We start from the raw sequence: 57,671 nt of genomic DNA on the forward strand, positions 1-57,671 counted from the left end.
AGGAATTCTACGGCTGATACTTAGTATACAAAATCATAGTCTAATGCCCCCAGGCTCCCAAACGCTTATATAATACAGGAATGCATTAAACATTTTAATAAAGTTCTCCTGAAAAGAAACACATAAACGGTTTTTAGAAATTGTCCCATAATTGTAGGTTGATAGGGGGTTATTAAATATTCATTGAACTAAAATAGACAATGTTTTTATAGGATAAGTTAACCCAATGTTATTGGTCAAAAAATACGCACTTCTACTTATTTTGAAATAGTGATATATTAAATCTTTTAAATTGAAGTCCCATCTTTTTGCTTTTAGATTCTTTAATACCTATTGAGGCTAAATCAAGCTAATCGTATCTGCGAGAGGCTTAATGCGCAAAGTATCAAACAACTAATTAAGGGTCATTTTTTCTATATCATTTCAGTGCGTTTTATAAAATTATAGTGAGGGTACGCAATGTATCTGCGTGGATCAAAAGCGTCATATGGTTACCACGATGTAGTACATTTTGCACTAGCTACTGTATAAAGCAGAGACACTGCCTGGCTGGGATTTTAAAGACACTATTGAAAAACAAGCGACAGCAGCCAAAAGATTTCAGGAGCAGTTATGGTGGGCAAATCCTGAATATTAAACTTCAATAAAATATCGGCTTTATTGGATACTATAACTATAATCCATTACTGCCGATATTTTTATAAGATGTAGTGTTTCCCTATAAATACAAATATAAACACATGATTATTTCATTTTTAAAATTATCAATATAGTAATTAAAAAACAGTCAGTAAACGCTGGTAAGCATCTGACCAAGATATATACTGTTAGTACACTGCTCACGGTTTTCGCTCACAAATGAGAAGTAGATTTCTATCACTTTTTCACCCCAGGTATTATCCGGTAATAATAACACATCATGACCATCCATTCTTTTCGCGCCACATAGCGTATAAATTGCTTCATTCAATGCCGGTGCATATGCCAGCAGCATCGCGTGATCACTGCTATGTTGATAACTCAGATCTGCTGTCCAGCTAAATACCAGATAGTTATTTTGCAGGGTAACAGCGGCATTAATATTTTCATTACTCATAGGTCCCTCCGAGACCCTTACTTTTGTATAGTCTATAGTATAGTCCGGGTACTGCCCGGTAAGCGCGTGTTTCATCTGGTAAGCTGTTGCCGCATTATATCCCGTATAGCCTTTTTGTTCAGCAGTATAGGTAAAACCCAACTGCACATATGGAATAAATCCACTTAAAAAGTCATTTACCATCGTCAGTCTTTTCCGGCACGCAAGCTGCTTTTCTGTTGGCGGCTTTGCACTCTTACCACGGCGACTACGGACAATCTGTTTTCCATTGAGCATATACCACACCATGTCCCCTACAGGTCCCTGTAAGCCTCCTAAAATGCCATTTTTCAAATATGCCATTGTATGTATTTTAAAATCAGGTTTAAAAATTTAATGCCCGCTATATCTTGTTAACCCTGTTTAACATAGCGGGCATTAAGGTTTATATTATGCTAACAGCTCCGGCATAAATACTATCGCTCACTTTTCCCTCTATGCCCACAAAAGCCAGATACGTGTGCACTTCATCCCCGGTAAAATCTACCGGTAGTTGAATCGTATAGGTTAATGCAGATCGGGATGCTGCGTTAATACTCGTTATAAATTCAGTTTTTTCTGAATTATATACCATGATCATTAGCGAATCTGCAGGATTAGTTAACTTCCGGACATCTTCACTTGCCGTCCATGAAAATTTAACTTTAGCGCCTGCTAACGCCTCGGCAGTAACACTTTTAGGACCGATTAACTTACCCCGGCTAAAAGATAACTGAGGCAAATTGATACTAAAATCAGGTGATACACCTGTCACTGCATATTTGAGATTATAGGCTACCGCTGCATTCATAGCAGATTCTGATACTTTATGCTCCTGGAAACCTATGTCTATCAGGTCACTAATGTATGCTAACAGAGTGGTAACCATACCAAACTTAAAGCGTTGGTCAATTTGCTTTTTTGTAGGTGCTTTGCTTGAGGGTGTATGCAAACTGGTAATAATACTTCTACCTTTTGAAATTGCCCCAATCAGGCCACCGGTTTTGCCTGAAAAGCCACCGAACGGTCCTTTTAATTGTATTCCCATAAATTTTATTTTTATGATGTCGTTAGATAATGCTACACAGGTTAAATCAGGGTTAACTGTAGCTGATTACGACAAATTGGATGTGTTTTTCAACAAGTGGTAAGCGTCCTTTCCTTCCTTCAATTCGTATTGCGAAATTAAGACCAATACATGAAAACAATCTCTGCTGATCCCAGATTTAACAGAATTTTTTAGTTTGAGTAGTGACCGTTCGTAGTGAGTTGTATAAGTCTCTATAGATAGCTCGGGTTTAATGCGCGTTTAAGCCGGGGTTTGATCGTATGGAGCCGACTTAACCCCGACTTAAACGCGCATTAAACCCGAGCTAACCCTGATCTAAACCTTAACTCTTCCCGAACTCTTCCCGAACACTCTCTACAGAAATTAAATCAGTGAAAGTATTGTACCCACTAACCCTCCCACCTCCTCCCCAGGGGGAATTATGACTCCATATTTGACGCTGATAATCTCTCATGATATTTCTCCCGGGCAACTTTCAACTTTGATTTAAATAGCGCTGGATTATTCCAGTGAATAATACCAAACATCTTCCTGTGTTTCCTGACTTCTGCAACAGCATCATACGGTTTTGATTCTTTCATATTGAATGGTTTTTAAAATTAAAGAAGGTGCCATAATTTCTACTTGTTTGTAACCATATAGCGCATTTACATGATTACACATTTTTCTTTTATCAAAATTTACTGATAGATTTATTATATTCGTATTAATATATCTTCCTGATTTAACTATCGATTTGTTTTGATTTTACTCAACCAAGCTATCAATCAAAATGGCGGATAAACCACATTTATATTATCGAAAGGACGCAGAAAATATAAAAGACTTTAAACCTCCAGCCCGTGGCGCCGGTAAGAGGCAAAGTGAGGAAAAGAATTATACTCCTAAAAAGGAGGAATTTATAAATTCGAGGGATGTTTTTTTGAGAGAAAGGGAAGAGCGTATTCAAAGTAGAAGTCCTCAATTAAATATTCCAGCTCATGTAGATCATATTCAAATATGCTTCCATGACACATTTGATTCTTCTACATTTGAGAATAAATATAGAATCAACTTTGGCTTGTCTGCATCAGCTTATTATAACTTTAATACCGTTGGTTTATTTGCTATAATAGATTCAGATTTATTTAATAATTTCATACAAGAAATTAATAAATTCATTGATACATCGAATCATTATTCAAATGTGACATACAATCAAGACGTTAAGTTCATTAAAGAATTCTCTTTACTAACAAGTAACCGGATAATTAAATACACTCAATTTAAGCCCCATATAATTATTGATTTAACAGACAACGTTGAGATTTTTAATGACTATATACATCCTATTGAATTATCGTTATTAGAATATCTTAGAGAGCGTGGGATAACTTTTTATGATAATCTTGAATATAACAAGATTGAATTGCTTGGTGTTGACGAAGGTATACTAAGAGAAATCGCAAATAATTTTGATATTATACAATCTATCAACTCTTATGCTGCTGGGTTGGTACGACCTACTCCGTTAAATCTACCTGAAAAATCATTTGGATTTGATATCACAAATGCAGATAGCGAGTTACCTGTTATTGGCATAATAGACACTGGTATTAGTAATCAAACTCCTTTAGCCCCACTTATTATAAACCAAGGCAACGAATTTGATATAACAAACACTTCGCCTGTTACTGACGGAGTTAGTCACGGCACAGCCGTTGCAGCCTTAGCTGCGTTAGGAAATCGTCTTTTCCCATCACATATTGGTAATTTTGAAGCGGATGCAAAGCTGCTTTCGCTAAAGGTTTTGGACAATGGAGGTGGCTATATTCCCGAAGCAGAAGTTGTAAGTATGATAAGGGAAGCAAATACAAAATACGGTGTAAAAATATTTACCCTTACAATAGGGTACACGGATCCTAAAAAATATAATGATACTATATCTGAGTACGCTTATACGTTAGATTCTTTAACCTATGAATTAGATATTTTAATTTTTATATCAATAGGAAATAATTCTGACCTGCAACGTTACGACGGCAGGAGGTTTGTAAATATTACTTACCCCTTACATTTTGATAGTGAGGCAAGTAATCTTTTTATTCCTGCTGAAAGTATGAATAATGTTACTGTTGGTGCGGCAGCAGGGAATTTCGAAAATAATGGACAGATATGTATTTCACCGGATGGTATATTTCCAGCCATATATACAAGAACGTTTCATATTAATAAGAACCATCCATCCTTAAATTGGACAAGAATAAATAAGAGATTATACAAACCAGATCTATGTCATTATGCGGGGGATTATGATGATAAGTTAAGCCCGGAACACGCAGGACTTAAAGTATTATCGTCACAACCAGGTATTTTTTATGATAAAGAAGTGGGAACAAGTTATGCCGTGCCATTAGCGGCCAATATCGCTGCGAAATTATTAAAGAAATACCCTTCTCTTTCGGATAATATGCAAACTGTTAAAGCACTATTGTTAAATGGGGCTTTCTGTGAAACCATTGAAGATGGATTTAGCGACTTACAGAATATAACTCTGAAAGGCATTTATGGGAATGGTATCCCTGATTCAGATGTGATTTTACAGTCCGATGAAAATAGGGTTACATTTATTTTAGAAGATGTTATTAGTCCCAAAAAAATAAAATCGTATATTCTAAAATTGCCTGAATATCTTTTGAATGTAAATAGGCAAAATGGAGTATTGCATATAGATGCGACCCTTTCTTTTAAATTTAAACCAGTTCCTCATAATCAATTAGCGTATTGCCCCGTGCATATTTCCTTCGGTATATTTAGAAATATAGCCTTAGAAGAATTTGAACAGAATGAAGACGGAAGTCCCAAGTTAGATGAAGACAATAAACCGATTCCTATAGGGATTAATGGTAACACTACTGAGAACTATGTTTTTGCTGAATCCTGGGCACAGGATTATTATTATAAAGCGAAGATGTTAAGCAATTCTCAAAAAGTATCGTTTAATATTTCAAAGAAAATTTTGCAGGAAGAAAATCGTACTTTAAAAATTGCGGTAAATGCAGCCCTACATAAATTACTTTCACCTGCAATTAGAAATGATTATAACGTCGAATATCCTTTTACCTTAGTTTTCTCAATTCGCGAAAATCCGGCAAAGGGAGTTAATTCTAACAGACTTTATGATGAATTGTATGCTTTGAATGATGCAGAATTATTGAATTTAGCAGATGCTAATTTGGATGCAGAACAAAATCAAGAGTAAATAAATGGCTATTTAGTTAATGCTCTTTTTTCTTGCAAAATTAATTCTTTCCAAACATTTGTATTAATAATTGCTTGCATTGGGTATATATCTCCTTTTAGGTTAAATAAACTCCGTTTTATCGCTGTTATAAGCGTTTTTTGTATACTATAGTAAGAAAGTCCTAATGATTCTTTTATGATAGATATTACGTTCTTCGGTTTATCAAATTGAAATTGCCCATTTTTAAGTATAAGATTTACTAATTCCTTAATTTTCATTTCATCAGGCAGGTCAAATTTTACATTTAGATCAAACCTTCTAAGCAAAGCGTCATCCAACATATCTTTCTGATTTGTTGCTGCGATAACAATGCTATTTTGTGGTAAAAAATCAAATAGTTGTAAAATAGTATTTACAACCCTTTTCATTTCTCCGTGGTCTTGACTATAATCACGAACTTTCCCTAAAGAATCAAACTCATCTATAAATATTATGCAATCTTCAGAGGCCGCTTTCCTAAAAATCTTTGCAAGATTTTTACTCGTTTCACCTAATTTTGAAGAAACAATGGCACCTAAATTTACTACAACCATCATTTTCTTAAGCTCCCCTGCGATTACGTAGGATGCAAGAGTTTTACCACATCCAGATGGTCCATGTAATAATACTTTATTGGCAATAGGGAGATCAAATTTTCGTAATAGCTCTGCCGATTGATGTTCTTTAATAAATAGAGCTAACTCATCTTGAATGTTTTTGTCTGCAACAAGATTTTCAAAAGTATAATCAGAGGTTAGTTTTTCTAAAATTAAATCGTTTAACTCCTTATCTTCTATCCGATTAAAATATGTATCTGATCCTACCCGGGTTAAATTGTCACTTTTTTGTTGGCGTATCGAATCCTTTAATATTGATTGGAGTTGAAGCGCAAAATTAATCTTCTTCGTTTTTTTTGAATGTTCGATTAATTCATTGAGTACAGACAATAGCTTCTCCTGATCATTTTCTAATCCGAACTTTGCAATGTCTTTTATATAGTCAAATTGGCTCATGTAATTGCCTTGTTTCTGTGGAAATTTACAACAAATTTACCTTTTTTGCCATATCCTTGCACCCTTTTCTGATAAAATGGCCTTTCTATGATTAAAAGCATTGCGGTACCGGATATTAGATAGCTTTATTTTCATCTCTCTGCCACAAAAGAATTTACTTCTAATAATCTCTCATGGTATTTCTCCCGTGCAGCTTTCAGCTTTGATTTAAATAACTCAGGATTATTCCAGTGAATAATACCAAACATCTTCCTGTGTTTCCTGACTTCTGCAACAGCATCATACGGTTTTGAATCTTTCATATTGAATGGTTTTTAAAATTAAAGAAGGTGTCATAATTTCTACTTGTTTGTAACCATATAGCACATTTACATGATTACACATTTTTATTCTATTAAAATTCACAATGAGTTTAAAGTTCCAGCTTGCAAGCGCATCCGCTTTATTTAAGGTTGCCAGGGCAATATGCACTGCATCATCATAACTTTTCCTCCGTAAAGCGCCTGAATAAATATATTCAGATGCTAATTCATTTCCTTCATCAGTAGTTACTGCTTCTATAATGTTAGCATATGGGATCTCAAATATTTTATTCCTTATTTCTTCCCTTGCAGGTTCCAGCTCCTGTAAGGCCATATCTGAAAGAATCAGCTTCAGTGCGCCTGCCTTAAATGCATCAAACAATGGGAGGCTGTGTCCTTTAAATTCATTGTCAAAACATCCTCCAATAACGGAAGTGTCAGCATATATTTTTTTCATAAGAGTATGAATTTGAAAAAATGGATAACAAACGTAAATCCTTACCCCGTAAGAGTTCACATGAATTTTAAATAAATAATTGAGATTTTAATTATTGGGAACGGGCACTGAGAATGCCATATTAACAAACCTTAGTCAGGTATAGAATAACAATGCAATTATTACATTGTAATTATTTCTTCACTATCTCTTTTAATACAGCGTAAAACCAACAGGTTTTTATCTACTGTAACCTCTACAGAATCTCCAGGTATAAAACTGCTTCTGAAAACCAGGTACCAAAAAGAGAAAGTGAAGAGATGATCTGATCTTTAAACACCCACTGTTTCATTTTCTCTACTTTTAGAATTAGTGTTTTTCTTTCTACATTTTTTTCTTTCACTGTTTGCACATTCATTTTTTTCTGTTTTAATTTTTGTGATAACTAATTTGTTTTTAGAAACTTTGATTACAATCGGTTCTCCTACCGGAAAACCCGCTTTTTCCAACCATTGGCCTGATAAGTTAAGCCAGGGCATCTGAATGTAATTAGTCCAGCCCAGTCGCTGGCTCTGTACATGCTTGTAATGCATTTTACCCAATCGTGTTTGTATTTCCATAACGTTATTGTTTATACGAATATACGAAAAAGAGTTTAAAATGCTCATTTAATGAGCATAAAACACTCATTTTAACTGTCATTTAATTGTCATTTCAATAGCCATTCATCCTCCTAAATTCCTAAGGCTATACTATTGTCATCGTACTTCACATTTAATTGTAAATTCATTTTAAATATCAGATATGACATTAGGTGAAAAGATTGCCTTAATAAGGAATGAAAAAAAATGGACTCAAGAACAATTAGGAAAATCAATAGGAGTAGCCAGATACCTTATTGGGAAGTATGAAACAGGAGTTACACAACCACCTTTTGAAGTAGTCTCAAAAATCGCAGTTGTACTGAATGTATCTTTAGATTATCTCGCAGGTATTACAGAAAGAGATCCCATCTCAAAAGATTCAATAACAAGAGATCTCGCATTACTGTTAACCAAAATAGAAAAGTTAAGTAAGCAAGACAGAACCCTACTGGAAACAGTTACAGACGCTCTAATCGCCAAAGGCCAACTCAAATAAAAAGATCCCAACCAAACGGCAGGAGCCTTATACACCAGACAACCTGAAGATAACCACACTTTCGGCCGGAAAACTATTTCCCACTTTGAGCCTATTGAGCCAACTGTGAGCCAACTATCAACTCATATCCCCCCTAATATTTCCCTTAATGGCCAATACGGCCAATAGGACTCACGAACAACGGCAACTGCTACCCAACCATCTGAAATACAATTTTTTGTTTACCAGATCTTTATCAAAACAAAAGTGGGAACAATACATTTGAATGTACTGTTCCCACTTTAATAATCCTATATCGTAAAATCAATAGCCGTCGTTCTGTAAGAACTCGTTACTTGTTCTGTCGATCTGGTCCTGAGGGATAGGGCGTAATACGTGTTTAGCCTCTACGTTAGGACCGCCCTGTGGGTTGTGTAAACGCACGCGCTCAAGGAGTTTGTGGGTACGCACCAGATCAAACCATTGCTGTTGTTCGCCTACCAGTTCACGTCCGCGCTCATCGAGGATAAAGTCGATATTAAGCTGGTCTTCGGTGATCTTCATCGCATCGCGGTGAGAGGTAGTCTCTTCAGCAGTAGTGCCTACTCTTGCCGAACGCATACGCAGGGTATTGATGTAGCCAACAGCAGTAGTTTTTTGGCTGGTCATCAGGTAAGCCTCTGCTGCTATGAGATAGTCTTCCGCAAGACGGTAAGCAATGAAGGGCCGTACACCCGAAGCCTGGTTGTCCGGACGCAGTGCATCAGCGAACTTGTTCAGGGAAGGGTAGAGCTTTTCTGTATAATTACGTGGAGGCACCAGCATATACTTTTTACTGGCAATAAGTGCATCAGGTACATCATAACCAGGCATGTATACAGAGGTATCTCCTACTTTCAGATTGGCAGTCGCATTGTTTGCATACCATACAGTAGTATAAAATTTCTCATAGCGCACATCGTTAACCCGGTCGTTGAAAAGTGTATCCAGCAGAAACTTAGTAGGTCGGAAACGCTTCCAGGGCGTACCATTCGCCAGGTCACGTTTCATACCGGCCAGCACATCGTACTGCATCAGGAAAAAACGGCAGGCATTATTGTCGGTAGAATTGTACAACGCATCAGTAGTGTATTGCACCGCCCATACTGTTTCTAAATTGTTCTCTTTCCCCTGTGCCCACACCTGTCCAACATCAGGTAATAACTGAAAGCCATACTGAGAAATGACACGGGTAGAATAAACGGCCGCACTGTCATAATCACCGGTAACTGCTACTTCAGAAGAAGCCCTGGTAAGGAATACACGGGCCAGCAAATGCTCCGCAGCCGGCTTGGTAGCACGCCCCCAGTCGGACTGTGTAACCGGTAAGTTTTGCGCAGCATAACGAAGGTCTGCGATCACAGCATTATAAATAGCATCCACCGCATCACGGTGAGACGCTGTAACGATCTCTTTATTTTCCTTCAGTTGCAATGGGACTTTACCAAACATCTGCACTAACAGGAAGTAATAATTCGCACGGCAAAAACGCGCCTGCGCAATACCGATATGTTTTGCGGTACTATCTAAACCAGGAACAAGATCAGCCCTGTCAGACACTGCATTGCAGGTATTGATCGACTGATAAAAATTATTCCATATATCTCTGATATGCGTATAACGTGCATCTAACTGTGACGTATACTGATTCACGAATTTAAAATCACCATCCGAACCATTCGTATAAGTATCCGTACCAAATACAGACACCGTCATACCACGTTCTGTACTGTAAAAACTGCGCAAACCGGCATAACCACCAGTCACCGCACTCTGGAAACCAGCAGGTGTATTATAGAAATCATCCGTTACAGAAGATACCACCTTTTCGTCCAGCATTTTATTACAACCGCTACCCACACATAAGCAAAATAGCAGGCTCCAAAATATATTTTTCATCGTCTCTTTTTTTAATAGTTAAAAAGTAGCATTGATACCAAACTGCAGCATCCATGTAGCCGGAGCATCCACCGCTATCGTATTCACATCTTCCGGATCAATACCTTTATATTTCTGGCGATAAGGCGCCAGTATCAGCGGTTGCTTTACATCTACGGAAAAACGCAACGCATCCATCTTCCAGCGCTCCATGATACGCTTAGGCATTGAATAGCCTAAAGTAATATTGCGGATCTTGAAATAAGAACCATCAAAATAACTTAACGTATTATAGTTGTTGGGACGTTCCTGATTAGAATTAGGACGAGGAAAATCATTGGTCGGATTCGAAGGCGTAAAGTAATGTATGTCCAGGTTATTATAACGGCCTTGCAACGAATTAAAAGTAGAATAGAAATCACTCTTGATCATACCACCGAAACGCGCAAATGCGACTACAGACAGATCAATGTTTTTATAAGTAAAACGCTGTGTCATACCACCAGACCATGTTGGTTGAGGAGTACCCAGGATACTTCTGTCTTTATCATCGATCTTTTTATCATTGTTTAAATCTGCCAGCCTGATCTCTCCCATATGTTGTTTATATACCTGTGCGTCAGCTTCTGTTTGCCAGATACCTACCTTTTTGTAATCATAGTATACATAGGTAGGCGAGCCAACAAACCAGCCATTACCCACATCCTGTTTTTTGCCTTCGCCCAGCGCCAGGATCTTTTCACTATTCTTAAATGCGTTCACATCCATCGTCCAGCTAAAGTTTTTCGTTTCAACGATTGCTGCGGAGAGGCCGATCTCAATACCCTTGTTCTGCGTAACACCGGTGTTTTCCAGCACATAGTCGAACCCGTTACTATAAGGCAGGAAGCGTTGCAACAGCAGGTCTGTTGTCTTTTGTTTATAAACATCTATAGTACCTGTGATCCGTCCTTTCAATACACTGAAGTCCACACCAATGTTGGTAGAGGCAGTCGTTTCCCAGGTGAGGTTAGGGTTACGTATCAGGATAGGATTGAATCCCATAGATCCTTTATTGCCAAAGGAATAAGGCGCACGGCCCAGCAATCCCTGTGTAGCATATGGAGGAATACCGGTGTTACCGATTCTTCCGTAGCTACCACGCAGTTTCAGGTTATCAACAAATTTCACGTTCTTCATAAACTGTTCGTTGGTGATGTTCCAACCCAACGCTACAGAAGGGAAATACCCCCATTTATGTCCCGGTGCAAAACGGGAAGAACCATCCGATCTTAAGGTTAAAGTGATGAGATAACGGTCATCGTATCCGTAATTCACACGCCCCATATAAGAGAGGATGGTCCAGGTACCTAACTGACTGCTGATGGCAGTCACGTTTGCGGCCTGGCCCAGGTTATAATACTGCTGCCACTCTACAGGGATCCCCCTTACAGAAGCGCTGGAAGTATCTTCACGCTGGCGTTGCACGCTGTACAACCCGGTTATATTGAGGGAATGTTTTTTATTGAATACTTTGCTGTATGTGGCCACGTTCTCTACCGTATAAGCCCATACGAACTGATTGGATTTCTGGGCAGTAGCATCCCCGCCACCTATCAGCAGGTTCGTATTGTTCTTACCCTGGAAAAGCCCGTTGTTATTGGTCATGATATCTCCACCCAGGTTTAAACGGTATTTCAACCCATCGGCGATCGTCACTTCCCCATACAGGCTATTAAATAATCTCAGGTGACTGAGATTTTCCACGCGGTTACCGGGAACATAATCCAGCAGTGGATTCGGCTGCTGGTTATCGCCGGTAGGATAGGTAATCAGTTTACCTGTAGAGTCGTAAGGTGTGCCGATAGGCAACATTTTCAATCCGGCATCCATGCCGTTGTAAGTAGCACCCTTCCGCATGCTGTAGGTAGCAAGCGTAGAAGCGCCTACATGAACGCGGCTGCCTATCTGCTGGTCTACCGCTACATGCAGGTTATATCTCTCGTAGCTCTGTAATTTTAAAACACCCTGGTCTTTAAAATAACCGCCGCTGATGGCATACTTTGTTTTTTCAGTACCTCCGCTTACTCCCAGCGAATGACGGGTTTGCCAGCCTGGACTAGTCAATAAACTCTGCCAGTCGGTGTTCACGCCTTTCTTAATATTCGCCAGTTCTGTAGTGTTGAATATCTTCGCATCGGAAGCAGCAGGGTTGCTGTCGTCATATATACCGGAGGTGCGATAAGCTTCGCGTTTCATACCCAGATACTGCTGACTGTCCATCATATCGGTACGGCCCAGGTTGTGTACAGAACCGTACATACCGCTGTAGGTAACTACAGGCTTGCCGTTTTTACCTTTACGGGTAGAGACCAGCACTACGCCATTGGCTCCACGGGAACCATAGATAGCAGTAGCCGACGCATCTTTAAGGATGTCCATGGAAGCAATATCCTGGGGATTGATATCATTGAGGTTACCCGCAAAAGGTATCCCGTCCACCACATACAGCGGATCATTACCCGCAGATAAGGAACGTGTACCCCTTACTCTCACACGGGGTTCATCACCTGGTTTGTTACTGTTGTTGATGACCTCTATACCGGGAGTTCTCCCCTGGAGCGCCTGTTGTGCATTGGTAACAGGCACTTCCATAATGGATTTACTGCTGATTGAGGAAATGGCACCGGTGACATCCTTTTTCTTTTGTTGTCCATATCCGACTACCACTACCTCATCCAGTTTTTTCTGGTCTGTCGATAGCTGAACATTCACTACAGCCCGGCCGTTGACCGGTACTTCCTGTGATAGAAAACCAATAAAAGAAATGATCAGGACACTGTTTCCCGGTGCGTCCAGTTTGTAATTGCCCGAAAGGTCCGTGGCTGTCCCTGTTTTTTGTCCTTTTACTGCAATGGTAGCCCCAATTACCGGCGTACCGTCTGTGGCAGTAACTTTTCCCTTAATTGAAATGGATTGCGCCCTGATGAGTGTACCGGACACAAGCAGGCATAGAAGCATGGCACCCGCCCTTAATAACGTGTTTTTCATTCGTGAATTTTTTTTTCGTAACGGAAATACTCCTGTCCCTTCTGTTTTATAGCTACTTCCCAAGGTTTTTATCACAATGTTCAGGGCAGGAAACGATACAAGTTAAGTAGATTCGTCATAAATTGCAAACGATTGCATAAATTAGAAAAAAGAAATAATACCGTTCATCACATATATATGCAATCGTTTGAATAAATTGATACCATTTTTTATTTTTAGAAAGTAACTTAGTTCTATTGTTATGAAAAACACGTTATTAGCATGCGGTACCATGTTCATTTGCAGCCTTACCATGGCACAGAAATGGCAACCGCTTTTTAATGGGAAAAACTTAGACGGCTGGAAGGAAGTAAACGGGAAAGCCCTCTATGAAGCGAAGAACAATGAAATAGTAGGGACCTCCGTACCTGAAAGTCCTAACTCTTTCCTCGCTACAACAAAGGATTATGGAGATTTTATCCTGGAACTGGAGCTGAAACTGGATGCTGAAATGAACTACGGCATACAGTTCCGCAGTGAAAGCACACCAGACTATAATAACGGCCGCGTACACGGGTACCAGATGGAAGTAGATCCAAGCGACCGTGCCTGGAGTGGAGGTATATATGACGAGGCCCGCCGTGGCTGGCTGTATCCGCTGGAACTGAACCCGGCAGCAAAGACCGCTTTCAAAAAAGCCGACTGGAACAAGTACCGTATTGAATGCAGAGGTTCCGAGATCCGTACCTGGATTAACGGAGTAGCCTGTGCCCACCTGATAGACGATATGACCCCGAAAGGTTTTATCGCCCTGCAGGTACATCAGATCTACAAAGCGGAAGATAAAGGCAAGTCTATTCACTGGCGTAATATCAGGATCATAGAAAATCCATCTGCCAGTCAATATTCTCCCTATGATAAAATCTATGTGGTGAACGATATTCCGAATAACGTATCTCCCCAGGAAAATAAGAACGGCTTCCAGCTGTTATGGGACGGTAAAACGGGCAGCGGATGGAGACGCGTAAACTCCGATAAGTTCCCGGACAAAGGCTGGGCTATCGAAAACGGTGAACTGACCATCCACCAGTCTAACGGTGACGAGGAAGGTTCCGGCGGGGATATTGTTACTGACAAACAGTACGGCGCCTTTGAACTGGAATTCGACTTTAAACTTACAGAAGGCGCTAACAGCGGAGTGAAGTATTTCGTGAAAGAGGATTATGATACGAAAGGGAAGTCAGCAATAGGACTCGAATACCAGGTTCTGGACGATGAACGTCATCCGGATGCCAAACTGGGAAGAGATGGGGACAGGACCCTCTCATCTTTATATGACATGATAGCCAGGAAAGATAATAAAATGGCTATCAAGAAGATAGGAGAATGGAATAAAGGCCGGATTGTTGTTTATCCTAATAATCATGTGGAACATTGGCTCAATGGATTCAAAATGTTAGAATATGAGAGAGGTTCCAAAGAGTTTAAAGACCTGGTTGAGATCAGTAAATACAAAAATTGGAATAACTTCGGGCTTTGGCCGGAAGGACACATTTTACTGCAAGACCACGGGAACACTGTATCATTCCGTAGCATTAAGATCAAAAATTTAAGATAGGTTAACAATTTAACTTTATATAATAAATTAACTTAGGGCCTTTAAAGGGAGCACTCCTATCCAAATAGGGTGAGTGTCAATGCTTATGTGAGAATCGACCCTTTTACAGTACCACCGGGCTATTGCCCCCTAAAGAGTTTTCATTGTTCACTGTTCTATATAAAACATTCCGATTCTTCGGAGTGTTTTTTTATTTTTAGCAAGTTGTAGTTTTTGTTAATACGACCTTAATTTATCAATTCACAATCATGAGTTTAACTAAAAACCGCCTTCTCTTACTGGCGTTTACCCTTTCGTTTGCCGCCTGTACCAATATGGCCAAACAAAGCGGGAATGGTACAGATTCACTGCATCACATCGTTCAGCATTATTATGATGAAAAGATGCTCCTGTTTCCGCTGGATGCCACAATGAATGGCGAACATCAGTACGATGGACTTTTGCAGATCGACATCAGTGAACATTTCCGGCAGCGGCTGGATAGTTTTTATACCCGCTACCTGCAATCTTTACAGGGGATTGATACCGCATCTTTAGCGCCGAACGACCTTATCAGCTACCTGATGCTCTTGCGGGAAGTGTCTATTGGTAAAGAAGGTCTGCGCTTTCCGGATAACCTGATGCCTTTTCAGCAGTTCTGGGGTATGACCCTCACTTTGCCTCAACTGGGGTCAGGTACAGGAGCGCAGCCGTTTAAGAACAAAGAAGATTATGAAAAGTTCATACATCGTATGAAAACCTTTGCCGAATGGACGGACACAGCTATCGTAAATATGCGCAAAGGCATGGCTACCGGTTATGTGCTGCCCAAAACACTGGTGGTGAAGATGATCCCGCAAATGGCCGATCTGTCTAAAAAAGACACCGGCAATGTATTCTACGCACCGCTGAAGACATTACCAGCTGCCCTCGACAGCAATGCCCGTTTGCAACTGAAAAACGAATACACTGCTACCATAGAGCAATACGTATTGCCCTCCTACGCAAAACTGAAACAGTTCCTTCAATCTGAATACCTTGCTAAGGCTCGTACCAGCAGCGGACTTGATAGCCTTCCTAACGGTAAGGAATGGTATGCTTACCTGATCAGGTCCTGGACGACTACCACTCTCACTCCGGATGAAATCTTTGCTACCGGCGAAAAAGAAGTGGCCCGCATCAGGGGGGAAATGGAAACCGTGAAAACGAGTACCGGTTTTAAAGGCGACCTGCCTGCTTTCTTCAACTTCCTGCGTACTGATAAACAGTTTAAGATCTTCAGTACACCTGGTCAGGTGCTGGACTCCTTCAGGGCTATAAAGGATAAGATAATGCCCAGGGTAGAGCAGATGTACGGCCACCTGCCCAGGACCGGCTTTGAGGTAAGACAAACCGAAGCCTTCCGCGCCGCTTCCGCCAGCGCTGAATATATGCAGGGTAGTGCAGACGGCACCCGCCCGGGAGTTTTCTACGTACCTATCCTCAATCCAAAAGAGTTTGGCTATACCGGTATGGAGTGTTTATTCTTACATGAGGCTATCCCCGGTCATCACTTCCAGATCTCTATCCAGCAGGAAAACGATTCCCTGCCTAAATTCCGCCGATTTAACTGGATAGGCGCCTACGGAGAAGGATATGCGTTGTATTGTGAAAGCCTGGGTAAGGAACTGGGTTTATACACCAACCCATACATGTATTTTGGTCGCCTCGGCGATGAGATCCACAGGGCTATCCGCCTGGTAGTGGATGTTGGTCTGCACAGCAAAGGCTGGACCCGTGAACAGGCAATTAAATACATGCTGGATAACGAGCCGCTAAGCGAGCAGGAAGCTACTGCTGAGATAGAGCGTTATATGGCGATACCCGCTCAGGCGCTTTCCTATAAAATAGGGGAAATGAAAATCCGCGAATTGCGGAATAAATATGCGCAACAACTGGGGAATAAATTCAACATCAAAGATTTCCACGATGAGTTATTGGGAGACGGATGTGTACCCTTAAGTGTGCTCGAAGAGAAAATGGCAAGGAGATTTAAGTAGTAAACCGATTTAGGAGGCCAGTGGAAAAGTGACTTTTGTCAGCTCTTCCACTGGCCTCAACTATTAATGATATTTAACAATAAAATACGCACCCTTTTTGATAAAAGATACTTAAATTTATAGTGGGAATAAATATTTCAGGGAACTCTTGACTCAAGTCGACATATCAAAAATCTTAACCATATAGTCGAAGCTTTTATACATTCCACCTGCAAGTAATTTTTTAACATCAAAAAGCTGTCAGTATTATGTTTGACATGACCCTTAATTACTGCCTTGCATTTCCTGCTGTTTCCATGGAGGAAAAGTGGGATGATGATCTCCGGTTCTTCGTAGGAGAAAAACTATTCTGCATGGTGTCTAAAACACCTCCGCACCAGGTGTCCATCAAATGCCGTCTGGAAGACTTCCACCGTCTTATTTCACATCCGGGGATTGTTCCGGCGCCTTATCTTGCACGTTACCACTGGATTCAGATAAAGCAACTGGAAACATTACCGGTGATCGAACTGCAATCATTATTGCAGCACGCTTATGATCTCGTAGTTAGTACACTACCTCCGGAAGAACAGACACAAATCTTAAAACAACGGGTGTAAATGCACATCTCATGCTTATTGTAGAATTGTAGCACACTACGCTGGCAGCGTCAGGCATTTTATTGATTACCCCAGGACAGTATAGATAATATCATAGATCCCAAACACCACCAACGTACAGGCAAAAATCTTTTCCAATAAAGGTGATTTCATTTTGATGGCCGTCTTAGCTCCTAAGTAAGAAGACGGGATAGCAGTAAGAGACAGCAGTAATGCTATGTTCCAGTCTATATGACCCAGATACCAGTGTGTCAATGCGCCTGGTACCGATAATAAGGCAGATAATACGATAGAACAGGCCAGCGCCTGTTTGATAGGCATCCTGAGCTTCTTAATGAAGAAAGAACTGAATAACACCCCTCCTGCATTCGCTAACAACCCGGATAATAAGCCGATACCTAATGCGGCGCTTATCAGTAACCAGTTGTTAAATTCTGTTTTACAAACAACTTCATTTTCTTCATGGTCTTTTTTCAGGAAGGATATCAGCAAGGTTCCCCCAATAGAAACAATGAACACCGCGGTGAGGATCATTAATGTCTTCCCGGGCAGGTATTTACTGAAATAAGCACCGGCTACGGTGGCTGGTATACCGAACAATGCACCCATCGTAATGACGTGCCTGTTGAATAACTTCTCTTTACTGTATACGGTTGTTGCCGAAATAGTACTGGTAATAGCTGCCGGCAGTGGAGATGCGAGTGCAAAGAACGGGTTTACCCCGGCAAAGATCTGTAAGGCGGGTGTACTTACAGCACTTCCTCCTTTCCCAAGAAGTCCGGATAAATATCCTACTATCAGCCCGATAAATAGAATGGCCAGGTAATTCGTATTTTCTAATAATGCGATCATAATACTCTAAGCACGCCCGATGGTAATAGCGATACTTATGTGGTTGGTTTTATTGCAGGCGTTGAAATTACAGGTATCCTTCTCAGAGGACAGTTCAAAAGTACTGTGTTAGCCGGGGGTAGACAAAAATCAGGAGATCACTTAAAGTTATGGAAGATAACCTGTGGTTATAGATTGTACAGGCGGGCGTAAGAGGCTCCTATAGCCTACTTAGCCTAGTAAATCTATGTTTTGAATGCATTGAAATCAGCTGATATACTATAGATAATTATTATGGGTGTAGGGGTTAGAGTTTATACACCATAGATACTCCTCCGGGTGCTACTGATAATTGCAGTTCATTAAACTTAGTGAAGAGTTGTTTTCCATGTTGATGATGAATCGTAAAGTTGATACCGTCATATAACAACAGGAACGCCCCCTGAGCCACAAAAGAAACCCCATATCCCTTCCATCTGTCCTGCCCTGTTCCAGGCTGCTTGTTTTTCCCATGCTCACGCATAAGCAGGCCTCCGGCAATATAAGCAATGTCCAATGCTCCATTAACAAGGTAAATCTTCTCTATTTTATGCTGCTCCTTTATACTCCCCTGCCAGTCTTCATTTAAGCGGCGTTTCCCGAAATAAGCGGCAGTGGCAATGCCAAGGTTAATAGCACCCCAGATAGCGTTCATCTGGTAAAAGTATTTAGTCTGCCCGGTTGTCCGGCTATTGCCGGTAAGCCCCACAGCAACGTTAGCCGCTCCCCAGCCCCCTAAAACAAGCATAGCTGTTTTGGTAGTACGGATACGTTCAGTATTATAATTGCGCAGGAAAGAAGTATCCTGCGCAAAAGAAGTAATGGGAATCAGGAGAATTACAGGTAGTAAGATGAATCTTCTCATGTTGTTTATTGTTATTTACGGAAGTAGTTTAACAATAAGCCGGCCATAGGAAAATTATTTTGTCAGCGCATCCCATATCACATGATACACGTCCGTTGCCTGGACCTGTGCACCCGCCTGCGGCTTATTCGTAATCATCAGCGGCTGATAAGCGGAGTTCTCTTCCAAACGCCCGTGAGAGCCTTTAATAAGCGTAGCATCGAGCGGAATAACATTCATCAGGTAGCGGAAGCCCAGCTTCTTCTTTAACAGTTTAAAGCCCGCTTTCATCTTGATCAGCGGATCCGCCGGGTCCATGAACATCTCAACAGGATCATAACCAGGTTTACGGTGAATCTCTACAAGACGCGCAAAGTCAGGTGCTTTAGCATCATCCATCCAGTAGTAATAAGTGAACCAGCTATCAGCATCTGCCACGAGTATTAATTCGCCACTACGGGAATGATGCATATTATGATTACGCTTGCCTTCACGATCTAATACCAGTTGCACTCCGGGCGTATTTTCCACAATAGTGCGCACCTTTTTATAACTTGCAGGGTCATTTACATACACATGTGCGATCTGATGATCTGCTACTACAAATGCTTTGGAAGCCCCAGGATCAAGAATTTCCAGGCCTCTCTCCTCTCTCACGGCAATCAATCCATTCTCACGGAAAATACGGTTTAAGTGTACAGGGTGATTCACATTAGTAATACCATATTCAGACAGTAAGATCACTTCACATCCTTTCTTTTCGTAGAACGTTACCAGTTGTTTACATACGCCATCAATCTCATTCAGTTCTTTACTGATCTTAGTAAGATCCTGTCCGAATTTTTGCAAACAATAATCCAGATGCGGAAGATATATCAACGTTAAAGTAGGATCATAAAGATCATCGGTAAGCATAGACGCATCTGCGATCCACTGCGTAGAGCGGATATTGGCGCCCGGCCCCCAGAACTGGAATAACGGGAACGTACCCAGTTCTTTCTGCAGATGATCACGTAAAGAAGCAGGGTGCGAATAGCAGTCCGGCATTTTACGTCCGTCTGATAAATATTGAGGACGAGGTGTTACAGAGAAGTCCGCAGAGGAATACATATTGTACCACCAGAACATTTTAGAACAGGTAAAAGAAGGGTCCAATTTGCGGGCCTTATCCCATATTTTCGCACTTTCCACCAGTTTATCCGACTGCTTCCAGAACTTTATTTCACAATCAACGCGATCGTACCAGCCATTGCCTACGATACCATGTTCGGCGGGCCATTGACCGGTGATATAAGTACTTTGTACAGCGGTGGTGACAGCGGGTACCATTGGTTTAACAGTAGTAACATGATTCCGCTTAACATACTGCTGTAAAAAAGGGGTATGCATTCCTATGAGGGAGGAGGAAAGTCCTACCACATCAATGACAACTGTTTTTTTCATGTTGTGATACTGTTAGAAAACTGTGATCAAAGCTATAATTCCCACTTCAAAATTCCAACTGTTGTAATACCCATTCCATCTCGCGGGAAACTGACTGGTCCATTGGCAATTTAAGATCAGCGGGTAATACGTCCCAGGTATATGTTTCGATTTCCAGGTGTGGCGTAAAAGGTTGTTTTACCTGTAACTGCAGTACTTCCCGGATGTCTGTTTGTGTAGAAGACAAGAGACCGTACTGGCCGATAAATACCGGAACATGAAAATGGGAACGCCATTCTTTGACAGCAGTATTATCTGCATCTGAAATTGCCTCCGGCAGATCAGGATAATGCAGGTAACCGGTAGCTGTACGGGCAATTACCTGGTGTAAATAAGTAGGTTCATTAAATGTACGGAAGGCGTTGACAATCACTTCCCGTTCTATGCCGGCTTCCGGCAGTATGGCTTTAAGAGCAGCGCTGATTTGTAGCTTACCTATACGGAGACCGTACTGGCGCATGGTTTCCAGCACTGCTGCCGGGGATTCGTATACTAATGCGAAATGACAAACATCATAACACAGCTGGATATGTGCTTTTACTTTTTCTGCGGCTTCTTCTTCCGTAAAACCGAATTTATCCACCAGCATAGGAATAGCAGCAGGCAGTAAGTAGTCGAAGAACCAGCGGACATATTCTGCTGAATTCTCCAGCATACCATCTGGTTCCGGTTCTACGTCCAGGTGCATGAAAGGCCCGCCACTACGGTGAATACCTATCAGTTGCTGCACTATCTGCAACATATTCAGCGTAGCGTTTTCCATGATGGCATCACGTTCTGTTTCACAGCGCACATGCCATAACTTATAGGAAAGCGGAGAAGTAGAGATCCCCCCTTCCACGCCATCAGGCAGCAAAGCGGCGAGGATACGGAACAGCCGCATGGTGTACGCGACTCTTTCAGGAGTGGTCCAGTCGGGAGTATGTACCTGGTCTTTTACCACCGTATGATGAAAACCTCCATAAGGGAATCCGTTCATAGTGAACACATAGCAATCATGCTCTTTCAGCCATGCTTTGAAGGCATTCAACGCAGGTTCCTTACTCAGTTCCAGGCTGGCGGTATTAGATAAGCGCAGTCCTATTCCAAAAGGTTTTTCAGGTGATACGCGGGCTTTTATGGCAGGGATATGCTGTTGCAGCTGTTCAAAGTGTGCTGCCCAGTTTTCTCCGGGATGTATGTTGGTGCAATAGGTCAGATGGCTGTTAGCTATTTGCATATCTGCTTTTTATGTTTTCAACGGCCTTATTCAGCAGGGCCACATCCATTTCATGTACTTCTGTTGCCTGTCCGATAGCTTTCAGCAGGCAGATGGTGAGGCGGCCTCCCAGGTGTTCCCGGAATTCCTGGAGGCCTTTGATAACAGCAGAAGGCATACCGTCCTGCATTTCCAGCAGGGGGTGGTATACTGGCAGCTGCAGTTGCTCTAACAGGCGAACGATACGTGAGGCGGCAGTACTATCCAGCATACCTAACAAAGAAGCGTAAACGCTGTCTACGGCCATCCCGATGGATACCGCTTCTCCATGACGCAGCGAGAAATTGGTAAGTTGTTCCAGCTTGTGCGCACTCCAGTGCCCAAAGTCGAGCGGACGGGAAGATCCGCTTTCAAACGGGTCTCCGGCGCCGCCGATATGTTGCATGTGCAATTCTGCACAGCGGTATACCAGCGTCTCCATAGCAGGCAGATTGCCTTCTGCCAGCGGCAGGGCATTCATTTCCAGCCAGTCGAAGAAAGAAGCGTCTTTAATGAGCGCTACTTTCACGGCTTCTGCAATACCGGAACGCCAGTCTTCTATATCCAGCGTAGTAAGGAAATGTGAGTCGTTGAATACCGCAGCGGGTGGTGCAAACGTGCCCAGGAAGTTCTTCTTTCCTTTGTAGTTGATACCATTCTTTACTCCTACTCCGGAATCGTTTTGCGAAAGTACGGTAGTGGGTATACGGATATGTCGTACTCCTCTGTGAGATACTGCTGCTGCAAATCCTACTAAGTCAAGTACAGCGCCACCGCCAATGGCAATTACAAAGGAATGTCTGTCGATACCATATTGATCAATAGTATCTGCCAGTTTATAAAAAAGCGCTTCGTCGTTTTTAACGGATTCTCCGCCGGGAATGATGATCACCGGGGCAGCCAGCTGAAAGCCGCTGATGATAGCGCAATATGTTTCTATCTGTTCCGGAAGAGCAGGATGTTTACTGATGACGCCCTCATCTGCTATCACCAGGATTTTTTTAGTATAACCGGGAGCAACCTGGCTGGCTAAAAAATCTCTCAGATACGGATTGGTAAGCTCGAAAAGATGTTTGGTAAAAAACACTCCGTAGGAGTAATTTACACTAAAAGATTGTTGAAGTTGCTGCATGACGGTTGATTCGTATAACCTGAAAAAAATTGGACCTGTATCCTGTAAAATACAAAATTATTGCTACAAACGGGACCTTCGCTTATAGTAAACGTAATGACGGCATATAATGTTATTACGTAACGGCAAAAGCTTTAGACAGCAATATCGAAACAGGCAGTAATATCAGTACCAGCATGGCATGTGGCAGGGAAGAAAAAGCGGCTACCCAGGCGGCATTCATCACAATCAGTGCGATAATCCCTCCTTTCACTGCTTTCCCGATATTAGGCCCTGAGGGGGCTTTCATCGCTTTAAACAGCGGATAATTGATCATAAATGCGAATAATATGATAAAAGGGACCGCTTCCCAGATATGGCCGTTGACAATTGCCAGCACCAGCATAGTGCAGTAAACGATGGCATAACATACTGCTGTAAAACGCAGGGTACGCGTATTTCCCCCATGCACCTCTCCCCTGCTGATAGTTGTAACAGCGGCGATGTAAAGCACCGGGATCAATCCCATCCACCAGTAACTGATCAATGCCGGTACCACGATGCTGATACCCATTAACAGGTTCAGGCCCCGGCATAACCCCATGTTTACGGGTCCCCAGGACTGATGTTTCCCCCATTTATTATAGAAAAGGGCGGAGGCAGTGATGCCTAACGCCAGGAAACCTGTGATGCGGCCTACGGTAAATGCGGCCAGTATACCTACCAGTAACAGGTAGCTACCCAGCACAATGGCCTGTGTGCCGGAAATGAGTCCGCTGGGGATAGGGCGTTCGGGACGTTCTATTTTATCCAGCCTGGCATCCATGACATCATTTAGTACAACTCCACCACCATAAAGGCCTATGGTAGCCAGGCAAAGGCATATTACAGGCAACAGGTGATCAAGGTAATTCGCGACCGCCACCCCCAGGAAACCGGAAATTGCGATTCCGGCCAGTATATCTGCTATGGCAGTAAGTATATTGGCGGGGCGCATTAAACGTAAGTATCCTAACAATTTGCTAATTATATAATTCACCGGGCATACGGGTTTTCTACATGAACGACCTACGGCATAGTGATATCAATCCCATTGGAATCATCGGCAATGTGCATAGGTCGTAAGTCGTAATTGCTGTTATTTGATAATATTAGACAGATTATCCCGTCTTGGTTGCTGACCACCTCTCAGCACGGTACTTCCGTTAAACTTCAGACTCTGATCTATTTCTTTTACCGCTTCAAAATCTGATTCATTGATCTGACCACTTTGTGCGAAGGCAGATATAGCATTGCGGAAAGTTACCAAATGAATGTCATTCAAGTCAATACCACTTTCGTGCATGAGAGCAGCCGTTTTCGGCACCGCCAGGGGATCACTGATACCCCAGTCGGCAGCAGAATTGATCATAATCCGCTCGCTTCCATATTGCTTTACTACTTCTACCATTCTTTCGTTACCCATTTTAGTAAATGGATAAATGGTAAATGCGGCCCAAAAACCACGGTCTAATACTTCCTGTACGGTTTCTTCATTGTTATGGTCTACGATCACCATGCGAGGGTCCAGTCCATGTTCGATGGCTATGTCCATACTTCGCTGGGTACCTTTCTTTTTATCGCGGTGCGGTGTGTGGATCTGTACGGGCAAACCTGCTTCCTTAGCCAGTTCCAGCTGTGCGCGGTAATATTTTTCTTCCGCGGGAGTCTGATCATCGAAGCCTATTTCACCGATACCAACTACCCCCTCTTTATATACGAAAAGCGGCAGTATTTCCATCACTGCTTCCGCCAGTTTTTCGTTATTGGCTTCTTTTGAATTGAGACCTATCGTAGTGTAGTGTTTGATACCGAATTGTGAAGCGCGGAAACGTTCCCAGCCTATCAGGCTGTTGAAGTAATCCCGGAAGGTATCAATACCGGTACGTGGCTGTCCCAGCCAGAATGAAGGTTCTATAATAGCTGCAATACCCGCGTCTGCCATAGCCTGGTAGTCGTCGGTAGTACGTGATGTCATATGTATATGCGGATCAAAGAACCGCATACCTTTAATTCTTTCCAGGAAAGCCGGATTAACGGTAAGTGGCTGTAAATTTTTTTCTGTTAACTCATGACTACAACACATGTCAGTTCAATTTTACGATTCTCTGCAATTTTACATTATATACATTGAAGGTGTGATACACGTTTATGCTATACGGGCAGCTACGGAATCCCAGCTTAATGTAGTGGTTGATATTTCCTTTACTAATTGTTGTGCGGGAGCATATGTGCTGGCGGCACAGGCCAGTGCGGCGGCATCCCTCTCTACGCTATTCTCTGAATGCCAGACCCTTACTATATCCGGGAAAGATCCCTCATCTATGAATGGGCCGATCAATCGCCATAACAAGGGATTTACAGTACGGCCTGCTGCCCAGCGTTCGTGGGCATAATCCCTCAGTGTATCTGCTAATTTCCTGTTTGCGCGTTTATCCAGTCCTGTGATGAGGTGTATAGGTTTATCTGTAAAGATCGCTTTCATTACCAGCTGGTTCCAGGCAGCCTCTTCCAGGTAAGCCGCCGGATAAGGATTATGCAGCATGATGGCTTCCAGTACCGGGCCTATATTGGAGCGGATACCTTCTGCGGTACGCAGTTTCCACTCTTCCGGCCAGGCCAGTAATGGCAATGCGCCGTACAGGGCTATCTGCTCATTCATGTCTGCGGCCCCGAAGAGACCTTCTATAGTTTGTATGTACTGATCTTTATTTTCTGTGGGAAGTTGCAATAACCACCACATACGCGCGAGCCTGTCTAACGTATAACCGTGTATGAAAAACCCCGGTATTGTCGTATCAGGAATGCTGTTTTTCCCGGTAAACCGCGGGATAGCAGTAAACGTACCGTAGAAGCGCTGAGTAGCATTTGATTCTTCCAGTTTACTTTTTTGCTGTTGCAGCCATTCCTGTACCTGTTGATTACTATTCTGTTGTATAATAGAATATAGTAATGTACTTATCTTATTCCTGTCGTAGTGGTATATAGCGTCCATCTCACAGCTGATTAATTCCGGGCTAAAGTTAGGAGAATATGGTTTAAACAAGCGTTAAACTATTACAGAAGGTGTATTCAATAAAAGAGAGGCACAATGTGCCTCTCCTTCCGCCATTCTAAAACCTGATTAGTTCAATCAGGAGTATTATAAAAAAACAACATATCCTTTGCAGGTATATTGCCTTGAAATTCATTAAGTACTCAGGAAAAACAATAGCTAAATGGGTTACGCGCCGTTAGCAGCATAGATTTTGCCTGTTGTTCTACTGCAAGATAGGAATTTATTTGTTACAACTGTGATCCCTTACGTTAAATCCTATTAGCGAACAATACTATGTTTAAAAATAGTATTGTTTTTTAATAAAACAATGGGCTGACCGGTATTCCAGTCGGGCTTGAAATTATCCTGTATAATGAACCCCCGGGAGTAATTCCCCAGTACAATATCCGGCGCCCCATCCTCATCAAAATCTCCCACGTCCATACAGATCCATCGTCCTTCCTTTCCCAGGTTCTTAATTGCTCTTGGCGTGAATTGTAAGTCCTTTGTTTGCTCCAACCAGATAAATTTCTCTGCCGGCTGATGTTGTAAATCTGCGAAAAAAGCGATGGTTGCGATGTCCAGGTCTCCATCATTGTCAAAATCTGCTGCAAAGGCTTTGGTGCAACCATTTATGGGATAGAAATACTTTTGCTCATATGTAAAATCCCCCTTATTCAGGTAGATATATACTCCGTGATAAGGTTTGAGTATCATGGAGTAATCTGCGTTATCTCCGGCGGTATACAGGATATCCGGCTTACCGTCTTTATTCCAGTCTACCACCTGGAAACTGGTAGAACCGTACACAGGCGGGAAGCGTAGTAAATTTTTTGACTGGAAACCTCCTTTCTGGTCATTCAAAAATAACCAGATACCCTCATCAGCATAGGCGAACAGGGCCATAATATCCGGCCAGCCGTCATTATTGAAATCCCCTGTTACAGCATGAATGGCTCCCGGAACTTCCCACACAGAGTGCTTATCATAGTCACCATCCGCTTTTTGTTGCAAAATATACAGCCCGCCATAGTTGTGGCCAAATCCGCAAACCAGGTAATCCATTTTCCCATCCTTATTGAAATCAGTAGCCAGGCTTTGTACCGGGCGGGGCAACCCCAATCCGATCGTCTGCACCTGTTCATTCTCCTTTGCACCCGGAACGAATTTCCATAATGTTCCTTTAGGGGCATCTACTGCTCTTAAATTACCTATACAGGTAAGTAAGGCGGTATCATTTGTTACCCAGTCCATATCCACTGCGGCAGACTCCAGTTTCATACCAATGGTTGGCTTTAATTGCTGGTCCCATGTCCACATAGCGGCTGCTTCATCCCTGGAAGAATAGATCGTTTTATTGTGGATAGAAACCATTGTGGTAGTAGCTGTCGTTGATTTGTATTCAAGCCAGACAGGTAGTTGTATACTGAAGGTGCTGCTATCTTCCTCTAAAGGTTTATTGACAGGTGATAATTTATCCGGAGCTAAATCTTTATAATATGCGGCGATCTCTGTCCATTCTTCAAAACTAACCGCCCCTTTTTGAGCAGCAGGATAATACTGGTCACCATGCCATACCCCAATGCCCACTTTAGGGGCCATTGCCGGCAGAACATGCTTTGTCCAGGTATCTTTGTCCAGCAATGCCGGAGACACCGGTAAATGGCAGCTACCGCAGTATTTAGTGGCGAGCGCTTTTCCCTTTTCGTGAGGTTCACGGGGATTACAGGCTATGAGGAAAATCAGCGAAAGAAAGGGTAGTGATTTCAAAATATAGCAGTTAGAAATGCTTTAGTGGAATCTTAGTTTATTGGGGAAACAAACTTAACGATAGCATCCTATTCAAGGCCTTGTAGTAAATCTTTCGCAGGCACTCTTTTCACATTACCATCTTTATCACTTATTACAAGATCTTCGTTATTAGCAGCACTGGTTTCCACCAGCTTCTTCCGGGCCTTTTTTATGCCTTGTAAGATCTTTTCAAATCGTTCGTCGGTATATACTTTTTTATCTTCCATCATACTCACTTTGACTTAAAATCGTTACCCAAATATCGTTATTTATTATCATTTTTTCAAGATTCTCAGTTTGACTGGCAATTATTTCAGGTGGCAGATTTACTGAATCAGGCATGGCATAAATATAAAGAGGAATGACGAATTACGAACGAAATCGTTCGCAATCCGTCACCCGGTATTCATCACTCAACCAAATCTTTAGTACCCGTCGTTTTGTTCAAGCGTCTTCGCTCCGTTTTTGAAGCTAAGATCTATCTGTCTTTGTGGAACAGGATAATGATCATTACGCGGTGAAATATACTTGGCACCTGCCAGGTCAGTAGTTATCTGGGATTCATAACTCCAGAATGCTGTTAAGGTAGTATTGGCAACACCCCAGCGTACAATATCGAAATAACGTTGTCCTTCCATTGCCAGTTCCAGCTTACGCTCAAAACGGATCGCCTTCAGCGCATAATCTTTACCCTGTGCAACAAAGTCACCTGCAGGATAAGGGTTCACTACGTAGTTAGCAGCAGGTGTGGTAGAGAAACCTCCCATAGGGGTGGCATCATTGAGATACTTGTAGACTTTTGTCTGAGAATTACCTGCACGTACCCTCACCTGGTTTACATAACCTTCTGCGGCATCCAGATTATTCAACCCGGCTTCTGCTTCTGCAGCCAGCAACAGTACATCTGCATAACGGATCAGATTAATGTTGATAGCAGATCCCGGAGCCCAGGAGTTTGCATCTTTGTACTTATCCTGGTTATACTGCCAGTACACGTTTTTCTTAGGTGCATAAGGTCCTGCATAAGTCTGATCACGTACCCATGCACGGCCAGGATGATTACCCCAGTCGAGATAAGGAATACCACGACGACCCACTGTCCAGTCGAGACGTGGGTCTACCGGATCAGTATCAGGAGTAAATGCTTCTGTAGATAATATACCCATATCATTCTTCACTGCATGACTATTATAATCATCCAGGTAAGGCAAACCAGCAGCAGTAGTACGGTAAGAATTTACCAGTTCCTGTGTAGGCTGATAAAAACCGCAACAGCCAAACGGACTATTATAAGGGAAGTTCAGCATCTCTCCCTGGTTAGCGTTCGAGATTGCTCCTGTTCCGTCATTCGCTACCATCTGGATAGCAAATACAGATTCAGATTTATTTTTTGTATCAGAATCAAAGTTGTCTTCAAAACGGGGAGTTAATGCATATGGGAGACCGTTAGAAGTCATACCAGATACAGTGATCTTATCGAACAAAACTTTCGCCTCTGCATATTTTGCTTCGAATACGTATGTTTTAGCCAGATAACACATCGCTGCCCATTTGTTCGCACGGCCTACCTGTGATTGTGTTCCGGGTAAACTATCTGATGCAAACTGGAACTCTGCTTCAATCTTTGGCCAGATGTCAACATTGTTGGGTTGTTTGTAATCAACAATCATTGTTTCATCTACCCAGGGCACTTTACCGAACATCTTTTTCAGTTCGAAATAATAATGTCCGCGCAGGAAACGCGCTTCTGCTTTTACTTCCGTTTTTTCTGCGGAAGTCATCCCAACAGCATTTGGTAATAATGCCAGGATATTGTTTATACGAACAATACCATCAAACAATACTTTCCATTTTGTGTTGAAGAAACCATTGCTCGCATCGAACTGACCGGTAGCGATCTGACTTACAGGAGGCTGGTCAGTCGCATCACTACCTTTGTGTGCGTCACCTCCCGCTACACTACCGTAAATCCAGTTACTGGGCGCGGCTTCCCAGGGGTTACCCCCCCCGATCGCTGCAACACCATCCTGCTGACCGTCCAGTGCCGCATAAGCACCAATCAGTAATGCATTGATACCATCCTTACTGGAAACATCCCCTGATGTTAGTGTACCCAGGGGGGCACGTTCCAGGAAACTTTTACTACATCCGTCCAGTAACAGACCTGCGGTGATCACTGAGACGATGAATATGTATTTAGATCTTATGAGTTTCATTGTAAAAAGTTTTAAACATTCATCAGAAAGCAACGTTTACACCTACCAGGAACTGACGCTGATTTGGATAAACCCCTTCATCCAGACCAAAGTTGGTAGTACCACCTGTAATTTCAGGATCTATACCAGTGTATTTGGTAATGGTAAATAAATTGGCAGCCTGTACATAGATGCGGAATTTTTCAATACCAACGCGTTTCAATGAAGCCGGAGAAAGTGTATAACCCAGCATCATATTCTTTGCCCTGAGATAAGAACCATTTTCTACCAGGAATGAGTTAGGTACTGTGTTTGAACTGAATGTACCATCGTTTTCCTGGATAGGCGCTTTTGCATTCATATGATCCGGTCTCCATGAATCATACAAAGCTGTTTTACTTTTTGCACCTGCGAAAGAAGGATAGAAGTCTGTCCACCAGCGAACCTGATTCCAGATCTCATTACCATGTACACCATAGAAGAACACCGTGAAGTCGAAGTTCTTATAATCCAGTTCAAGGTTTAATCCATAACTGAAATCAGGATTAGGGTTACCTAAGAAGGTACGGTCAGCTTCAGTGATGATACCATCGCCATTTGTATCTGCATAACGGAAACGGCCTACACCAAGTTGTGTCTGATACACTGCATTTGGATTGTTAGTCGCTTTCTGTGCCTGAATATTCAGCTGATTTACTTCATCAGCACTGTTAAAGAACCCGGCTACTTTATATCCGTAGAAGCTGGAAATAGGTTGTCCGACTGCATTACGGATAATGAAACTACCATTAAAACGACGTGATTCCTGGTCGAAATAAGGAGCATCAGAAGAGATACTTTCGATCTTATTCTTATAAGTAGTGAAAGTTGCATTGGCTTTCAACACCAGGTCTTTACCAAGGTTGATACCTGTTGCGAAGACAGAGAGGTCTATACCATGGTTCTGCATTTCTGCAATGTTCACAGTAGGAGGGTCCTGTCTGCCGGCTGTAGCAGAGATCTCTGGTTTGTACAGCAGATCTTTTACTTTCTTCTTGTAATAATCTGCACTGATTTCCAGTTTACCTTTAAACAGCGTTGCATCAATACCTATGTTAGAGTTGATGTTGCTTTCCCATTTGGCATTAGGGTTACCAATATGTGTTTTCAGGAAACCTGAAGTAAGTGTACCTGGTGTTCCGGTGATATCATAAAAAGAGGAGCCTTTATTCAGACCGTATTGTGTGAATGCATTGGATGCTTCCACATTCAGCTGATTACCCATCACACCATATCCTCCTCTGATCTTTAAATCGGAGATCCAGGAAATATCTTTCATGAAGTTTTCCTGGGAGATACGCCATCCGGCACTTACGGCCGGGAACCAGCCATAACGGAAGTTAGAGCTGAATTTACTGGAACCATCTCTACGGATAACAGCACCTAAGAGATAGCGATCGTGGAAACTATAATCCAAACGACCGAAGATAGAAAACAATCCATCAGAATATCTGCCACTACCACTGGTTACAGTACCGGTACCGGTAGATAAACCTGTGTAGTTAGGATCGAAAATAAAATACCCCTGTGTAGTACCTGTAACTGTGCGGCCCCTGTTATCAAATGCTTCTGTACCTGCTACGACTTTAATATCATGCAGGTTGTTAAAATTCTGATGGTAAGAGAGAGTGTTGGTCCATGTCCAGTTAAACCCTGAACTGGCGCCTTCTGTATAAGAGTTTACTTTATTGTTCTCTGAGTTTTCGTATTCGGGATAAATGAACGAATGTGTGGAAGCAGAGAATATTTCACCACCGAAACTTGTACGGAAAGTGAAATGTTTCAGGATGTCCGCTTCTCCGTATACATTACCGAACAAACGGTTGCCAAGGCCCCTGTTATTACGTGTACGGTCCTGTATGGCTACCGGGTTACGTGCATTCCCTAACTGTGCACCATTGGACGAAAATGAACCTGCAAAGTTGCCTTTGATATCATGTACGGGAATGATGCTTTGTTCACGGAATGCCATACCGATCGCACTACCTTCCACTAAGTCAGTAATCTGTGGATTATCGATCACAGAAAACTCCATATTTTCTCCTATGCGCACATTCTTACTTACATTAAAATGGCTGTTGGAGCGGATAGAATAACGTTTCAGGTAAGTGTTCAGTAAAGTACCCTGCTGATTGTAATAATAGAAAGACAGGTAATAAGCGCCCTGGTCATTTCCACCGCTTACAGATACGTTATGACTGGTAATGGGAGCTGGTTTGAAGATTTCATGGAACCAGTCAGTACCACCTTTATTTGCTTTGGTAATACGGTAAAATCCATCAAGGTCTGATGCATTTTTATAGTTTGGATCTACATTATACAAATCCGGGTTCACACCAGGATCTCCTTCATGTAAACCACCCGGAGCGATGTAATCAGGTAATACGGGAGTAGCGCCACTACCATACAATCCATCATTATAAACAACATTAGGATTTGTATTTTTCAATGCCATCCATTTGAGATCTGCGGATTCCTGTGGATTCAGGAGATGCCAGACATTCCCGCTTTTTGGACGCTGGGTACCATAATAAGCATCATAAGTTACCCTTACTTTTCCTTTCCCTACCTTACCGGCTTTGGTAGTAACGATGATCACCCCATTGGCAGCTCTTGCACCATAGATAGAAGCGGAACCTGCATCTTTCAGTACCTGCATGGTCTCAACATCATAAGGGTTAAGGTCTACAATATTTTGTGTTGGCACTCCATCTATTACATACAGCGGAGTATTGTTACCGAAGGTGTTCACACCACGGATACGTACCTGTGGTTCCTTACCCGGCTGACCAGACCCCAGTACCGTAATACCGGATACCTGGCCCTGTAACTGGTTACTTACCTGTGCAGTGGGTTGTCTGCTGATCTGATCTACATTTACAACAGATACCGCTCCTGTGAGGTCTTTTTTACGTTGTGTAGCGTAACCTGTTACCACTACTTCATCCAGTGATCCTACTTTTTCACTTAGTATTACAGTCACCTGGGATGCATCTCCCAGCTGGACTTCTTTTTGTGCGTAACCTACAAATGAAAATACGAGGGTTTCTCCTTTTTTAGCCTGGAGAGAAAAGGCTCCACCGGGATCCGTGGCAGTTCCCCTGTTGGAATTTTTGACAGCGACAGTCACCCCAGGCAGGGGGTTCCCTGTTTTTTCGTCCGTGACTTTGCCCGAAAATTTTGTCTGGGCTAATGCGCTGCCGGCAATAAATAACAACAGCCAGCACCACGCAACCGTGCGGTAGACGTGCTTGTTCATAACGTGAATCGTTTTTTTTGGTTAAATAAATGGCCTCTTCCTGGCCTGTTTCAGCCGGGGCGGCGGATACAGGCACAGCAAACAGTACCGGGTCAAATCCTGATCAGGGTCTTAACTGGGCTAAAAAATATACTTCCAAGCTACTGGTTAATCAATGCAATTTCAATGCATTAAACAATTCCGGGCTATCATATAAAAGTTGGAATTTTACTACATACAGTGTTTTTTCATACGTGCTAACATCAAAATTTTAAGAGTTCATGGAATCTGATTTTGGTTATTCAAACGAGTTAAAAGTTTAACTGTTAACAGGGCGTTAAGGTAACACATTCGTTTAATTAATACAAGACTTGTGATAATTTTTTATCACAATTGGATGGAAGAGTATCATTACCGGGGAATACAAACACCGCAGAAATCACTTCTGCGGTGTTAATTAAAAAGAGAATCTGGCAGTGATCCAGTTTGAATGTTATAACATGTAGATAGATTGGCAGATGTTGTTCATCATAAATACCCTGCATCTGACTGTTTAGTTCTCTGATGTAGCTTTGGAATATGGACTCAGGATTTATTTTTCAATTTAACTTCACCTAATATTCACGTCAGATAAGGTGTATTTATGATGAACAACATCTGGAGCGAAGATTATATAATCAAACCTGGGTCATTACCGGGAATTTTAAAGTTTGTCTGAGATCGTCCTTACAGCACCTCCTCTTTCCAGCTCATTATGTTCCTGCCACTGACTTTGCTGCTGCGCTACCAGCTTCTCTGTTTGCCAGGCCATAAACCTGGCCTCCAGCCTTTCAATACAAAGCTTCTTATTCTGTAACTGAGAACGGCTGTCCATTGCCATTACCTGTATTCCTGAAGGGAGATGAATCCCCCTTACCGCTGTTTCTACTTTGTTGACGTTTTGTCCACCCGGACCAGAAGCCCTGCAAGTCTCAAACTTTACGTCATTGACATTCCATTGCAACTGTTTCTTTACATCAAAAAAAGCTACGCCCACAAACCAGTTCTTACGCTTATGATATTTACGGTAAGGGCTTTGTGCTATCCACTGAACAGTTCCTTCCCATTCTTTTATAAAAGGGGCCAATTGCTTGCCACCCGCCAGCAACGTAGCGGATAACAAGGTACCGTTTATATCGCCCTTTTTACTTTCCAGTACAGCTATCTCTATACCGGCATTTTTTGCTTCTCTGAGCATTAATTCAGTCACACGGGCAACCACCCTGCAGCATTCTACAGGGCCTCTGCCCGATGTGATCTGTATGATTACCTTGTCCATGATTTACTCTTTGTTCATTCTTACAATACGGGGCAAAAAGCGCCCTTCCACAGCAATCAGCTCCTGTTGCGCAGCGATTACCTTTTCAATGTCCTTATATGCCAGCGGATTCTCTTCCACGCTGCCACCAATGAGTGTTACTCCGGCATCAGACAGCATTTTCTTTAATCCGGACGCTGTCATGTTTTCCCTCGCTCGTTTTCTGCTCATCGCCCTGCCTGCGCCATGTGAAGCAGAGAACAACGCATTATCCACTCCTTTACCTTTTACCAGGTAAGCGGCGGTAGTCATACTACCCGGGATAATCCCCCATTCCCCGGCATGTGCCGGTGTGGCCCCTTTGCGGTGAATAATCACTTTTCTGCCATCAGACAGTGTATCTTCCCATGCAAAGTTGTGATGGTTCTCTACTGTTACCAGGCTTTGTAAACCCAGTGCTTTCAACAGGTTGGCATGAATCCGCTCATGACAGGCCTTGGCATAATCTCCCGCCAGGTTCATACTGATCCAGTACTCCTGCCCTGCTTCGCTGCTCAAATCCAGCCATGCAAGCTGCTGCGCTTCACGGGGCAGTTTGCAGGTATCCATCGCAATTTTAGTATAATGCTGCGCGATGTTTGCTCCCAGCCCACGGCTACCGGAATGCGAGAGCAGTGCGAGATAATCTTTAGCCGGAAGCCCCAGTGAATTATCTGCTGCCAATGTGATCATCCCAAATTCTACAAAGTGATTGCCACTACCGGAAGAACCCAACTGACGCAAAGCTTTTGCCTGTAGTTTTTTCAACAACTCCGTAGATTGAAAAGCATCACTATCTAATACCGCATGTTCCTGTGGGAATTCCAGCGCGCCTTCATTACCGAAGTGCGTAAACTCTTTCATCGCCACTTTTATCTGATGAGAATAACGTTTCAGAAAACTCTCTCCTTCATCAAGAACAGATAACGCCATACGGCAACCAATATCTACACCTACAGCGTATGGCACCACTGCATTATCAGTCGCTAATACACCACCAATAGGCAACCCATAACCGGTGTGTGCATCGGGCATTAAAGCGCCCTGCACTGTGATTGGCAGGGACATTGCCAGCTCCATCTGCTTTTTAGCGGAGTGTTCTATTTCTTTTGCACCATAGATCTTTAACTGCCCGGTTTCCTGCAACAGACTAAAAGACCGGAAGTTGCAGACTTCTTCTTTATCAATAAAAGTCTCAGCAATGACACCTACTATTTCATCTGCTGCATATGCTGCAGGATCATCTTTGATGTTCGTTAAAAGCGTAATTAACTGCTCCTTTGTATGATGCTTAAAATGTTTGGATATAATATTAATGACGAGGCTTCTTGCCCTGTCATTGGTGTAACCGATTTTACTCAGTTCCTTTGTTTTTATGCTGCCCATGCGGGTACGGATAAATATTATTGTAAATGATTTTTTTGCAATAGTATCCCCTTACAAACAATGTATGTTTATATTAATGCGCAGGGCTGAACCTGACAGGCATAGCAATTAAAGGCATTGATCAAAATCAATACAAATGCTTATTCCAGATAATTATAATTGGAAATTATTGCCTGTTCAGGCAGCGGGCGAAAGGGGCGATATGTGAATACGTTCTGTCATGATTCCTTTAATTTTAGAAGTGATAAATAAGGAATGCGGATGCAAAGGTATATCTTTTATCAATATCTTCGCTTATCTCCAATAAAATCTATTTATGAAAATATTTAACATCTTTTTCGTGGTCGTGTTCATCATTTTTGCAGGACTGCAATACAATGATCCTGATCCATACGTATGGATGCCCATTTACTTATATGGTGCATTGTTTTGTTACCTGGCAGCAAAAAAACGTTTTTACAGGAAGGCTTATCTGTTTGGTGTTTTTATTTACCTGGTATATGCTGCCTATCTCTTCTTTGATAAAACAGGAGTACTCGACTGGGCCATAGAACATCATGGTGAGAATATCGCCGGAACAATGAAAGCATCCACACCATGGATAGAAGAAACAAGAGAATTCTTCGGATTGTTTATTGTGATAGCGGTATTAATGACGAACTATGTTTACGCAGGAAGAGTCGCTAAGAAATAAATTTCTATAAATAAAAAAAGCCCCGGCACATTTGCCGGGGCTTTTTTTATTTATAGAAATTTACTTTGTCTGTAACTGGAACGATCCGATACCCAGTGATGTTTTTTCATTTGCATCAGCGGCTTTAATACGGAAATAGAGTGAATGATGCTGACCGTCTGTAACAGGAGTAGTGAGGGAAATGATAGCGTTGTTAGGCGCTTTCGGTTTCGCACCAGGCCCAATTGTCACTTCACCCAGCTTAGTACCATCCATCTTATCCAGGAAGGCTTCTACTACATAACCATATTGCAGCGCTTCCTGAGAGAAATAAATGATGTTGATACCAGCAACTGCAGTGAGATCAATGTTTTTGTAAAGTACCCATGCGTTGGCAGTAGGAATCAGCATCTTCAGACCATTTATTTCGAAAGTAGATACTCCATCCGATTTATCAAATTCAGCAGCCGGTAATTTCGGACTACGTAACATGATCGCATCACTACCAGTAATAGGACGGATACCAGGACCACCTTTATCAGTGTAACTGGCTATGATATATAACACGCCGTTATCTTTTTCAGGCATGTTGTTAGTGGCATCTACCGTTCCTACCAGCGGAAGAGAAACCTGCTTCTTTGCTGTTGAGCCAAGAGACATTATATATTCTACCAGTTGATGCGCTTCTCCCTGTGTTAATGTAGGATGCGCAGACATCGCTGTTTCTCCCCATACACCACTGCCTCCTTTGATGATCTTGCTGGCGAGGTAATCAGGAGCAGCAGGATCATCTTTGTATTTATCCGCTACTTGTTTGAAAGATGGCCCGATAGATTTTTCATCTGCCTTATGACAGGTTTTACAATCACCGGATTCTACCATGTTCTTACCGGCAATAGCACCTGTAATAATCTGGTGGCCCTGCTGAGGAATAGCTGCCTTATCACTTCCTTCCATATATTCTGCATGGATGAAAATATTATTTACATCTATCTTTTTATCTGCAGTAGAACCATCTTCTTTATCGCTGACAGATACGCTATAGAATACCAGCTTACCAGGGAAATAGAACATTTTATTTCCTGTGATATCCACCTTTACATCAGGCGTTTCATTACCTGCATAAAGTTCAAGTCCCTTGCTGCGCGTAACCGCTCCTTTACTATCTTTTACTTCTACAGCTACCGCATATTCTCCGGCAGTCGTAAACGTATATTCTATTTCAGGTTCAGTCGTTTCTTTCTTATTACCATTACCCAGGAACCAGAGATAAGTGAGTTTATCTCCATCAGGATCTTTAGATCCTTTGGCGCTCAGTTTTACTTTAAATGGTAATCCTCCGGATAATTTACTGGCTTCTATGTTAGCTACCGGAGCACGGTTACCTCCATTGTAGTCGATACGGGAAAGACCAGCATCCTTATTCTTGCTAAACCATCCGTTACCATATTCCAGCAGGTATATGCGGCCGTCCGGTCCCATTTCCATGTCTATGATAGCATTGAATTTGGTTCCAGGCATGAAAGGCTCCATCTTGGAGAAGTTGTTATCCTTATCGAATGTAACCGCTTTGATCCATCCGCGCATCCAGTCGTAAATGAAGAACTTATTGTTATAGTAATCCGGTAAACGGGTTTCTTTTGGATATAACTCATTATAGTATACCGGACCAGCCATTGCATTACGCCCGCCGCTACCTACAGATGGGAAATCCGGAGACTTCGCATATGGATACCAGATGAATGCTGGTTGTGCCGGTGGCAGGTTTTTAATACCTGTATTATTACGTGAGTTGTTAACCGGTTTCTCAGGATCAAATGCAGGACCGCTTTCACCCGTTTCGTAGTTGTATAAACGATATGGATAATTGTTCCCTACGAACATCGGGTATCCGAAGTTACCTGCTTTCTTTGCCTGGTTGATCTCATCATAACCACGGGGGCCACGGTTAGGATCATCATTGTTAGCATCAGGCCCTACTTCACCCCAATAAGCAAACCCATTTTTACGATCTATTGAAATACGGTAAGGGTTACGTGTTCCCATCGCAAATATTTCCGGTCTGGTATTAGGTGTTCCTGGTTTAAACAGGTTGCCTTCCGGAATAGAATAAGTACCATCCGCTGCCACTTTAATACGCAGGATCTTACCTCGCAGATCATTACTGTTGGCAGAAGTACGACGACCATCATATTGCAGATGACCAGGACGATCATCTAATGGGGCATACCCGTTGTTCACGTATTTCTGTCCGGGTTCATCGAATGGCGTGCTGTTATCACCTGTAGAAAGATATAATAATCCACCCGGACCGAAAGCGATAGAACCACCGGTATGACAACAGATATTACGTTGTGAATACAGTTGCAGGATTATTTTTTCTGATGATGAATCTATTACGTTATTCTCAAACTTAAAGCGGGACAACCTGTTTACAGAAGTATCCGCCGGAGAGTAATAAATATATACGTAGTGGTTAGCACTAAAGTCGGGATCAGCACATAATCCAAGTACCCCTTCTTCTGCATTCACATTTGGTGTTTCCGTTTTGTAGTATACACGGAGGAAACCTGCCTGAGATAATTTCTTAGTAGATTGATTGAAATACATGATCTCTCCACGACGCTGTGCTATCAGGATATTCAGATCAGGTAAAACGGTCATTTCTGTAGGTTCGAAGAACTCTCCGGATACCAGTACATCTTTGGCAAAACGGTCTTCTGCAGGCACACGCAGTGTGGTAGCCTTACTGAAATCCAGTGTTTCATTACCACCGATAGCGTATTTGATACCACCGAGGATATGTTTGAGATAGTTTGGTTCTGAATAAGATTCATCGGTATGACCTAACTCTGTGTAGAAGGCACGACCACCATCAAAATCATGATACCAGCTGATAGGATGATCAGCACCGTTTTTACCACCTTCGTAAGTTTTCTCATCTACAGTGATTAAAACATGCGTTTCTTTACTGATCTTTTTAAAATTGTACCACTCGTCGGAATGTTCCCATTTTTCAGGCAATCCAACGGTAGCAGGAAATGTTTTATCCTTTATTATTAGTGTGGCTTTATGAACACCGGCAGGATGATTATCGAAGTAAGCACCGACCAGTTGTCCGTACCATCCCCAGTCGTATTCAGTATCTGTAGCGGAGTGAATCCCTACGTAACCACCGCCCGACTGTATATATCTTTCAAAATCCGCCTCCTGGTAATTATCCAGTATGTCTCCTGTAGTATTCAGGAAAATAACAGCAGCGTATTTCTGCAAAGTATCTTCGTTGAAGTTGGCAGCGTTTTCTGTAGTATCTACATCAAAACCATTTTCCTGTCCCAGTTTCTGAAGGGCTTTGATACCGGCAGGGATAGAAGCATGGCGGAAGCCAGCGGTTTTGGTAAATACCAGTACCCGGGGATTTCCCGGGCGGATTTTCTTCTGGCAGCTTGTTAATACTGTTCCCAGTACTAACAGCAGCGTGATAAATAGGTACCTGATTTGCATGATAGTCTGTAATTGAGTCTATGATTTCTTCTTAATGTTCATTGCGTAACGGAGCCCTCCTAATACATGTTGCAGGTATATGGGGTCTGCATAGGATTCTTTTGTATGTCCCAGTTCCGTGTAGAATGCACGTCCACCTTCAAAATCGTGGTACCAGCACATGGGGTGATTATCGCCGTTCGTACCACCTTCATAAGAATGTTCATCTATTTTGATGAGTACATGTACATCGGGGTTAAGATCTTTGAAGTTATACCATTCATCCCAGCGTACCCAGGTTTCACCCAGATGACGGGTAGCATCGTTGTTCCTGTCTACTATTTGCAGGGTAGCGTTTTGTTGTTTCGGATGACTGGTAAACCAGGCGCCGACCAGTTTATTGTACCATGGCCAGTCGTACTCAGTATCCGTAGCAGCGTGAATGCCCATAAATCCGCCGCCATTATGAATATATGTTTCCATAGCGGTTTGTTCTTCCTCATTTAATACATTGCCTGTAGTGTTGAGAAAGAGGATAGCAGCGTATCTTTTCAGGTCCTTGTTATTAAATACGCTGGCATTTTCTGTGGTATCTACCTCGAAACCGTTTTCCTGTCCGAGTTTGATCATGGCCAGTTTACCTGCAGGGATGCAGTCGTGGTGGAAACCTGCTGTTTTGGTAAACACCAGTAATCGTGGTTTTGCTTTTGCCTGTATACGTATGAGCGGCAAAACTGCCAGCACTATTATAAATGCTGGCAGTAGTAGTTTTTTTACGTGGTTCTTATTCATGATATTTTATTATAGTACGCGGATCTTGATATCACGGTACCAAACCTGGTCACCATGATCCTGTAAAGCGATATGCCCTTTTGCATATTCTCCAAAACCTTTCCAGTTTTTGAATTTGCTGTTCGCCAGGAGTTCTTTCCATTCGTCACTACCCATTGTTGTTTCGATGGTTTTAGTACCATTGAGCCAGAAGGTAAGATGACCATCTTTCTTTAAGATCCTTGCTTTGTTCCACTCTCCCACTGGTTTAGCAGCATTGCTTACAGATTTCTTCATATCATACAGATCACCGGAATTGTGTTTAGTTATTTTACCATCCGGATGTTTAGCATCGTCCAGTACCTGCATTTCAGGGCCAGTTAAATAGGTAGCGCCAAATTTAGGGTCTTCATGAACGCTAAAGATGATACCACTGTTACCTCCTTCTGATATTTTCCATTCCAACTGCAGATCGTAGTTTTCATATTCATCATTGGTAACGAGGTCACCGCCTTCTGCACCGTTTTTCTTTGCGGCTTCGTCTGTAGTGAGTGCACCATCAACTACCTGCCAGGAAGCAGTCGCTTCTTTTTTCAGGTAAGTATGCCAGCCTGCTTTATCTGTACCATCGAATAATAATTTCCATCCTGCTTTTTTCTCCTGGGCAGTAAGGGTATTTACTTTCTGTGCAGACGTGGATAATGTGATCAGGCTGAGCGCCAGAACGGGAACGATATTCTTCATAATGAGTTTTTTAAGTTGGACCTGAGTAAAAAAAAGGTTGATCAAAAACTATTGAATTGATCAACCTTCGTGGATAATGATTTATTTCAAAGACAGAATGTATTTCACCATTTCTTTTGCATCGTCTTTTGGTAAGTCCGGATGAGGAAGCATCGCTACTTCACCCCAATGACCGCTACCACCAGCAATGACCTTGTCTACCAGCATATCGATGTTAGCATCGGTAGCTTCGTATTTCGCTGCTACTTCTTTGTAAGCAGGTCCTACCAGCTTCACATCTACCTTATGGCAGGTTTTACAGTCTTTCTGTTCTATCAGTGCTGCACCTTTAGAAGCGGCTGCCTCAGCGGCACCTGCTTTTACCATAGAGTTGTCTACCGGCGCTTCACTGCTGGCAGCTTCTTCTTTTTTCTCCGTGTTTTTACCTCCGCCACAGGCCGCCAGGAAAACGGCGCTTAGTACAAAAGGCGCCAAAAAACGCATTCTCATTTTCAATTCATTTATATGTTCCAAAATTCAGATTTGACCCGTAAAATAATTATTATGACGAATAATGATGGATGAATATGATATCCGGTAATTAGAGTCCCAGGATTTTCTTATTCATAGCATCATCTGCTGCTCCTCCGGCAAAGTCATCGAATGCCTTCTCGGTTACGCGGATAATATGATCTTTGATGAACGGTGCACCTTCCCTGGCACCATCTTCCGGATGTTTGATACAACATTCCCATTCCAACACGGCCCAACCGGCAAAATCGTACTGGGTAAGTTTACTGAATACGGACTTGAAATCTACCTGTCCGTCGCCGAGAGAGCGGAACCTTCCCGGGCGGTCTATCCATCCCTGGTAACCTCCGTATACGCCGGAACGGCCGGTAGGATTGAATTCTGCATCCTTTACATGGAACATCTTTATTTTCTCATGGTAGATATCGATGTATTCCAGGTAGTTGAGACATTGGAGTACGAAGTGGCTCGGATCGTAGAGCAGGCAGGCACGATTGTGATTGCCGGTAGCTTCGAGGAAGCGTTCGTAAGAGATACCATCGTGCAGGTCTTCACCCGGGTGAATTTCGTAGCAGAGATCTACTCCGTTTGCGTCGAATTCATTTAAGATAGGCAACCAGCGTGCGGCCAGTTCCTTGAATCCAGCTTCCACCAGGCCCTGTGGGCGTTGTGGCCAGGGATATACGGTATGCCACATTAAGGCGCCGCTGAAAGTAGCATGTGCGTTCAATCCCAGGTTTTTACTGGCTTTAGCCGCGTACTTTAGCTGGTTCACCGCCCATTCTGTTCTTGCTTTTGGATTACCTCTCACTTCCGGCGCTGCGAATACATCGAACAATTCACTGTAGGCAGGGTTTACCGCTACCAGTTGTCCCTGCAGGTGTGTGGACAGTTCGGTGATTTCGAGCCCCGCAGCGTTCACGATGCCTTTGATCTCGTCCGCATAAGTTTTGCTTTCCGCCGCCTTTTTAAGATCGAGTATGTTTGGATCTGAGGTAGGGATCTGTACGCCTTTGAAGCCCAGGCTTGCCGCCCATTTACAGATACCTTCCAGTGTATTGAAAGGAGCTTTATCTCCGAGGAATTGTGCCAGGAATATTCCGGGACCTTTAATAGTTCTCATTAGATTTCAAATTTTGTCCATTTCTGCTCACTCTGTCCGGATCTCACCACGTTATCAATAAATGCCATTCCGCGTACGCCTTCTGCTACACTAGGGAAATCCAGTGCTTCTGCGGAAGGAGTTCTACCGCTGATCTTCGCCTGCAAAGTGAGGGCAAAGTTGCGATAGAGGTTACCAAATGCTTCCAGGTAGCCTTCCGGGTGTCCACCGGGAGTCCTTGTGTTCTGGATAGCATAGGAACTCTGGTATCCGCCATAGTTATTACCTGCGCGATATACCTGGGTGGGTTTATCCAGCCATTTTACCAGCAGGGTGTTGGGTTCCATCTGCGACCATTCCAGGCCACCGTTTTCACCGTATACCCTTATTTTCAACGCGTTCTCTTCACCGGCAGCAACCTGGGAGGCCATTAATACCCCGGTGGCTCCATTATCAAAACGCAGCAGTACAGCCCCATCATCATCCAGACCACGGCCTGGTACTACGATGTTGAGATCGGCACATAACTGGTCAATTTTTGTACCACTGATATATTCGGCGAGATTAGCGGCGTGTGTACCGATATCTCCCATACAGCCACTCTTGCCGGAGCGTTTGGGATCTGTTCTCCAGGCCGCGCCTGCATTGCCTTCCTTTTCAGTAGGTTTGCTTAACCAGCCTTGTGGATATTCCACGTACACTTTGCGGATTTTCCCGAATACGCCGTCTTTTACCATCTGACGGGCCTGTTTCACGAGTGGATATCCGGTATAAGTATGTGTTAAGAGCAAGGTAAGACCTGTTTCTTCTACTTTCGCTTTCAGCAGTTTAGCTTCCTCGAGGGTGAAGGTGATAGGTTTTTCCACAACTACATTAAAGCCTTTATCGAGCGCCATCATTGCGGGTTCGAAGTGGGCGAAGTTGGGGGTTACAATGGTAATAAAGTCCAGTTTTTCAGCTGCGGGTAAAGCTGCTTCTTTCTCCAGCATGGTCTTATAGTCTGTATAAGTGCGGCTTGGATCGAGGAAGAGTATCTTTCCTGATTCTATGGCCACTTCCGGGTTTACGCTGAGAGCGCCGGCTTTGAGTTCTACAAGTCCGTCCATGTTGGCTGCAATACGATGGATTGCACCGATGAAGGCATCTTTTCCGCCTCCGATCATTCCCATTCTTAACTTACGGTTCATATGCTTTTTTTCTTATTGAGTTTAAACGTTATGGGCTAATACTACTTTAGGCTTATTCCGGAATCTAATATATAAAAAAGTAAAGGCAACGATCAATATAATAGGCAAAATAGCTACAGTCATCAGGGTATCCCTACCTGCCTGTAATTCTGCCAACGCCTGATCCGCGCCCTGTACAAGTGCTTTTTGCTTATTGGCATCAAACCAGTTTCCCATAAAAGGTAATATAACGGCAACAGACAACATACCTGCACCGCCCATGATATTCAGTCCTAATGCACCGGTCTGCGGCATATATTCTGAGACAAAGCCCAGCATCGTTGGCCAGAAATAGCATACCCCTACAGCAAATACACCGGCAGCAGCAAATGTTTCATAACCGGAAGCCCTGCTCAACCAGAACAGACCCAGTGCCGCAAAGATGGAAGAAAATAACAGCATTCCTACGGGATTCAGGCGATGCACGACTGGTCCTGCAAATAAGCGGCCTATTGCCATGATACCATTAATGAACGCAAAAATAAGGATAGCAGGCACGCCTACCTGTCCCAGTAATGCGCTGATCCATTGCCCTGTGCCCAGTTCTGTGGAAGCGGTCAGGACCATACAAATGACCATGAAGAGGAAGAAGGGACCTATACAGGCCTTCAGCATCCCGCTATAGCTGATACCTGAAGCAGCGCGTTCTGTCTGGGGGAAGCGTAATGAGAAGAATAATCCGCCATATAATAAAGTAGGCACCAGCAGCACGCACATCAGCGCGGTCCAGCTCATGTGCAGTTGTTCTATCATAAAATAGGCAATGAGCGCACCCAGAACATTACCACCAGGGAACCACATGTGAAAGCGGTTCAGCATTTTAGTTTTCTGTGTGCTGAAAATTGTAGCTACCAGTGGATTACAGGTGGCTTCAACACTACCATTGGCAATACCTATGAGCAAGGTACCGGCGAAGAGCGACCAGAAATTCCAGGCCATGATGGTCATGATAACACCTGCAATATGACCGAAGAAGGCGATGTAAATGATCTTTTTCATCCCCAGCAGGTCAATGAGCGGACCACCTACAATCTGGGCCAATGTGAAGCCCCAGAAGGCTGTACCGGCGATAAAGCCCAGTTGTTCCCCATTCAGGTTAAAATCATTTCCCCATATTTTCACGATCTCTGCCCTGATGGCAAAAGTCATGGCGGTAACGATTAAAGCAAGGCAACTTGTAAAAAAGAGTTTCCCAGGTTGAATAGTATTGTTTTTCATAACGGTTGCGGAATTTTTAAGGGTTTTGTTCGATTAAATGTAAAAAAACTCCGCGGATATTTTTTGCGTGATTTTAATAGCTGATTATAGTAGTCAATGTTTTTTGATACATTTTGTACAATTATTCAGATAATAAATACAATAACTTTATTAGGAAATTAGAAGAATAAGGGAATAGAGTATAAGGAGTTAGATAAAAAAGAAAGAGCCGGATAAGACTATCTGGCTCTTGTTTACTATCCTATGAAAACCCTAATACTGTAAAGGTAGAGTGTTGTAACAACTATAGTTGTTAAGCAGTCGTTAATATTTAAAACTTTTTTTATTTGGCTTATTTATGATTAATTTTTTTTCTACATAACTTTTTTGCTTCTTTGCACACGTTTCTTATAAGAAAATTGTCATTATGTCAGAACATCTTCTATCCGTAATTATTCCGGCATTTAACGAATCGAGATACATTTATAATATCCTGGAACGGGTGACGGCAGTGCAGTTGATAGAAAATGTGCAGAAGGAACTGGTGGTGGTAGATGATCATTCGACGGACAATACCGGAGAAGAAGTGGCACGTTTTACGGCCAGTTATCCTCATGTGAAACTGCAATATGTACGTCATGAAGTGAACCAGGGGAAGGGAGCAGCACTGCGGACAGGCATCCAAAAAGCCAGCGGAGAATACCTGATTATCCAGGATGCCGACCTCGAATATGACCCTGAGGAGTTTAACCGCTTGTTAAAACCGATGATAAAGGGAGTAGCGGACGTTGTATTTGGTAGTCGTTTTATGGGGGACGGTCCTCACAGGATCCTGTTCTTCTGGCATACTATCGGGAATAAATTCCTGACTGCCCTCTCGAATGCTTTAACCAACCTGAACCTGACAGACATGGAAACCTGCTATAAGCTGTTCCGTAGTCATATTATTAAACAGGTGGATTTAAAAGAGAACCGGTTTGGATTCGAACCGGAAGTGACAGCTAAAATAAGCCGTATCCCTAAAATAAGGATTTATGAAGTAGGGATTGCCTATTACGGGCGTACTTATGAAGAAGGCAAGAAAATCAATTATAAAGATGGTTTCCGGGCCATATATTGTATTCTGAAGTATAACCTTTTTGCAAGGCAGAAAACGCCTATCACGATAGAAAAATAAACATATACCATGCTGTTCCTGTTCGTTAAGTTCCTGTATATTATTATACTGTCTTTTTTGTATGGGCATACTATTCAGCGATTGCTGGGACAGCCTTCTTCACTTTCAGGACAAACATCTTTCCCACTTACGGCCCTTACCGGACTATTCGGGATATCTGTAATCGCAGCTTACCTCTCTTTATTTATACCGCTGGCGGGGTTAGCTCATGGTATTATCCTTGGTATCGGGATCATCTGTTTTCTTTTTACCAGGAAAAGCGTTGCTGAACAACTGCGACAAGCTTCCGGTGCTTCTATCGGAATGAAGTTATTCTTTATAATAGCCATATTATATGCAGTAACCTTATCTGCACAACAATCTATTACCTATGATGAGGGGCTGTATTATGCCCAGTTCATCAAATGGATGCAATTTTACAAAGTCGTACCCGGACTGGCGAATCTGCATGTACGCTTTGGATTTAACTCTCACTGGCATGTGCTGGCAGCTGTCTTTAACTTCTCCTGGTTAACAGGTAATACCAGCAATCATATCAACGGAGTGCTGTATTTGCTGGTGGTACTTTATCTACTCCCGGGAAAAGAGGATGTTTCTTTTATCCGTTTTTTAAAACTGGGATTACTCGTTTTGATCAATATGCCGCAGGTGTGCGTATACAATGTAATTGCACCAGCAGCGGATTTACCTGTCTTTTACCTTGGCTGTTTGCTGGTAGTAGTATGGCTGGAAAACAATCCTACAGGAAATGTATTTCTGCTACTCGCTCCGTTGTTCCTTGTAACAGTAAAAGTATCCGCAGTACCCGTACTACTCATTACACTCTTACTGTTCGTACAACTACTACGTAATAAATCATATGCCAAAAGCGCCGTATTGGTAGCTGTCAGCCTGTTGATCTTTGCGCCCTGGCTGATACGCAATATCATACTAACCGGCTACCCATTATTCCCAATGGAACTCCCGGACCTCTTCCATACTGGCTGGAGCGTACCTCTTTCTGTTATACACGCAACCCGTCAGGACATCACTTCATTTGCATTTTACCGCACAGCGGATATCGCACGATTGTTAAATGATTCTTTATTCCAGCGTTTCAGTACCTGGTTTATGCATAGTGTACGGGTATACGACAAATTGCTTTTACTATTTGCATTAGTCTCTCCGGTTATTGTATTCCTCAAACGTAAACAGCTTCCAACGAACTTCCTCCCCATCTATATCTTCCTGGTCCTTGGCTGTTGCTTCTGGTTGATACAAGCGCCTGATCCGCGTTTTGCCTACGGATATCTGGCGCCTTTATTTGTGATTACAATCGCATTGTGTCTTCCTTTTTTACAACAGGCCCGTTATCTCTTACTCTTCTGTTTGTTGGACGTAGTGATGTTCCAGGCAGCAACATTAATATTACACTCCCGACTGCACAAAACATTCGTAGCACAGAAAATAATTCAGGACGTTCCTGATCATACAGTCATCCTGCCTGCGCCATACAGCACCCAACCAGTAGAAACAGACGAAGCGCCTTTCCATATGTACATACCTCTGAACACGGAATTATGCTGGGATAATCCCCTGCCCTGCGCAGATCACATGCCCAAAGGCGTGACAATGAGAGGCGGAAGTTTAGGAGATGGATTTGTACATGAGAAGTAATTATATCAAACCTGATTCAGCCAGAAAAATCTATTTAGGCCGTTTGCTGATAGTTATCCCGATGCCATTCCAAATAATCCTTTTCCTGACGAGGGATGAAAAATCCCTTGATACAATTAAGATTGCGGATACAAATTTGGATATGATTTTTTTCGAGTATCCCTGCACCAAGAAATACAGGCCCACCTTCAGTAAACACTCCTCTTACAGAATCAAAGAGCTTTATATCAGTAGATCCTCTTTTCTGTATATCATTTTGGATATCGGAATATATTTCAGAATGCATATATTCAATAACTGAGCAGTCTAATTCTCTCAATACTTTATCTTTATAGACATCCTTTGGAGCATCTACATTTTTAGGAAGGGTTTTGTTAGATTTACTATAATCAGCTTCCATCAAATTATAATATGGTGGCAACATTTTGATATACTTGGAATCAAGCATATCAAAACATAATCCTAAATTAATTGTAGCTCCAACAACAGCTGGATCATTAATTTTTCCACGGTTTCTTTTGGCTTCTGCCCAGTCTAGCGCTCTTTCATAATTATTTTCCCAGAAGTACATACCATGTCCTAACCAATCAAATGGTTCCTGGCTAATCTTAATTGCATCTGGATTGTTAACTAATGCATCTCTTGTGGCCTTATCACAGCCGTGGAAACCTATAATTAGGTTAGGTCGAACATCATACATGGAAAACTCATATTACTTCCTAGCTGACTCAACAGCTTTAGCAAGATTTTGGTAAGGTGCAGTAAATTCACCATGCTTGTCGAGAAGACCAGCTCTTTGCAAAGATAGTAAAGCCTGTTCCTTTGTCCTATCCTGCATTAACTTGGATTGGGCCAACTCTATCAGACGTTGTATATCCTTATCGCTCATGGTGACTTATTATTTGCTAACAAAAATAAGTATTTTTTGTTAGCAAAATCACTATTAAAGTAATAAATTCCCAAATTATCTAATTGATAATCAAGATATTATATTTACAACACCACTCCATCCATTATATAATCATTAAAAGAATACAGCATAAGTGTTCCATTGAAAGGCCACACGAAATCTACTTATGCCGTAGAGAATCAGGGCCACTAAAATCCAATCTAAACCAGCTCTGGCTCTAACATTCTATCATCACTCCTTCATCGCTCCTATATCACTCCTATATCATTCTACCGGCATTCCTATATCTCATAAATAAAAAGCAATGTTTTATCCCTTTTGGATTGTGACTGGTTTTTAATAAAAAACAATGTCTGCACCAGTTCCTCTATAGTGCTAAATTCTTCAAAAGGGCGTCTATCATTAGGAAGTTCCAGATTGAGGTAGATATACTGTGCAAACTGTGTTACTACAGTTGTTTTCCCAACCTGTCTTGCACCTCTGATAACCAGCGGTTTACGAGGCGATTTATTAGACCATTTTTCTAGTTCTGTGAGTATAGCCCTTTTAAACATGTAACAGAATTAGGGCAAATTATTCGATAATCTGTAACAGAATTAGGGCAATTTATCTCATTATTTGTAACAGAATTAGGGCAAATTAAATCCCATGACAATTTATCCTATAATACTAAATCCTTTCATTTAAGCCCAAAACACCACTATAATCTAATCTAAACAAGCTCTGGCTCTAACATTCTATCATCACTCCTTCATCGCTCCTATATCACTCCTATATCATTCTACCGGCATTCCTATATCCAAACGATATAGGAATGCTGAAAGAATGCTGAAGGAATGGACTTTCCATGATGAAGGGATATAGGATTTCACGAGAACTCAAGCCCTGTCGATGGTTTGTCAGGAAGCAATTCAGAGGCTTTTATAAGCATGGAATATATTAAGCGAGATAAATTGATGATTATCAATATCATGGAAAGATATCTCAGAGAATATCAGAACTGATATCATATTGCATTCACTATGTGCAAATAATTCCTAATTTTACAGGCCCCGCGAGAACCGGAGATAATCTGACACCTTGTCACCGGAGCTTTCTAAGCATAATTTTTGGATAAGTGTGGGCTACCGTACAACTGAGAACAACTATTTTAACAATCATTCGTAATAAATTAGACATGTTAGGTTTTTTAACAAAACTTTTTGGCGGGCATAAATCGGAGAAGGATATTAAAACGATCCTGCCCGTTGTAAAGCAGATCAATGACGCGTTTGAAAAACTGCAATCCCTGCCTGTAGACCAACTGCGTAACAAAACACAAGAGTTCCGTCAACGTATAAGTGCTCATCTGGCCAAGATAGACAGTACTATTGCAGAAAGGCAGCTCGCTGCTGAAAATGCAGAGGATGTCACTGAAAAAGATGTCGTTTACCAGGAAATTGATAAACTGAAGAAAGACCGCGACAAACAACTGGAAGAAGTACTGGAAGAACTGTTACCTGAGGCTTTTGCCGTGGTAAAAGAGACCGCCCGCCGCTTCACCCAGAACACTACTATCACAGCTACCGCTACAGAACTGGACCGTCAACTGGCAGTTAAAAAGGATTATGTCACTATTCAGGGTGACAATGTGACGTGGAAAAATACCTGGCCGGCAGCTGGCAGTCCTGTTACCTGGAACATGATCCATTACGATGTACAGTTAATAGGCGGTATCGTACTCCACCAGGGTAAGATTTCCGAAATGGCTACAGGTGAAGGTAAAACACTGGTATCTACTCTCCCCGCTTACCTCAATGCACTGGCAGGACAAGGCGTTCACATCGTTACCGTGAATGATTACCTGGCCCGTCGTGACTCTGAGTGGAACGGCCCCATTTTCGAATTCCTCGACGTAACAGTTGATTGTATAGATAAACATCAGCCTAACACACCGGAACGCCGCAATGCTTACCTCGCCGGTATCACTTATGGAACCAATAACGAATTTGGTTTCGATTACCTGCGCGATAACATGGTACATACACCGGATGAAATGGTACAGCGCAAACATCACTACGCGATGGTGGATGAGGTGGATAGTGTACTGATCGATGATGCACGTACGCCGTTAATCATCTCCGGTCCTATCCCCCGCGGAGAAGAACAGGAGTACCATGCGTTGAAACCACGTGTACAACGCCTGATGGAGGCCCAGAAAAAAGCAACTCAACAATATTTGCTGGAAGCAAAGAAACTGATAGCAGAAGGTAAAGATGATCCGAAAACCGGTGGTCTTGCCCTGATGCGTGCATGGCGCGGTTTACCTAAAAACAGTGCGCTGATCAAGTATCTGAGCGAACCAGGTATCAAAGTATTACTGCAGAGAGCTGAAAACTACTACCTGGCAGATCAGCAACGTGAAATGCCTAAAGTAGATGAAGAGCTCTACTTCAGCATCGATGAAAAGAATAACAGTGTAGATCTTACCGAAAAAGGGCTTCACCTGATTACCCAGTCCGGCGAAGATCCAAACTTCTTTATCATGCCGGATGTTGGTTCCGAGATCGCTGAGATCGAGAAACTAAGCCTCACTGCAGATGAGAAACTGCACCGCAAAGATACCCTGCTGCAGGACTTTGCCCTGAAATCCGACCGTATCCACTCCGTACAGCAGTTGCTAAAAGCATATACCCTGTTCGATATTGACGTGGAATATGTGGTAATGGACGGTAAAGTGAAAATAGTAGATGAACAAACCGGTCGTATCCTGGATGGCCGCCGTTATTCCGACGGTTTACACCAGGCGATAGAAGCAAAGGAAAACGTGAAAGTAGAGGCTGCGACCCAGACCTTCGCTACCGTTACCCTCCAGAACTACTTCCGTATGTACCATAAACTGGCCGGTATGACCGGTACAGCTACTACCGAAGCTGGTGAGTTCTGGGAAATATACAAGCTGGACGTGGTAACCATCCCTACCAACCTGCCTATTACCCGTAAGGACTCTGAAGACCTGGTATACAAGACAAAACGAGATAAATATAAAGCCGTTATCGAAGAAGTGAAACAGTTACAGGCAGCCGGAAGGCCAGTCCTGGTAGGTACTACCTCTGTGGAAGTATCCGAACTGTTAAGCAAGATGCTCACCTTCGAGAAGGTCCCTCACAATGTACTGAACGCAAAACAACATGCCCGTGAAGCACAGATCGTTGCTGAAGCAGGTTTGGCTGGTGCTATCACCATCGCTACCAACATGGCGGGTCGTGGTACGGATATCAAGCTGGGCCCTGGCGTGAAAGATGCAGGTGGTTTAGCGATCATCGGTACGGAACGTCATGAAAGCCGTCGTGTAGACAGACAGTTACGTGGTCGTGCCGGTCGTCAGGGAGATCCGGGAACTTCACAGTTCTTTGTATCTCTGGAAGATGATCTGATGCGTATGTTCGGTTCCGACCGTATAGCTGGTCTGATGGACCGTATGGGTTATAAGGAAGGAGAAGTGATTCAGCACAGCATGATCACCCGTTCCATTGAAAGAGCGCAGAAGAAAGTAGAAGAGAACAACTTCGGTATACGTAAGCGTCTGCTGGAGTATGATGACGTGATGAACAAGCAGCGTACGGTTATCTATGCTAAACGTAACCACGCCTTGTTTGGCGAACGTCTTGCCATAGATATCGACAATGCTTTCTATGATGTGGCTTTAAGTATTATTACCGGTCACAGGGAAACAGGAGATATTGAAGCGTTTCAATTAGATGTGATCATGAACTTTGCAATAGATACTGATATTACCCGCGATGAGCTGGTGAAGGCAGATATCAACAACCTGGCATCCCGCCTCTATCATCAGGCGAAAGATAACTACGATCGTAAAGCAAAGGAACTGGCGGAAAATACGCTGCCTGTTATCCAGCAGATACATAAAGACCAGGGGCATCAGATAGAGAATATCTCTATCCCGTTCACAGATGGCAAGAAAGGAATGAATGTGCTTGCTAACCTGCAGAAAGTAGTAGATAGCAAAGGTTTTGAGACCGTTAGTGCCCTTGAACGCAGTATCACCCTTACACTGATAGATGAGTCCTGGAAAGAGCATCTGCGTGCGATGGATGACCTGAAACAATCTGTACAGGGGGCAGTATACGAACAGAAAGATCCTTTATTGATCTATAAATTCGAAGCATTCAACCTCTTCAAACAAATGGATGGTGATACCAGCCGTGAAATCGTTTCTTTCCTTAGCAAATGCGCTATCCCTGTCCAGGATGATAGCCGTCAGCAGCAACAGGTTCCGGTACAGATCCGCGAAGCCCGTGAGGAAAAGACTGATATGAGCCGGATGCGTGCATCTCATCAGGAGTTTGAAGGTGCGATACCAGCTACAGATGTACAGGAGTATGCTACCAACGCCGAACCTGTAAAACAGGACCCGATAAGAAATACTGGTCCTAAGGTTGGCCGTAACGATCCTTGTCCTTGTGGAAGTGGTAAGAAATACAAACAATGTCACGGTAAGGATTTCTAATTCCTTGCGGGTGTATATACCGAAAAGGGAACAATACAGTCAAATGTATTGTTCCCTTTTTTTCTGAGAGTCCATTCTAAAATAACTGTAAACCAGTTGCTCCGGTTTTAGCTCCGCTAGCCCCATCTTTATCACTTTTTGCATTACTTTCGTACCTGAAATCGTCACTAATGCTGCTTAACAGATATATAGACCATACAGTACTGAAACCGACTACTACCCTCGATAACATCCGTCAACTGTGCATGGAAGCCGTGGAATATGATTTTGCAGCAGTTTGCATTCCTCCCCCTTTTGTGAAACTGGCCAAAACATTTGTAGGTAATACCAATACAAAAGTGGCCACCGTTACAGGATTCCCTTTCGGATATTCTGCCATAGAAGCTAAAGTAGCCGAAACCGTACTCGCTATTATTGATGAAGCAGATGAACTGGACATGGTCGCTAACCTGTTAGCTATACGTAATGGCGACTGGGAATACCTGGAAAAAGAGATCGCTACCATCATGCCTATCATCAGGAATAAAGGGAAAGTGATCAAAGTGATTATCGAAAGTGGCATATTATTGGAAGAGGAGATTATAAGATGCTGCCAGTTATATGCTAAATACCAGGTAGACTTTGTAAAAACGTCCACCGGATATGCAGAGAAAGGCGCCAGCGTTGCAGCCGTAAAACTGATGCGGGCAAACTTACCGGCAAATATTCAGATAAAAGCATCAGGGGGGATTCGTACCTTTGAGTTTGCCAAAGAACTGATAGATGCCGGGGCGACAAGATTAGGATGCAGTGGAAGTGTGGAAATCATGAAGGCATCTGTTTAACCTTATGACAATGAAACAGTTAATATTACTATTCTCAGGATTACTGATCGGCGGTATCGCCGTTGCCCAGGACAATGCCCTTGCTGCCAACACAGGTGGCGGCGTTAAAGTAGTGAAGGACGGCCGCCTGGACCTGCTCATCAAAAAACAGATCTACATTAACACGCTGGCCATCCGTAACCAGCCAGGATTCAGGGTACAACTCATTTCTACCAATAAAAGGAATGAAGCCAATGATATCAAAGCTAAAGTGATGCAGCTTTACCCGGATTACCGGACTTACCTGGAATATCAGCCTCCTTATTTTAAAGTACGTATCGGCGACTTCAAATCCCGTGATGAGGCCACTGATTTTCGTGAGAAATTATCTTCCAACTTTCCGGGTGCTATTTTCGTAGTACCGGCAATTATTAATCTGTCTCCGGAGAAAGAAGCAGGAACCGAAGAAAGCAACTAAATGAAGACAAGAATTAAGGAACTGGCGAAGCAATATGCACCGGAATTTATAGCCATCAGGCACCATCTTCATTCTCATCCGGAACTCTCTTTCCAGGAATTTGAAACTTCATTGTTCATCCAGCAGAAACTGGATGAATTTGGCGTTCGTTATACTTCCGGGATTGCAGGTACAGGGATCGTAGCTACTATCGAGGGGAAGAACCCCTCTTCCAAAACGATCGCGCTACGGGCAGATATGGATGCATTGCCTATTACAGAGATCAATGACGTTCCCTATAAGTCACAGAATACCGGTGTTATGCATGCCTGCGGACACGATGTACACACTACCTGTGTACTCGGCGCTACCCGCATTCTGCAGGAACTGAGCGGTGAATTTGAAGGTACTGTTAAAGTGCTGTTTCAGCCAGGGGAAGAGAAACACCCCGGCGGAGCAAGCCTGATGATAAAAGACGGTGTACTGGAAAATCCACGTCCCGATGCCATACTGGGTATGCATGTGCAGCCTACTATGGAAGCAGGGAAACTGGGCTTCCGGGCAGGTCAGTATATGGCCAGCGCAGATGAAATATATATTACGATCAAAGGAAAAGGTGGGCATGCCGCGCTGCCTCACCTGACAGTAGATACCATATTAGTGGCTTCTCACCTGGTAGTGAGCCTTCAACAGGTCATCAGCAGGAATAATAACCCCTTCTCTCCTTCTGTACTAAGTATCTGTGCTTTTAACGGCGGGAATTCTACAAACGTAATACCCAGTGAAGTGAAACTAATGGGGACCTTCAGGGCAATGGACGAAACATGGCGCTTTAAAGCACATGATATCATTAAAAAACAGGCTACTGAACTGGCGCATGCCATGGGTGCTCAAATAGATATTGAGATACTGGTAGGTTATCCCTGCCTGTATAATAATGAAGCAGTAACAGCACAAGCCCGTGGACTGGCAGAAGAATATCTTGGGATAGATAAAGTAGAAGATACAGAAGTAAGGATGGGAGCAGAAGATTTTGCTTTTTATTCCCAGATAGTACCTGCCTGTTTTTTCAGATTAGGAACGGGGAACATAGCAAGAGGCATTACTTCCGGCGTACATACGCCAACGTTTGATGTAGATGAAAGTGCGATTGAAGTAGGGATAGGCACGATGGCTTATCTCGCTACACAATTTTAAATTATAACAGGGAAGGCCGGGTGAATACCCGGCCTTATCTCATTAGCTCTTTTATATAATTATTTGATTTCTTTCAGTACGTTCAGCGATCGACCCGTCATCTCCAGTACATTAATACTATCCAGTTTTATATCCGTTTGCTGATATGCTACATCCCGGGACCTGAATTCACTGTTCTTTCCCAGTTGTAATCTGAAGGAGCCAATACCCTGATCAGTCCCATTTCCCATCATTGATAATTTTGACTCTTTTCCTCCGTCTACATTCAGCTTACTGACTTTCATGGAATTTAAATCAACTGTGCAGTTGTCTCCCATGTGAACATCTAACTGAGGTATATCAAAGTTGCTAACCGTTACACCACATCCCTGCGACAAATAGATAGCGTCGATAGCAGGCAAAGCCAACATCGTACTACCTCCTTCTTTATGCATATCAAAAAACAGTGTATCGTTTTTCTGTGAATAAGTAAACCTGCCGGTAGTGTCGCCACCCAAAATTAATGTTGCCTTATCTGAAGTTGTTATCTGAAGCTCATGGGATATACCTTTCAGGTACAACACTTTAAACGGCTGCAATACTATACCAGCAAGTCTCTCACTTATATGTAAGTCATCATCCCCACTCCTTCCCCTTTTAAAATTAGCCCATAAAACAATGTCGGAAAACAGCATCAGCAGCACAAGTAGTGCTACAAATGAGAGTAATAATTTGTTAGCTGTTCGCATATCTTAACTATTTGAAATTAGATTTTTTGTATTTCTCGTAGTGCGGTTTCAATTCATCCAGTTCCATGTCCAGTAAATACATATTCCGGAAGAATTGTGGCAACTCGTTTGCAAGGAAGCGTTCTTTTTTAAGCTGTATTATTTTCTTACTGGCGTTTTCCGAAACAAAATAACCGATGCCTCTTTTATTATAAATGATATCGTATTGCTGTAAATATTCACAGGTACGCATCACGGTGTTCGGGTTTACTTCCAGTTGCACGGCCAGTTCGCGGACAGAAGGAATACGGTCGTCCGGTTTCCACTTATCCAGCAGGATCTGTTCGCAGAGATGATCTGCGATCTGCAGGTATATCGCTTGTGACTCTTTAAATTCCATGATCGGTAATTTATATTTCTTTGTCTCTCAATTTAAAATAAGCCACTGTCCAGAGTATTGGCGGAAC

Annotated in this window: 48 protein-coding genes (1 of these 48 running past the window's edge); 12 read left to right on the forward strand and 36 right to left on the reverse strand. The window is 42.7% G+C overall.

The genetic code is table 11. The annotated features are described in order from the left end of the window. Nucleotides 1-787 precede the first annotated feature (787 nt). The 3 genes from GO495_RS28625 to GO495_RS28635 form a co-directional block, all read right to left on the reverse strand. Nucleotides 788-1,438 carry a DUF6266 family protein gene (locus GO495_RS28625; RefSeq protein ID WP_157303379.1) on the reverse strand — a complete coding sequence of 217 codons (651 nt, stop codon included), beginning with the start codon at nucleotides 1,436-1,438 and terminating at the stop codon, nucleotides 788-790. Between the two features lie 82 nt (nucleotides 1,439-1,520). Next, complete coding sequence (locus tag GO495_RS28630; RefSeq protein ID WP_157303380.1) at nucleotides 1,521-2,162, reverse strand: DUF6266 family protein; 642 nt, start codon at nucleotides 2,160-2,162, stop codon at nucleotides 1,521-1,523. 440 nt (nucleotides 2,163-2,602) lie between these two features. Continuing rightward, on the reverse strand, nucleotides 2,603-2,764 hold the full coding sequence (locus GO495_RS28635) for a hypothetical protein (RefSeq protein ID WP_157303381.1): 162 nt from the start codon (nucleotides 2,762-2,764) through the stop codon (nucleotides 2,603-2,605). 191 nt (nucleotides 2,765-2,955) lie between these two features. Between GO495_RS28635 and GO495_RS28640 the strand changes: the two genes are divergently transcribed. Next, nucleotides 2,956-5,424 (forward strand): S8 family peptidase, encoded by a 2,469-nt coding sequence (locus GO495_RS28640; RefSeq protein WP_157303382.1) that lies wholly within the window; start codon nucleotides 2,956-2,958, stop codon nucleotides 5,422-5,424. Nucleotides 5,425-5,432: 8 nt separating this feature from the next. On the opposite strand, the gene GO495_RS28645 is transcribed toward GO495_RS28640, so the two are convergent. The 4 genes from GO495_RS28645 to GO495_RS28660 all read right to left on the reverse strand — a co-directional run bounded on the left by GO495_RS28645 (nucleotide 5,433) and on the right by GO495_RS28660 (nucleotide 7,816). Further along, nucleotides 5,433-6,458 (reverse strand): AAA family ATPase, encoded by a 1,026-nt coding sequence (locus GO495_RS28645; protein WP_157303383.1) that lies wholly within the window; start codon nucleotides 6,456-6,458, stop codon nucleotides 5,433-5,435. A 131-nt stretch (nucleotides 6,459-6,589) separates the two neighbouring features. Then, nucleotides 6,590-6,760, reverse strand: a complete 171-nt coding sequence (locus GO495_RS28650) for a hypothetical protein (RefSeq protein WP_157303384.1) — start codon at nucleotides 6,758-6,760, stop codon at nucleotides 6,590-6,592. After that, on the reverse strand, nucleotides 6,738-7,217 hold the full coding sequence (locus GO495_RS28655; protein ID WP_157303385.1) for a PIN domain-containing protein: 480 nt from the start codon (nucleotides 7,215-7,217) through the stop codon (nucleotides 6,738-6,740). The genes GO495_RS28650 and GO495_RS28655 overlap by 23 nt, the downstream gene beginning before the upstream one ends. Before the next feature lie 311 nt (nucleotides 7,218-7,528). After that, complete coding sequence (locus tag GO495_RS28660; RefSeq protein ID WP_157303386.1) at nucleotides 7,529-7,816, reverse strand: SymE family type I addiction module toxin; 288 nt, start codon at nucleotides 7,814-7,816, stop codon at nucleotides 7,529-7,531. Between the two features lie 184 nt (nucleotides 7,817-8,000). Between GO495_RS28660 and GO495_RS28665 the strand changes: the two genes are divergently transcribed. Next, nucleotides 8,001-8,336 (forward strand): helix-turn-helix domain-containing protein, encoded by a 336-nt coding sequence (locus GO495_RS28665; protein ID WP_157303387.1) that lies wholly within the window; start codon nucleotides 8,001-8,003, stop codon nucleotides 8,334-8,336. Nucleotides 8,337-8,639: 303 nt separating this feature from the next. Here the strand turns inward: GO495_RS28665 and GO495_RS28670 are convergent, their stop codons facing one another. Both GO495_RS28670 and GO495_RS28675 read right to left on the reverse strand, forming a co-directional pair. Further along, on the reverse strand, nucleotides 8,640-10,253 hold the full coding sequence (locus GO495_RS28670) for a RagB/SusD family nutrient uptake outer membrane protein (protein ID WP_157303388.1): 1,614 nt from the start codon (nucleotides 10,251-10,253) through the stop codon (nucleotides 8,640-8,642). A gap of 18 nt (nucleotides 10,254-10,271) precedes the next feature. Further along, nucleotides 10,272-13,262 carry a SusC/RagA family TonB-linked outer membrane protein gene (locus GO495_RS28675; RefSeq protein WP_157303389.1) on the reverse strand — a complete coding sequence of 997 codons (2,991 nt, stop codon included), beginning with the start codon at nucleotides 13,260-13,262 and terminating at the stop codon, nucleotides 10,272-10,274. A 241-nt stretch (nucleotides 13,263-13,503) separates the two neighbouring features. Here GO495_RS28675 and GO495_RS28680 point away from each other — a divergent pair, with 241 nt between their 5' ends. The 3 genes from GO495_RS28680 to GO495_RS28690 all read left to right on the forward strand — a co-directional run bounded on the left by GO495_RS28680 (nucleotide 13,504) and on the right by GO495_RS28690 (nucleotide 17,476). Next, on the forward strand, nucleotides 13,504-14,859 hold the full coding sequence (locus GO495_RS28680) for a 3-keto-disaccharide hydrolase (RefSeq protein WP_170302740.1): 1,356 nt from the start codon (nucleotides 13,504-13,506) through the stop codon (nucleotides 14,857-14,859). 248 nt (nucleotides 14,860-15,107) lie between these two features. Then, nucleotides 15,108-16,877, forward strand: coding sequence for a DUF885 domain-containing protein (locus tag GO495_RS28685; protein ID WP_157303390.1), 1,770 nt, complete (start codon nucleotides 15,108-15,110; stop codon nucleotides 16,875-16,877). Between the two features lie 257 nt (nucleotides 16,878-17,134). Further along, the gene (locus tag GO495_RS28690) at nucleotides 17,135-17,476 is read left to right on the forward strand and encodes an MmcQ/YjbR family DNA-binding protein (RefSeq protein ID WP_157303391.1); all 342 of its coding nucleotides are present in this window, start codon (nucleotides 17,135-17,137) and stop codon (nucleotides 17,474-17,476) included. Nucleotides 17,477-17,542: 66 nt separating this feature from the next. Here GO495_RS28690 and GO495_RS28695 read toward each other — a convergent pair whose 3' ends face one another. From GO495_RS28695 to GO495_RS28760, 14 genes are all read right to left on the reverse strand, one after another. Next, nucleotides 17,543-18,328 carry a sulfite exporter TauE/SafE family protein gene (locus GO495_RS28695; protein ID WP_157303392.1) on the reverse strand — a complete coding sequence of 262 codons (786 nt, stop codon included), beginning with the start codon at nucleotides 18,326-18,328 and terminating at the stop codon, nucleotides 17,543-17,545. 286 nt (nucleotides 18,329-18,614) lie between these two features. Continuing rightward, nucleotides 18,615-19,211: a DUF6992 family protein gene (locus GO495_RS28700; RefSeq protein ID WP_157303393.1), complete on the reverse strand. Its 597-nt coding sequence runs from the start codon at nucleotides 19,209-19,211 to the stop codon at nucleotides 18,615-18,617. Nucleotides 19,212-19,265: 54 nt separating this feature from the next. Next, nucleotides 19,266-20,633 carry an alkaline phosphatase family protein gene (locus tag GO495_RS28705; protein ID WP_157303394.1) on the reverse strand — a complete coding sequence of 456 codons (1,368 nt, stop codon included), beginning with the start codon at nucleotides 20,631-20,633 and terminating at the stop codon, nucleotides 19,266-19,268. A 46-nt stretch (nucleotides 20,634-20,679) separates the two neighbouring features. Continuing rightward, complete coding sequence (gene eboE, locus GO495_RS28710) at nucleotides 20,680-21,891, reverse strand: metabolite traffic protein EboE (RefSeq protein ID WP_157303395.1); 1,212 nt, start codon at nucleotides 21,889-21,891, stop codon at nucleotides 20,680-20,682. Beyond that, nucleotides 21,878-23,041 carry a 3-dehydroquinate synthase gene (locus GO495_RS28715; protein WP_157303396.1) on the reverse strand — a complete coding sequence of 388 codons (1,164 nt, stop codon included), beginning with the start codon at nucleotides 23,039-23,041 and terminating at the stop codon, nucleotides 21,878-21,880. Before GO495_RS28715 ends, eboE begins: the two co-directional genes overlap by 14 nt. Before the next feature lie 115 nt (nucleotides 23,042-23,156). Then, a complete protein-coding gene (gene eboC / locus GO495_RS28720) occupies nucleotides 23,157-24,017 on the reverse strand; it encodes a UbiA-like protein EboC (RefSeq protein ID WP_157303397.1) in 861 nt (286 codons plus the stop codon). A 141-nt stretch (nucleotides 24,018-24,158) separates the two neighbouring features. Beyond that, nucleotides 24,159-25,145 carry a TatD family hydrolase gene (locus GO495_RS28725; protein WP_157303398.1) on the reverse strand — a complete coding sequence of 329 codons (987 nt, stop codon included), beginning with the start codon at nucleotides 25,143-25,145 and terminating at the stop codon, nucleotides 24,159-24,161. 63 nt (nucleotides 25,146-25,208) lie between these two features. Beyond that, complete coding sequence (locus tag GO495_RS28730) at nucleotides 25,209-26,054, reverse strand: EboA domain-containing protein (RefSeq protein WP_157303399.1); 846 nt, start codon at nucleotides 26,052-26,054, stop codon at nucleotides 25,209-25,211. Between the two features lie 321 nt (nucleotides 26,055-26,375). After that, nucleotides 26,376-27,866, reverse strand: coding sequence for an FG-GAP-like repeat-containing protein (locus tag GO495_RS28735; RefSeq protein ID WP_157303400.1), 1,491 nt, complete (start codon nucleotides 27,864-27,866; stop codon nucleotides 26,376-26,378). A gap of 68 nt (nucleotides 27,867-27,934) precedes the next feature. After that, the gene (locus tag GO495_RS28740; RefSeq protein WP_240915368.1) at nucleotides 27,935-28,117 is read right to left on the reverse strand and encodes a hypothetical protein; all 183 of its coding nucleotides are present in this window, start codon (nucleotides 28,115-28,117) and stop codon (nucleotides 27,935-27,937) included. 195 nt (nucleotides 28,118-28,312) lie between these two features. Continuing rightward, entirely contained in the window at nucleotides 28,313-30,103 is a 1,791-nt protein-coding gene (locus GO495_RS28745) for a RagB/SusD family nutrient uptake outer membrane protein (protein WP_157303401.1), read from the reverse strand. A gap of 22 nt (nucleotides 30,104-30,125) precedes the next feature. Then, the gene (locus tag GO495_RS28750; protein WP_157303402.1) at nucleotides 30,126-33,380 is read right to left on the reverse strand and encodes a SusC/RagA family TonB-linked outer membrane protein; all 3,255 of its coding nucleotides are present in this window, start codon (nucleotides 33,378-33,380) and stop codon (nucleotides 30,126-30,128) included. Between the two features lie 682 nt (nucleotides 33,381-34,062). Beyond that, on the reverse strand, nucleotides 34,063-34,677 hold the full coding sequence (prfH, locus tag GO495_RS28755; protein WP_157303403.1) for a peptide chain release factor H: 615 nt from the start codon (nucleotides 34,675-34,677) through the stop codon (nucleotides 34,063-34,065). Between the two features lie 3 nt (nucleotides 34,678-34,680). Continuing rightward, the gene (locus GO495_RS28760; protein WP_157303404.1) at nucleotides 34,681-36,081 is read right to left on the reverse strand and encodes an RtcB family protein; all 1,401 of its coding nucleotides are present in this window, start codon (nucleotides 36,079-36,081) and stop codon (nucleotides 34,681-34,683) included. A gap of 316 nt (nucleotides 36,082-36,397) precedes the next feature. Here GO495_RS28760 and GO495_RS28765 point away from each other — a divergent pair, with 316 nt between their 5' ends. Continuing rightward, the gene (locus GO495_RS28765; RefSeq protein WP_157303405.1) at nucleotides 36,398-36,775 is read left to right on the forward strand and encodes a transmembrane 220 family protein; all 378 of its coding nucleotides are present in this window, start codon (nucleotides 36,398-36,400) and stop codon (nucleotides 36,773-36,775) included. A 60-nt stretch (nucleotides 36,776-36,835) separates the two neighbouring features. Here GO495_RS28765 and GO495_RS28770 read toward each other — a convergent pair whose 3' ends face one another. From GO495_RS28770 to GO495_RS28800, 7 genes are all read right to left on the reverse strand, one after another. Then, nucleotides 36,836-40,258: a ThuA domain-containing protein gene (locus GO495_RS28770; RefSeq protein ID WP_157303406.1), complete on the reverse strand. Its 3,423-nt coding sequence runs from the start codon at nucleotides 40,256-40,258 to the stop codon at nucleotides 36,836-36,838. 18 nt (nucleotides 40,259-40,276) lie between these two features. Next, nucleotides 40,277-41,029: a ThuA domain-containing protein gene (locus tag GO495_RS28775; RefSeq protein ID WP_157303407.1), complete on the reverse strand. Its 753-nt coding sequence runs from the start codon at nucleotides 41,027-41,029 to the stop codon at nucleotides 40,277-40,279. A 9-nt stretch (nucleotides 41,030-41,038) separates the two neighbouring features. Next, nucleotides 41,039-41,752, reverse strand: a complete 714-nt coding sequence (locus tag GO495_RS28780; RefSeq protein WP_157303408.1) for a 3-keto-disaccharide hydrolase — start codon at nucleotides 41,750-41,752, stop codon at nucleotides 41,039-41,041. Nucleotides 41,753-41,833: 81 nt separating this feature from the next. Further along, entirely contained in the window at nucleotides 41,834-42,241 is a 408-nt protein-coding gene (locus GO495_RS28785) for a c-type cytochrome (protein WP_157303409.1), read from the reverse strand. Nucleotides 42,242-42,332: 91 nt separating this feature from the next. Further along, the gene (locus GO495_RS28790) at nucleotides 42,333-43,385 is read right to left on the reverse strand and encodes a sugar phosphate isomerase/epimerase family protein (protein ID WP_157303410.1); all 1,053 of its coding nucleotides are present in this window, start codon (nucleotides 43,383-43,385) and stop codon (nucleotides 42,333-42,335) included. Next, a complete protein-coding gene (locus tag GO495_RS28795) occupies nucleotides 43,385-44,551 on the reverse strand; it encodes a Gfo/Idh/MocA family protein (protein WP_157303411.1) in 1,167 nt (388 codons plus the stop codon). The genes GO495_RS28790 and GO495_RS28795 overlap by 1 nt, the downstream gene beginning before the upstream one ends. A 21-nt stretch (nucleotides 44,552-44,572) precedes the next feature. Next, nucleotides 44,573-45,808, reverse strand: a complete 1,236-nt coding sequence (locus tag GO495_RS28800; RefSeq protein ID WP_157303412.1) for an MFS transporter — start codon at nucleotides 45,806-45,808, stop codon at nucleotides 44,573-44,575. Nucleotides 45,809-46,214: 406 nt separating this feature from the next. Here GO495_RS28800 and GO495_RS28805 point away from each other — a divergent pair, with 406 nt between their 5' ends. Beyond that, a complete protein-coding gene (locus tag GO495_RS28805; protein ID WP_157303413.1) occupies nucleotides 46,215-46,964 on the forward strand; it encodes a glycosyltransferase family 2 protein in 750 nt (249 codons plus the stop codon). Nucleotides 46,965-46,973: 9 nt separating this feature from the next. Then, nucleotides 46,974-48,620: a DUF8201 family protein gene (locus GO495_RS28810; RefSeq protein WP_157303414.1), complete on the forward strand. Its 1,647-nt coding sequence runs from the start codon at nucleotides 46,974-46,976 to the stop codon at nucleotides 48,618-48,620. Between the two features lie 34 nt (nucleotides 48,621-48,654). Here GO495_RS28810 and GO495_RS28815 read toward each other — a convergent pair whose 3' ends face one another. The 3 genes from GO495_RS28815 to GO495_RS28820 all read right to left on the reverse strand — a co-directional run bounded on the left by GO495_RS28815 (nucleotide 48,655) and on the right by GO495_RS28820 (nucleotide 50,084). Next, on the reverse strand, nucleotides 48,655-49,320 hold the full coding sequence (locus GO495_RS28815; RefSeq protein ID WP_157303415.1) for a hypothetical protein: 666 nt from the start codon (nucleotides 49,318-49,320) through the stop codon (nucleotides 48,655-48,657). Nucleotides 49,321-49,332: 12 nt separating this feature from the next. After that, entirely contained in the window at nucleotides 49,333-49,509 is a 177-nt protein-coding gene (locus GO495_RS32015) for a hypothetical protein (protein WP_170302741.1), read from the reverse strand. Nucleotides 49,510-49,811: 302 nt separating this feature from the next. Further along, nucleotides 49,812-50,084, reverse strand: a complete 273-nt coding sequence (locus GO495_RS28820; RefSeq protein ID WP_157303416.1) for an AAA family ATPase — start codon at nucleotides 50,082-50,084, stop codon at nucleotides 49,812-49,814. A 623-nt stretch (nucleotides 50,085-50,707) separates the two neighbouring features. On the opposite strand from GO495_RS28820, the gene secA reads away from it, so the two are divergent. From secA to GO495_RS28840, 4 genes are all read left to right on the forward strand, one after another. Continuing rightward, nucleotides 50,708-54,040 (forward strand): preprotein translocase subunit SecA, encoded by a 3,333-nt coding sequence (gene secA, locus GO495_RS28825; protein ID WP_157303417.1) that lies wholly within the window; start codon nucleotides 50,708-50,710, stop codon nucleotides 54,038-54,040. Nucleotides 54,041-54,210: 170 nt separating this feature from the next. Next, nucleotides 54,211-54,864: a deoxyribose-phosphate aldolase gene (deoC, locus tag GO495_RS28830; RefSeq protein ID WP_157303418.1), complete on the forward strand. Its 654-nt coding sequence runs from the start codon at nucleotides 54,211-54,213 to the stop codon at nucleotides 54,862-54,864. A 10-nt stretch (nucleotides 54,865-54,874) separates the two neighbouring features. Next, nucleotides 54,875-55,321 (forward strand): SPOR domain-containing protein, encoded by a 447-nt coding sequence (locus tag GO495_RS28835; RefSeq protein ID WP_157303419.1) that lies wholly within the window; start codon nucleotides 54,875-54,877, stop codon nucleotides 55,319-55,321. After that, complete coding sequence (locus GO495_RS28840; protein ID WP_157303420.1) at nucleotides 55,322-56,497, forward strand: M20 metallopeptidase family protein; 1,176 nt, start codon at nucleotides 55,322-55,324, stop codon at nucleotides 56,495-56,497. Nucleotides 56,498-56,556: 59 nt separating this feature from the next. Here GO495_RS28840 and GO495_RS28845 read toward each other — a convergent pair whose 3' ends face one another. The 3 genes in view from GO495_RS28845 to GO495_RS28855 are tightly spaced (at most 10 nt apart) and all read right to left on the reverse strand, a layout consistent with a single transcriptional unit that may run on beyond the window. Continuing rightward, complete coding sequence (locus GO495_RS28845) at nucleotides 56,557-57,225, reverse strand: hypothetical protein (protein ID WP_157303421.1); 669 nt, start codon at nucleotides 57,223-57,225, stop codon at nucleotides 56,557-56,559. Nucleotides 57,226-57,232: 7 nt separating this feature from the next. After that, nucleotides 57,233-57,604 carry a GntR family transcriptional regulator gene (locus GO495_RS28850; RefSeq protein ID WP_157303422.1) on the reverse strand — a complete coding sequence of 124 codons (372 nt, stop codon included), beginning with the start codon at nucleotides 57,602-57,604 and terminating at the stop codon, nucleotides 57,233-57,235. A gap of 10 nt (nucleotides 57,605-57,614) precedes the next feature. Continuing rightward, a protein-coding gene (locus GO495_RS28855) for a hypothetical protein (RefSeq protein ID WP_157303423.1) crosses the window boundary here: on the reverse strand, nucleotides 57,615-57,671 show its end. 777 nt of this gene lie beyond the right edge of the window; 57 of the gene's 834 nt are visible here — the last part of the coding sequence; its start codon lies beyond the right edge, outside the window — the gene reads right to left on this strand; its stop codon occupies nucleotides 57,615-57,617.

Source organism: Chitinophaga oryziterrae, from assembly GCF_009758125.1.
GTDB lineage: Bacteria > Bacteroidota > Bacteroidia > Chitinophagales > Chitinophagaceae > Chitinophaga > Chitinophaga oryziterrae.

Coding starts and splice junctions, on each gene's coding strand:
- GO495_RS28625 (WP_157303379.1), bottom strand. CDS start 1,438: ATGGCATATTTGAAAAATGGCATTTTAGGAGGCTTACAGGGACCTGTA.
- GO495_RS28630 (WP_157303380.1), bottom strand. CDS start 2,162: ATGGGAATACAATTAAAAGGACCGTTCGGTGGCTTTTCAGGCAAAACC.
- GO495_RS28635 (WP_157303381.1), bottom strand. CDS start 2,764: ATGAAAGAATCAAAACCGTATGATGCTGTTGCAGAAGTCAGGAAACAC.
- GO495_RS28640 (WP_157303382.1), top strand. CDS start 2,956: ATGGCGGATAAACCACATTTATATTATCGAAAGGACGCAGAAAATATA.
- GO495_RS28645 (WP_157303383.1), bottom strand. CDS start 6,458: ATGAGCCAATTTGACTATATAAAAGACATTGCAAAGTTCGGATTAGAA.
- GO495_RS28650 (WP_157303384.1), bottom strand. CDS start 6,760: ATGAAAGATTCAAAACCGTATGATGCTGTTGCAGAAGTCAGGAAACAC.
- GO495_RS28655 (WP_157303385.1), bottom strand. CDS start 7,217: ATGAAAAAAATATATGCTGACACTTCCGTTATTGGAGGATGTTTTGAC.
- GO495_RS28660 (WP_157303386.1), bottom strand. CDS start 7,816: ATGGAAATACAAACACGATTGGGTAAAATGCATTACAAGCATGTACAG.
- GO495_RS28665 (WP_157303387.1), top strand. CDS start 8,001: ATGACATTAGGTGAAAAGATTGCCTTAATAAGGAATGAAAAAAAATGG.
- GO495_RS28670 (WP_157303388.1), bottom strand. CDS start 10,253: ATGAAAAATATATTTTGGAGCCTGCTATTTTGCTTATGTGTGGGTAGC.
- GO495_RS28675 (WP_157303389.1), bottom strand. CDS start 13,262: ATGAAAAACACGTTATTAAGGGCGGGTGCCATGCTTCTATGCCTGCTT.
- GO495_RS28680 (WP_170302740.1), top strand. CDS start 13,504: ATGAAAAACACGTTATTAGCATGCGGTACCATGTTCATTTGCAGCCTT.
- GO495_RS28685 (WP_157303390.1), top strand. CDS start 15,108: ATGAGTTTAACTAAAAACCGCCTTCTCTTACTGGCGTTTACCCTTTCG.
- GO495_RS28690 (WP_157303391.1), top strand. CDS start 17,135: ATGACCCTTAATTACTGCCTTGCATTTCCTGCTGTTTCCATGGAGGAA.
- GO495_RS28695 (WP_157303392.1), bottom strand. CDS start 18,328: ATGATCGCATTATTAGAAAATACGAATTACCTGGCCATTCTATTTATC.
- GO495_RS28700 (WP_157303393.1), bottom strand. CDS start 19,211: ATGAGAAGATTCATCTTACTACCTGTAATTCTCCTGATTCCCATTACT.
- GO495_RS28705 (WP_157303394.1), bottom strand. CDS start 20,633: ATGAAAAAAACAGTTGTCATTGATGTGGTAGGACTTTCCTCCTCCCTC.
- eboE (WP_157303395.1), bottom strand. CDS start 21,891: ATGCAAATAGCTAACAGCCATCTGACCTATTGCACCAACATACATCCC.
- GO495_RS28715 (WP_157303396.1), bottom strand. CDS start 23,041: ATGCAGCAACTTCAACAATCTTTTAGTGTAAATTACTCCTACGGAGTG.
- eboC (WP_157303397.1), bottom strand. CDS start 24,017: ATGCGCCCCGCCAATATACTTACTGCCATAGCAGATATACTGGCCGGA.
- GO495_RS28725 (WP_157303398.1), bottom strand. CDS start 25,145: ATGTGTTGTAGTCATGAGTTAACAGAAAAAAATTTACAGCCACTTACC.
- GO495_RS28730 (WP_157303399.1), bottom strand. CDS start 26,054: ATGGACGCTATATACCACTACGACAGGAATAAGATAAGTACATTACTA.
- GO495_RS28740 (WP_240915368.1), bottom strand. CDS start 28,117: ATGATGGAAGATAAAAAAGTATATACCGACGAACGATTTGAAAAGATC.
- GO495_RS28745 (WP_157303401.1), bottom strand. CDS start 30,103: ATGAAACTCATAAGATCTAAATACATATTCATCGTCTCAGTGATCACC.
- GO495_RS28750 (WP_157303402.1), bottom strand. CDS start 33,380: ATGAACAAGCACGTCTACCGCACGGTTGCGTGGTGCTGGCTGTTGTTA.
- prfH (WP_157303403.1), bottom strand. CDS start 34,677: ATGGACAAGGTAATCATACAGATCACATCGGGCAGAGGCCCTGTAGAA.
- GO495_RS28760 (WP_157303404.1), bottom strand. CDS start 36,081: ATGGGCAGCATAAAAACAAAGGAACTGAGTAAAATCGGTTACACCAAT.
- GO495_RS28765 (WP_157303405.1), top strand. CDS start 36,398: ATGAAAATATTTAACATCTTTTTCGTGGTCGTGTTCATCATTTTTGCA.
- GO495_RS28770 (WP_157303406.1), bottom strand. CDS start 40,258: ATGCAAATCAGGTACCTATTTATCACGCTGCTGTTAGTACTGGGAACA.
- GO495_RS28775 (WP_157303407.1), bottom strand. CDS start 41,029: ATGAATAAGAACCACGTAAAAAAACTACTACTGCCAGCATTTATAATA.
- GO495_RS28780 (WP_157303408.1), bottom strand. CDS start 41,752: ATGAAGAATATCGTTCCCGTTCTGGCGCTCAGCCTGATCACATTATCC.
- GO495_RS28785 (WP_157303409.1), bottom strand. CDS start 42,241: ATGAGAATGCGTTTTTTGGCGCCTTTTGTACTAAGCGCCGTTTTCCTG.
- GO495_RS28790 (WP_157303410.1), bottom strand. CDS start 43,385: ATGAGAACTATTAAAGGTCCCGGAATATTCCTGGCACAATTCCTCGGA.
- GO495_RS28795 (WP_157303411.1), bottom strand. CDS start 44,551: ATGAACCGTAAGTTAAGAATGGGAATGATCGGAGGCGGAAAAGATGCC.
- GO495_RS28800 (WP_157303412.1), bottom strand. CDS start 45,808: ATGAAAAACAATACTATTCAACCTGGGAAACTCTTTTTTACAAGTTGC.
- GO495_RS28805 (WP_157303413.1), top strand. CDS start 46,215: ATGTCAGAACATCTTCTATCCGTAATTATTCCGGCATTTAACGAATCG.
- GO495_RS28810 (WP_157303414.1), top strand. CDS start 46,974: ATGCTGTTCCTGTTCGTTAAGTTCCTGTATATTATTATACTGTCTTTT.
- GO495_RS28815 (WP_157303415.1), bottom strand. CDS start 49,320: ATGTATGATGTTCGACCTAACCTAATTATAGGTTTCCACGGCTGTGAT.
- GO495_RS32015 (WP_170302741.1), bottom strand. CDS start 49,509: ATGAGCGATAAGGATATACAACGTCTGATAGAGTTGGCCCAATCCAAG.
- GO495_RS28820 (WP_157303416.1), bottom strand. CDS start 50,084: ATGTTTAAAAGGGCTATACTCACAGAACTAGAAAAATGGTCTAATAAA.
- secA (WP_157303417.1), top strand. CDS start 50,708: ATGTTAGGTTTTTTAACAAAACTTTTTGGCGGGCATAAATCGGAGAAG.
- deoC (WP_157303418.1), top strand. CDS start 54,211: ATGCTGCTTAACAGATATATAGACCATACAGTACTGAAACCGACTACT.
- GO495_RS28835 (WP_157303419.1), top strand. CDS start 54,875: ATGAAACAGTTAATATTACTATTCTCAGGATTACTGATCGGCGGTATC.
- GO495_RS28840 (WP_157303420.1), top strand. CDS start 55,322: ATGAAGACAAGAATTAAGGAACTGGCGAAGCAATATGCACCGGAATTT.
- GO495_RS28845 (WP_157303421.1), bottom strand. CDS start 57,225: ATGCGAACAGCTAACAAATTATTACTCTCATTTGTAGCACTACTTGTG.
- GO495_RS28850 (WP_157303422.1), bottom strand. CDS start 57,604: ATGGAATTTAAAGAGTCACAAGCGATATACCTGCAGATCGCAGATCAT.